At 37.9% G+C, this 57,671-nt stretch carries 61 protein-coding genes, 2 pseudogenes and 3 riboswitches (2 of these 66 cut by a window edge); of the genes and pseudogenes, 48 read left to right on the top strand and 15 right to left on the bottom strand.

Annotated elements, in window-relative coordinates; genetic code table 11:
* The 5 genes from MKY27_RS11845 to MKY27_RS11825 all read left to right on the top strand — a co-directional run.
* On the top strand, nucleotides 1-321 hold the end of the coding sequence (locus MKY27_RS11845) for an electron transfer flavoprotein subunit beta/FixA family protein (protein WP_339195289.1). The gene continues 453 nt to the left of window position 1, outside the view; only the last 321 of its 774 coding nucleotides appear in the window; the start codon falls outside the window, past its left edge; the stop codon is at nucleotides 319-321.
* A 56-nt stretch (nucleotides 322-377) separates the two neighbouring features.
* Entirely contained in the window at nucleotides 378-1,355 is a 978-nt protein-coding gene (locus MKY27_RS11840; RefSeq protein WP_339195286.1) for an electron transfer flavoprotein subunit alpha/FixB family protein, read from the top strand.
* Nucleotides 1,356-1,617: 262 nt separating this feature from the next.
* Nucleotides 1,618-1,932 carry a thioredoxin gene (trxA, locus tag MKY27_RS11835; RefSeq protein WP_339172413.1) on the top strand — a complete coding sequence of 105 codons (315 nt, stop codon included), beginning with the start codon at nucleotides 1,618-1,620 and terminating at the stop codon, nucleotides 1,930-1,932.
* A gap of 135 nt (nucleotides 1,933-2,067) precedes the next feature.
* Entirely contained in the window at nucleotides 2,068-3,858 is a 1,791-nt protein-coding gene (gene uvrC / locus MKY27_RS11830) for an excinuclease ABC subunit UvrC (RefSeq protein ID WP_339172410.1), read from the top strand.
* 32 nt (nucleotides 3,859-3,890) lie between these two features.
* Nucleotides 3,891-4,069, top strand: a riboswitch (Lysine riboswitch).
* Nucleotides 4,070-4,157: 88 nt separating this feature from the next.
* Nucleotides 4,158-5,390, top strand: coding sequence for an aspartate kinase (locus MKY27_RS11825; protein WP_339195284.1), 1,233 nt, complete (start codon nucleotides 4,158-4,160; stop codon nucleotides 5,388-5,390).
* 96 nt (nucleotides 5,391-5,486) lie between these two features.
* On the opposite strand, the gene MKY27_RS11820 is transcribed toward MKY27_RS11825, so the two are convergent.
* Nucleotides 5,487-5,903 carry a YslB family protein gene (locus MKY27_RS11820; protein WP_339172406.1) on the bottom strand — a complete coding sequence of 139 codons (417 nt, stop codon included), beginning with the start codon at nucleotides 5,901-5,903 and terminating at the stop codon, nucleotides 5,487-5,489.
* A 271-nt stretch (nucleotides 5,904-6,174) separates the two neighbouring features.
* Between MKY27_RS11820 and MKY27_RS11815 the strand changes: the two genes are divergently transcribed.
* From MKY27_RS11815 to MKY27_RS11760, 12 genes are all read left to right on the top strand, one after another.
* Entirely contained in the window at nucleotides 6,175-6,789 is a 615-nt protein-coding gene (locus MKY27_RS11815) for a succinate dehydrogenase cytochrome b558 subunit (protein WP_339172403.1), read from the top strand.
* A 94-nt stretch (nucleotides 6,790-6,883) separates the two neighbouring features.
* A complete protein-coding gene (gene sdhA / locus MKY27_RS11810) occupies nucleotides 6,884-8,629 on the top strand; it encodes a succinate dehydrogenase flavoprotein subunit (protein ID WP_339195281.1) in 1,746 nt (581 codons plus the stop codon).
* A 16-nt stretch (nucleotides 8,630-8,645) separates the two neighbouring features.
* Nucleotides 8,646-9,422, top strand: coding sequence for a succinate dehydrogenase iron-sulfur subunit (gene sdhB / locus MKY27_RS11805; protein ID WP_251686562.1), 777 nt, complete (start codon nucleotides 8,646-8,648; stop codon nucleotides 9,420-9,422).
* Nucleotides 9,423-9,565: 143 nt separating this feature from the next.
* Entirely contained in the window at nucleotides 9,566-10,009 is a 444-nt protein-coding gene (locus tag MKY27_RS11800) for a thioesterase family protein (protein WP_339195278.1), read from the top strand.
* A 69-nt stretch (nucleotides 10,010-10,078) separates the two neighbouring features.
* Nucleotides 10,079-10,300: a LuxR C-terminal-related transcriptional regulator gene (locus MKY27_RS11795; RefSeq protein WP_008405041.1), complete on the top strand. Its 222-nt coding sequence runs from the start codon at nucleotides 10,079-10,081 to the stop codon at nucleotides 10,298-10,300.
* A 73-nt stretch (nucleotides 10,301-10,373) separates the two neighbouring features.
* Nucleotides 10,374-10,817 (top strand): MarR family transcriptional regulator, encoded by a 444-nt coding sequence (locus MKY27_RS11790; protein WP_339172394.1) that lies wholly within the window; start codon nucleotides 10,374-10,376, stop codon nucleotides 10,815-10,817.
* Nucleotides 10,818-10,833: 16 nt separating this feature from the next.
* Entirely contained in the window at nucleotides 10,834-11,634 is an 801-nt protein-coding gene (gene racE / locus MKY27_RS11785) for a glutamate racemase (protein WP_339195276.1), read from the top strand.
* Nucleotides 11,635-11,758: 124 nt separating this feature from the next.
* Entirely contained in the window at nucleotides 11,759-12,511 is a 753-nt protein-coding gene (gene rph / locus MKY27_RS11780) for a ribonuclease PH (protein ID WP_339195274.1), read from the top strand.
* On the top strand, nucleotides 12,511-13,104 hold the full coding sequence (locus tag MKY27_RS11775; RefSeq protein ID WP_339172386.1) for an XTP/dITP diphosphatase: 594 nt from the start codon (nucleotides 12,511-12,513) through the stop codon (nucleotides 13,102-13,104). Before rph ends, MKY27_RS11775 begins: the two co-directional genes overlap by 1 nt.
* Nucleotides 13,105-13,210: 106 nt before the next feature.
* The gene (locus MKY27_RS11770; RefSeq protein ID WP_339195272.1) at nucleotides 13,211-13,711 is read left to right on the top strand and encodes a metallophosphoesterase; all 501 of its coding nucleotides are present in this window, start codon (nucleotides 13,211-13,213) and stop codon (nucleotides 13,709-13,711) included.
* A 732-nt stretch (nucleotides 13,712-14,443) separates the two neighbouring features.
* The gene (locus MKY27_RS11765; RefSeq protein ID WP_339195269.1) at nucleotides 14,444-14,902 is read left to right on the top strand and encodes a hypothetical protein; all 459 of its coding nucleotides are present in this window, start codon (nucleotides 14,444-14,446) and stop codon (nucleotides 14,900-14,902) included.
* Nucleotides 14,903-14,968: 66 nt separating this feature from the next.
* The gene (locus tag MKY27_RS11760) at nucleotides 14,969-15,274 is read left to right on the top strand and encodes a hypothetical protein (protein WP_339195267.1); all 306 of its coding nucleotides are present in this window, start codon (nucleotides 14,969-14,971) and stop codon (nucleotides 15,272-15,274) included.
* 75 nt (nucleotides 15,275-15,349) lie between these two features.
* Here MKY27_RS11760 and MKY27_RS11755 read toward each other — a convergent pair whose 3' ends face one another.
* Complete coding sequence (locus tag MKY27_RS11755; RefSeq protein ID WP_339195266.1) at nucleotides 15,350-16,486, bottom strand: site-specific integrase; 1,137 nt, start codon at nucleotides 16,484-16,486, stop codon at nucleotides 15,350-15,352.
* Between the two features lie 71 nt (nucleotides 16,487-16,557).
* Nucleotides 16,558-16,878: a DUF771 domain-containing protein gene (locus tag MKY27_RS11750; RefSeq protein WP_014823173.1), complete on the bottom strand. Its 321-nt coding sequence runs from the start codon at nucleotides 16,876-16,878 to the stop codon at nucleotides 16,558-16,560.
* 603 nt (nucleotides 16,879-17,481) lie between these two features.
* On the opposite strand from MKY27_RS11750, the gene MKY27_RS11745 reads away from it, so the two are divergent.
* The 7 genes from MKY27_RS11745 (at nucleotide 17,482) to MKY27_RS11715 (ending at nucleotide 23,157) form a co-directional block, all read left to right on the top strand.
* Complete coding sequence (locus tag MKY27_RS11745) at nucleotides 17,482-18,540, top strand: site-specific integrase (RefSeq protein WP_339195263.1); 1,059 nt, start codon at nucleotides 17,482-17,484, stop codon at nucleotides 18,538-18,540.
* Nucleotides 18,541-18,563: 23 nt separating this feature from the next.
* On the top strand, nucleotides 18,564-19,124 hold the full coding sequence (locus MKY27_RS11740) for a hypothetical protein (RefSeq protein WP_339195261.1): 561 nt from the start codon (nucleotides 18,564-18,566) through the stop codon (nucleotides 19,122-19,124).
* Between the two features lie 115 nt (nucleotides 19,125-19,239).
* Nucleotides 19,240-20,139 (top strand): tyrosine-type recombinase/integrase, encoded by a 900-nt coding sequence (locus tag MKY27_RS11735; protein ID WP_339195258.1) that lies wholly within the window; start codon nucleotides 19,240-19,242, stop codon nucleotides 20,137-20,139.
* A 64-nt stretch (nucleotides 20,140-20,203) separates the two neighbouring features.
* Nucleotides 20,204-21,451: a hypothetical protein gene (locus MKY27_RS11730; protein WP_339195255.1), complete on the top strand. Its 1,248-nt coding sequence runs from the start codon at nucleotides 20,204-20,206 to the stop codon at nucleotides 21,449-21,451.
* Nucleotides 21,417-21,983 (top strand): hypothetical protein, encoded by a 567-nt coding sequence (locus MKY27_RS11725; RefSeq protein WP_339195253.1) that lies wholly within the window; start codon nucleotides 21,417-21,419, stop codon nucleotides 21,981-21,983. Before MKY27_RS11730 ends, MKY27_RS11725 begins: the two co-directional genes overlap by 35 nt.
* Nucleotides 21,970-22,536, top strand: a complete 567-nt coding sequence (locus tag MKY27_RS11720; RefSeq protein ID WP_339195251.1) for a hypothetical protein — start codon at nucleotides 21,970-21,972, stop codon at nucleotides 22,534-22,536. Before MKY27_RS11725 ends, MKY27_RS11720 begins: the two co-directional genes overlap by 14 nt.
* A gap of 192 nt (nucleotides 22,537-22,728) precedes the next feature.
* Entirely contained in the window at nucleotides 22,729-23,157 is a 429-nt protein-coding gene (locus MKY27_RS11715; RefSeq protein ID WP_339195249.1) for a group I intron-associated PD-(D/E)XK endonuclease, read from the top strand.
* A gap of 101 nt (nucleotides 23,158-23,258) precedes the next feature.
* Here the strand turns inward: MKY27_RS11715 and MKY27_RS11710 are convergent, their stop codons facing one another.
* Nucleotides 23,259-23,759 (bottom strand): nucleoside-diphosphate sugar epimerase, encoded by a 501-nt coding sequence (locus MKY27_RS11710; RefSeq protein ID WP_339195246.1) that lies wholly within the window; start codon nucleotides 23,757-23,759, stop codon nucleotides 23,259-23,261.
* Nucleotides 23,760-24,000: 241 nt separating this feature from the next.
* Between MKY27_RS11710 and MKY27_RS11705 the strand changes: the two genes are divergently transcribed.
* A complete protein-coding gene (locus tag MKY27_RS11705; RefSeq protein ID WP_339195243.1) occupies nucleotides 24,001-25,077 on the top strand; it encodes an aldo/keto reductase in 1,077 nt (358 codons plus the stop codon).
* A gap of 81 nt (nucleotides 25,078-25,158) precedes the next feature.
* Here MKY27_RS11705 and MKY27_RS11700 read toward each other — a convergent pair whose 3' ends face one another.
* The 3 genes from MKY27_RS11700 to MKY27_RS11690 are packed head-to-tail and all read right to left on the bottom strand — an operon-like array spanning nucleotide 25,159 to nucleotide 27,378.
* Complete coding sequence (locus MKY27_RS11700) at nucleotides 25,159-25,830, bottom strand: GNAT family N-acetyltransferase (RefSeq protein ID WP_339195240.1); 672 nt, start codon at nucleotides 25,828-25,830, stop codon at nucleotides 25,159-25,161.
* Complete coding sequence (locus tag MKY27_RS11695) at nucleotides 25,830-26,510, bottom strand: GNAT family N-acetyltransferase (protein ID WP_339195238.1); 681 nt, start codon at nucleotides 26,508-26,510, stop codon at nucleotides 25,830-25,832. Before MKY27_RS11695 ends, MKY27_RS11700 begins: the two co-directional genes overlap by 1 nt.
* Nucleotides 26,500-27,378, bottom strand: a complete 879-nt coding sequence (locus tag MKY27_RS11690; protein ID WP_339195236.1) for a carbon-nitrogen hydrolase family protein — start codon at nucleotides 27,376-27,378, stop codon at nucleotides 26,500-26,502. The genes MKY27_RS11695 and MKY27_RS11690 overlap by 11 nt, the downstream gene beginning before the upstream one ends.
* Before the next feature lie 314 nt (nucleotides 27,379-27,692).
* Here MKY27_RS11690 and MKY27_RS11685 point away from each other — a divergent pair, with 314 nt between their 5' ends.
* From MKY27_RS11685 to MKY27_RS11650, 8 genes are all read left to right on the top strand, one after another.
* On the top strand, nucleotides 27,693-29,144 hold the full coding sequence (locus MKY27_RS11685) for an aldehyde dehydrogenase family protein (protein ID WP_339195235.1): 1,452 nt from the start codon (nucleotides 27,693-27,695) through the stop codon (nucleotides 29,142-29,144).
* A gap of 384 nt (nucleotides 29,145-29,528) precedes the next feature.
* Nucleotides 29,529-30,707 carry an HD-GYP domain-containing protein gene (locus MKY27_RS11680; RefSeq protein WP_339195233.1) on the top strand — a complete coding sequence of 393 codons (1,179 nt, stop codon included), beginning with the start codon at nucleotides 29,529-29,531 and terminating at the stop codon, nucleotides 30,705-30,707.
* A 130-nt stretch (nucleotides 30,708-30,837) separates the two neighbouring features.
* Nucleotides 30,838-32,022, top strand: a complete 1,185-nt coding sequence (locus MKY27_RS11675) for a PqqD family protein (protein ID WP_339195230.1) — start codon at nucleotides 30,838-30,840, stop codon at nucleotides 32,020-32,022.
* Between the two features lie 166 nt (nucleotides 32,023-32,188).
* Nucleotides 32,189-32,839, top strand: coding sequence for an SIMPL domain-containing protein (locus tag MKY27_RS11670; RefSeq protein WP_339195226.1), 651 nt, complete (start codon nucleotides 32,189-32,191; stop codon nucleotides 32,837-32,839).
* A 172-nt stretch (nucleotides 32,840-33,011) separates the two neighbouring features.
* A complete protein-coding gene (locus tag MKY27_RS11665) occupies nucleotides 33,012-34,070 on the top strand; it encodes a hypothetical protein (protein WP_339195223.1) in 1,059 nt (352 codons plus the stop codon).
* Nucleotides 34,071-34,374: 304 nt separating this feature from the next.
* The gene (locus MKY27_RS11660) at nucleotides 34,375-35,178 is read left to right on the top strand and encodes an ABC transporter ATPase (RefSeq protein ID WP_339195221.1); all 804 of its coding nucleotides are present in this window, start codon (nucleotides 34,375-34,377) and stop codon (nucleotides 35,176-35,178) included.
* Nucleotides 35,179-35,182: 4 nt separating this feature from the next.
* Nucleotides 35,183-35,431, top strand: coding sequence for a T7SS effector LXG polymorphic toxin (locus tag MKY27_RS11655; RefSeq protein ID WP_339199716.1), 249 nt, complete (start codon nucleotides 35,183-35,185; stop codon nucleotides 35,429-35,431).
* Entirely contained in the window at nucleotides 35,406-36,596 is a 1,191-nt protein-coding gene (locus MKY27_RS11650) for a M14 family zinc carboxypeptidase (protein WP_339195218.1), read from the top strand. The genes MKY27_RS11655 and MKY27_RS11650 overlap by 26 nt, the downstream gene beginning before the upstream one ends.
* A gap of 42 nt (nucleotides 36,597-36,638) precedes the next feature.
* Here the strand turns inward: MKY27_RS11650 and MKY27_RS11645 are convergent, their stop codons facing one another.
* A complete protein-coding gene (locus tag MKY27_RS11645; RefSeq protein WP_079528174.1) occupies nucleotides 36,639-36,923 on the bottom strand; it encodes a hypothetical protein in 285 nt (94 codons plus the stop codon).
* Between the two features lie 193 nt (nucleotides 36,924-37,116).
* On the opposite strand from MKY27_RS11645, the gene MKY27_RS11640 reads away from it, so the two are divergent.
* A complete protein-coding gene (locus MKY27_RS11640; protein WP_079528172.1) occupies nucleotides 37,117-37,269 on the top strand; it encodes a YpzG family protein in 153 nt (50 codons plus the stop codon).
* A 64-nt stretch (nucleotides 37,270-37,333) separates the two neighbouring features.
* On the opposite strand, the gene MKY27_RS11635 is transcribed toward MKY27_RS11640, so the two are convergent.
* Entirely contained in the window at nucleotides 37,334-37,495 is a 162-nt protein-coding gene (locus tag MKY27_RS11635; RefSeq protein ID WP_339172298.1) for a hypothetical protein, read from the bottom strand.
* Between the two features lie 135 nt (nucleotides 37,496-37,630).
* Here MKY27_RS11635 and MKY27_RS11630 point away from each other — a divergent pair, with 135 nt between their 5' ends.
* A complete protein-coding gene (locus tag MKY27_RS11630) occupies nucleotides 37,631-37,837 on the top strand; it encodes a hypothetical protein (protein WP_339172296.1) in 207 nt (68 codons plus the stop codon).
* Between the two features lie 73 nt (nucleotides 37,838-37,910).
* On the opposite strand, the gene MKY27_RS11625 is transcribed toward MKY27_RS11630, so the two are convergent.
* Nucleotides 37,911-38,351, bottom strand: a complete 441-nt coding sequence (locus MKY27_RS11625; protein ID WP_339172294.1) for a cell wall hydrolase — start codon at nucleotides 38,349-38,351, stop codon at nucleotides 37,911-37,913.
* Nucleotides 38,352-38,520: 169 nt separating this feature from the next.
* Between MKY27_RS11625 and MKY27_RS11620 the strand changes: the two genes are divergently transcribed.
* From MKY27_RS11620 to MKY27_RS11580, 9 genes are all read left to right on the top strand, one after another.
* Complete coding sequence (locus MKY27_RS11620) at nucleotides 38,521-39,810, top strand: glycoside hydrolase family 18 protein (RefSeq protein ID WP_339199714.1); 1,290 nt, start codon at nucleotides 38,521-38,523, stop codon at nucleotides 39,808-39,810.
* Nucleotides 39,811-39,943: 133 nt separating this feature from the next.
* Nucleotides 39,944-40,924: a nitronate monooxygenase family protein gene (locus MKY27_RS11615; protein WP_339172291.1), complete on the top strand. Its 981-nt coding sequence runs from the start codon at nucleotides 39,944-39,946 to the stop codon at nucleotides 40,922-40,924.
* 179 nt (nucleotides 40,925-41,103) lie between these two features.
* A riboswitch (TPP riboswitch) is annotated at nucleotides 41,104-41,202 on the top strand.
* Between the two features lie 66 nt (nucleotides 41,203-41,268).
* Nucleotides 41,269-41,367, top strand: a riboswitch (TPP riboswitch).
* Between the two features lie 76 nt (nucleotides 41,368-41,443).
* Nucleotides 41,444-42,136, top strand: coding sequence for a thiaminase II (tenA, locus tag MKY27_RS11610; RefSeq protein WP_339172290.1), 693 nt, complete (start codon nucleotides 41,444-41,446; stop codon nucleotides 42,134-42,136).
* Nucleotides 42,114-42,857, top strand: coding sequence for a hydroxyethylthiazole kinase (gene thiM, locus MKY27_RS11605; RefSeq protein ID WP_339195215.1), 744 nt, complete (start codon nucleotides 42,114-42,116; stop codon nucleotides 42,855-42,857). Before tenA ends, thiM begins: the two co-directional genes overlap by 23 nt.
* Complete coding sequence (gene thiD / locus MKY27_RS11600) at nucleotides 42,854-43,666, top strand: bifunctional hydroxymethylpyrimidine kinase/phosphomethylpyrimidine kinase (RefSeq protein ID WP_339195212.1); 813 nt, start codon at nucleotides 42,854-42,856, stop codon at nucleotides 43,664-43,666. The genes thiM and thiD overlap by 4 nt, the downstream gene beginning before the upstream one ends.
* Complete coding sequence (gene thiE / locus MKY27_RS11595; protein WP_339195209.1) at nucleotides 43,650-44,267, top strand: thiamine phosphate synthase; 618 nt, start codon at nucleotides 43,650-43,652, stop codon at nucleotides 44,265-44,267. Before thiD ends, thiE begins: the two co-directional genes overlap by 17 nt.
* Before the next feature lie 125 nt (nucleotides 44,268-44,392).
* On the top strand, nucleotides 44,393-46,756 hold the full coding sequence (locus MKY27_RS11590; RefSeq protein ID WP_339195207.1) for a bifunctional 2',3'-cyclic-nucleotide 2'-phosphodiesterase/3'-nucleotidase: 2,364 nt from the start codon (nucleotides 44,393-44,395) through the stop codon (nucleotides 46,754-46,756).
* 197 nt (nucleotides 46,757-46,953) lie between these two features.
* Nucleotides 46,954-47,868: a glycine betaine ABC transporter substrate-binding protein gene (locus tag MKY27_RS11585; protein ID WP_339195204.1), complete on the top strand. Its 915-nt coding sequence runs from the start codon at nucleotides 46,954-46,956 to the stop codon at nucleotides 47,866-47,868.
* A gap of 140 nt (nucleotides 47,869-48,008) precedes the next feature.
* Nucleotides 48,009-48,917, top strand: coding sequence for a glycine betaine ABC transporter substrate-binding protein (locus MKY27_RS11580; protein ID WP_339195201.1), 909 nt, complete (start codon nucleotides 48,009-48,011; stop codon nucleotides 48,915-48,917).
* Between the two features lie 85 nt (nucleotides 48,918-49,002).
* On the opposite strand, the pseudogene MKY27_RS11575 reads toward MKY27_RS11580, so the two are convergent.
* Nucleotides 49,003-49,644, bottom strand: a pseudogene (locus tag MKY27_RS11575) (EAL domain-containing protein); the annotation flags it as partial.
* 1 nt (nucleotide 49,645) lies between these two features.
* On the opposite strand from MKY27_RS11575, the pseudogene MKY27_RS11570 reads away from it, so the two are divergent.
* Nucleotides 49,646-50,314, top strand: a pseudogene (locus MKY27_RS11570) (zinc-binding dehydrogenase); the annotation flags it as partial.
* Nucleotides 50,315-50,364: 50 nt separating this feature from the next.
* On the opposite strand, the gene MKY27_RS11565 reads toward MKY27_RS11570, so the two are convergent.
* Nucleotides 50,365-51,051 carry a TraR/DksA C4-type zinc finger protein gene (locus MKY27_RS11565; RefSeq protein WP_339195198.1) on the bottom strand — a complete coding sequence of 229 codons (687 nt, stop codon included), beginning with the start codon at nucleotides 51,049-51,051 and terminating at the stop codon, nucleotides 50,365-50,367.
* A 158-nt stretch (nucleotides 51,052-51,209) separates the two neighbouring features.
* On the opposite strand from MKY27_RS11565, the gene MKY27_RS11560 reads away from it, so the two are divergent.
* Complete coding sequence (locus MKY27_RS11560) at nucleotides 51,210-52,874, top strand: ribonuclease J (RefSeq protein WP_339195195.1); 1,665 nt, start codon at nucleotides 51,210-51,212, stop codon at nucleotides 52,872-52,874.
* A 104-nt stretch (nucleotides 52,875-52,978) separates the two neighbouring features.
* Here MKY27_RS11560 and MKY27_RS11555 read toward each other — a convergent pair whose 3' ends face one another.
* Both MKY27_RS11555 and MKY27_RS11550 read right to left on the bottom strand, forming a co-directional pair.
* Nucleotides 52,979-53,530, bottom strand: a complete 552-nt coding sequence (locus tag MKY27_RS11555) for an integrase (RefSeq protein WP_339195193.1) — start codon at nucleotides 53,528-53,530, stop codon at nucleotides 52,979-52,981.
* Between the two features lie 268 nt (nucleotides 53,531-53,798).
* Complete coding sequence (locus tag MKY27_RS11550) at nucleotides 53,799-54,092, bottom strand: KGG domain-containing protein (protein WP_339195190.1); 294 nt, start codon at nucleotides 54,090-54,092, stop codon at nucleotides 53,799-53,801.
* A gap of 357 nt (nucleotides 54,093-54,449) precedes the next feature.
* Here MKY27_RS11550 and MKY27_RS11545 point away from each other — a divergent pair, with 357 nt between their 5' ends.
* Nucleotides 54,450-56,243 carry a carbon starvation protein A gene (locus tag MKY27_RS11545; RefSeq protein WP_339195189.1) on the top strand — a complete coding sequence of 598 codons (1,794 nt, stop codon included), beginning with the start codon at nucleotides 54,450-54,452 and terminating at the stop codon, nucleotides 56,241-56,243.
* Nucleotides 56,244-56,279: 36 nt separating this feature from the next.
* Here MKY27_RS11545 and MKY27_RS11540 read toward each other — a convergent pair whose 3' ends face one another.
* On the bottom strand, nucleotides 56,280-56,843 hold the full coding sequence (locus tag MKY27_RS11540) for a GNAT family N-acetyltransferase (protein ID WP_339195188.1): 564 nt from the start codon (nucleotides 56,841-56,843) through the stop codon (nucleotides 56,280-56,282).
* 205 nt (nucleotides 56,844-57,048) lie between these two features.
* Here MKY27_RS11540 and MKY27_RS11535 point away from each other — a divergent pair, with 205 nt between their 5' ends.
* On the top strand, nucleotides 57,049-57,671 hold the 5' portion of the coding sequence (locus MKY27_RS11535; RefSeq protein WP_339195186.1) for an ABC transporter ATP-binding protein. The gene runs 151 nt beyond the window's last position; only the first 623 of its 774 coding nucleotides appear in the window; the start codon lies at nucleotides 57,049-57,051; its stop codon lies off the right edge, out of view.

The following is a 57,671-nucleotide window of genomic DNA, read 5'->3' as shown; positions in this document are numbered from 1 at the left end:
AACGTTAAGATTGTGCGTGATATCGAAGGGGACGCTGAAGTATTAGAAACATCATTACCATTATTAGTAACAGCTCAACAAGGTTTAAACGAGCCGCGTTACCCATCTTTACCGGGAATTATGAAAGCGAAGAAGAAACCGCTTGCAGAACTGGAATTGGATGATTTGGATATCGATGAAGACGATGTTGAAGTAAAAGTAGAAACAGTTGAAATTTACTTACCGCCACAAAAAGCGGCTGGTCGTGTATTAGAAGGCGATCTTTCTGCACAGGTAAAAGAATTAGTAAACTTACTTCATAACGAAGCAAAAGTAGTCTAATAGAAGTCAACTAGCGTACGAAAATTTTTACGAAGATGGTAATGGAGGGATATTCTATGTCAAAGAAAGTTTTAGTGTTAGGTGAAGTTCGCGAAGGGAGCTTACGTAACGTTTCATTTGAAGCAATTGCAGCAGGTTTACAAATCGCTGACGGCGGTGAAGTAGTAGGTTTATTAGTTGGGGATGCAGTAGCTGAATTAACACAGGAATTAATCGCATACGGAGCGAGCCGTGTTATCACAGTAGAACATCCACATTTGAAAAACTATACATCTGACGGATACAGCCAAGCAATTTTAGCAGTAATAGAACAAGAAAATCCAGAAGCAATCGTTTTCGGTCATACTTCTTTAGGTAAAGACTTATCGCCAAAAATTGCTTCACGCTTACAATCTGGTTTAATTTCAGATGTTACGGAAATTCAGGGAGCAGGCGATGATACAGTATTTGTTCGCCCAATCTACTCTGGTAAAGCATTTGAAAAAGTAAAAATCAAAGAGGGTATTATTTTTGCGACAATTCGTCCAAACAATATTCCGCCATTAGTAAAAGACGATTCTCGTTCTGGTGAAGTATCATCAGTATCAGTTGATATTACAAATTTACGTACAATCATCAAAGAAGTTGTACGCAAATCAACTGAAGGTGTAGATCTTTCAGAAGCGAAAGTAGTAGTTGCAGGTGGTCGTGGTGTTAAATCAGAAGAAGGTTTTGAGCCATTAAAAGAGCTTGCTAATTTACTAGGTGGAGCAGTTGGCGCATCTCGTGGTGCATGTGATGCTGAATATTGCGATTACTCATTACAAATCGGCCAAACTGGTAAAGTTGTAACACCTGATTTATATATCGCTGCAGGGATTTCTGGTGCGATCCAGCATTTAGCTGGTATGTCGAACTCAAAAGTGATTGTTGCGATCAACAAAGATCCAGAAGCGAATATCTTTAAAGTAGCAGACTACGGTATCGTTGGCGACTTATTCGAAGTAGTGCCAATGTTAATCGAAGAGTTTAAAGCACTTAAAGTAAATGCTTAACAAGTGATTAGGGGCTTCCTTCTTTTGAAGGGAGCCTTTTAATTTTTATTATGGTGAGGTAAGTATGGTGTGAAGAGAAATGGATATCGTATAATGCATTAAATTGTTTAAATAAAGGGTATAGTTCTTCTAATATCCTCTAAAATCCATCGGAAACAATGGCTAAATTTGAGGGTCATGATATTCCCAAGCATTTTACTACTGTTTAATTGGGAAAACATGCTATACTACAACCATATGTTATTTAAGGAGGCTATTTAATATGGCAATTGTACACGCGACAGATCAAACATTTCCACAAGAAATTTCAAACGGCACAGTTTTAGTAGACTTTTGGGCTACTTGGTGCGGACCATGTAAAATGATCGCTCCAGTTCTTGAAGAATTAGATTCAGAAATCGGTAACGATGTTAAAATCGTAAAAGTTGATGTTGATAACAACCAAGGTACTGCTGCTGATTACCAAATCATGTCAATCCCATCATTATTATTATTCGTAGATGGTGAATTAAAAGCAAAAACTGCTGGCTTCATGCCAAAAGAAGCTTTAGTTGATTTCATTAACGACAACAAATAATTAAACCATTGACCATTCAAACGCCAAGGCGTTACTGATATGTCAACAAGCCGTATGCCGTATAAGGTGTACGGCTTTTTTCTTATACCCCAATCAGTTAAAATAAAAGAAAGGACATATTAAACAGGTGAGAAAATGAATGCAATCATAAAAGCAAAACTAGAAATACTGCCAAATGAATCAGGTTGCTATATTATGAAAGACCGTCAAGGCACGATTATCTACGTTGGTAAGGCGAAAGTATTGAAAAATCGAGTACGTTCTTACTTTACGGGAAGTCATGACGGGAAAACTGCAAGACTAGTCAGTGAGATTGAAGACTTCGAATATATTGTGACTTCAAGCGATTTGGAAGCCCTTATTCTGGAGCTGAATTTAATTAAGCTGCATGACCCGAAGTATAATGTAAAACTAACGGATGATAAAACGTATCCTTATATAAAAATAACGAATGAACGATACCCTCGTATTATTACGACAAGAAAAGTGAAGAAGGATAAAGCGAAATATTTCGGTCCGTATCCGAATGCCTATGCGGCGAACGAAACGCGTAAATTACTGGACCGTCTGTACCCGCTTCGTAAATGTACGCATCTGCCTAACCAGGTGTGCCTGTACTATCACTTAGGTCAATGTTTGGCACCGTGTGTAAAGGATATTGAAAAACAGGTGTATGATGAAATGATTGATGAGATTTCGAAGTTCTTAAATGGGGGCGTCGAAGAAATACAACAAGACCTTCAGCAAAAAATGCTGGATGCAGCCGAAAATCTGGAGTTTGAGCGGGCAAAGGAATTCCGGGATTTGATTGCCCATATTGATCAGATTATGGAAAAGCAAAAAATCGTCACAGATGATTTAAGCAACCGGGATGTATTTGGCTATGCAGTGGAAAAAGGCTGGATGTGTGTTCAGGTGTTTTTCGTGCGTCAAGGTAAACTCATTGAGCGGGATGTTTCGGTTTTCCCGATCTATAATGAGCCGGAAGAGGAATTTTTAACATTTGTCGGGCGTTTTTACGAACAGCCGCATCATCTATTGCCAAAAGAGATTTTTGTACCGAAATCGATTAACGAAACAATTTTACAAAAGCTTTTGAATGTGAAGGTACTGACACCAAAGCGCGGTTCCAAAAAAGAGCTTGTTGATCTGGCGATGAAAAATGCGGAAATCGCCATTCATGAGAAATTCCAGTTGATTGAACGTCAAGAAGAGCGGACAGTAGGGGCTTGTGAAGCGCTTGCTGAAGCAATGCAAATTCCGTTGCCGCTTAGAATAGAGGCGTTTGATAACAGTCATATGCATGGTGCAGACCCGGTATCGGCGATGGTTGTTTTCATCGACGGGAAGCCTGCGAAAAAGGAATACCGGAAATATAAAACAAGGGAAGCGGCCAAGCATGATGACTATGGCGCGATGCAGGAAGTCATTCGACGCCGCTATACACGTGTACTGCGAGAAAATCTGCCATTGCCTGACCTGATTCTCATCGATGGGGGAAAAGGACAAATGGAAGTCGCACGTGAAGTAATCGAAGACGAACTTGGCTTAGTCATCCCGATTGCAGGACTTGCTAAAGACGAAAAGCATAATACGTCCCAGCTTTTATTTGGTACGCCTCCGGGAGTTGTACCGTTGAAGCGTACAAGTGACGGCTTCTATTTATTGCAGCGTATTCAAGATGAAGTTCACCGATTTGCGATTACATTTTTACGTCAGCAGCATCAAACGAATGCCATTACTTCTGTTCTTGATGGGATTGAAGGAGTGGGTCCGAAGCGAAAGCAGCAGCTTATGAAGCATTTTGGTTCAGTGAAAAAAATTCGCGAAGCAAGCGAGCTGCAGCTGCAGGAATCAGGAGTACCGGCAAAATTGGCGGAAGTCATCTATCGTCATTTTCATGAAGCACCATTGAATAAAGAATAGGGTTGTGCTAATATAAAAGACAATTCAATATTTACTAAGATAGAGGCGCAGTATTCAACAGTACATTGCTCGAGGAAGAACAATTCCATTGACAGCAATCGAAAGGGGGTCCTGCCGAAGTGAAGTGCGTATTGTTCGCGCAGTTTGCTGGTTTTGCATTTAAGAGATGTAAAACTGTCAGAGCTTTATGTTCTGGAGGGCTATCCTGAAAAACTTATAACTATTATTTGTATTGACGGCGGCTTTCCATGAACTCGGAAAGCCGTCTTTTTTGTTTTCAAATTTAAGGAGGGAAAAGAATGGAGACAGTTGTTGTAAAGTTTGGCGGTCCGGCATTGACTACACCGGAAAAAATAGTACACCTAGCTAAAAAAGTGATAAAAGAGCAAGGGCGTGGCATAAACTTAGTCGTTGTCGTTTCTTCAATGCCCGCTATACGACGAGAATTGAGACAATATGCTGCTGAAATTACCGATGAGCCGTCGAAACGGGAAATGGATGCATTCGTCTCATCAGCAACACAAATAACAAGTGCGATGCTTGCAATGGCGATTCAGGAGCATGGAGGCAAAGCTGTCTCTTTAGCTGGATGGCAAACAGGTATCCATACAAATCAAAAGCATGGTAACGCACGGATCGATCATGTCGATAGTAAACGAATTCAGGAACATTTGGCATTAGGCGAAATCGTCGTCGTAGCAGGTTTTCAAGGAGTTACGGGGACAGACAATATTTCAACATTCGGCAAAGGAGGTTCTGAAACTTCAGCGGTTGCACTTGCGGTTGCCCTCGAAGCAGAGCGTGTCGAGATTTTTTCATCGGTTGAAGGGATTTTCACAGCAGACCCAGAAATTGTAAAGGGATCTAGGAAACTACCGGAAGTTTCTTATGATGAGATGTTGGAATTTGCAAATTTAGGGGCTAAAATATTGCAACCACGTGCGGTTGAACTTGCCAAAAAATACAATATACCGCTCATTGTACGTTCTTTCGTACAGGACGTGGAAGGCACTTTTATTAAAGGGGATGTAGACATGGAGAAAAACTTACTTGTACGCGGGATAGCCTACGAATCGGATATTATTCGTTTGACGATCGGCTATGATTCGTATGAAACCGCGTCATTGGCAGAAGTGTTTAGTGTTTTAGCAGAAAATGATATCAATGTGGATATTATTGTTCAAGCAGTCATTGATGGCGTGAAGCCGACCATTTCCTTTTCAATTTCCAAGGATGAGTTTGCGGAAGCATTACGGGTTCTGGAAACTAGTAAATTATCACTTGGATTTAGTTTTGCAGATTTTGAAGTAGGTTTAGCGAAAGTATCGATTATCGGTTCTGCGATGGCATCCAATCCTGGGGTGGCAGCTCGCATGTTTGCACGTTTGGGACGCGAACATATTCCTGTAAAAATGGTCAGCACTTCGGAAATCAAAGTGTCTGTCGTTGTACCACAGGAAGAAATGGTTCGTGCTGCGAATGTGCTGCATGAGGAATTCGATTTGGCAATGAAAGAAGTAACCGCTTCTTAAAGTAATAGCTGGAAATGAGCTGAAGTAGCTTATTTCCAGCTTTTTTATTGTGCAAATTTGCATCTTCACCAATAGATAATTATGATAAGTTGAAGACTAAATTTTCTCTTTTAAATCCCATTTTAACGTAAATTTTACGATGTGTTTGTCATTGTCTTTTTCTTCATAGCATTCCGTCAAATAGCCAAGCTGTTTTTGCTTCTGCTCTGCCAAAAAGCCGGCTTCAAGACGGAAACAACGTTGTACAATATTAAGTGGCAATTCCTCAGATGTCGAAAGTATGTAGTGAAGTTCGTCCTTCGTTTCCTTTTCCAGAATTAACTGGCCCCAGCCAGCTTCCATGAAAAATGAAGGCAGTTCATCCATTGAAAATAATGGGAACTTTCTTGCAATTTCTTTACCTGCCCAATATAAAACATCTTCTTCATGCTTTCCTAAAATAGAAGGAAGAAGATGGTCACGAATGATTTCGTAGCCAAAAGTTGGAATCGTTTTCATTTTGTACCCTTCCATATAAAAAACCTCTTTCATAAATTTTCGTATAATTTTCATTCTTTCGTGAAGAAAAGAGTTATAAGCAGAAAAAACGGTTCTCAAAACAGCGTAAAACCGTCTTTAAAATGATTATAAAATATCCTGCGTTGCCTTGACGCTAGTATCTGTTGAGAGTACAATGGACATGTCATAATATTGTACCATGATGAAATGCGCAGTCAACATCCCAACTTTTACAAATTTGAGGCGTTGCGCATGTGTATTTCAAGTACTAAGGGGGGTAACAGTTTTGTCGAAAGATCGTGAATTTTTATGGCGCCGCTTACACTCGTTACTAGGTGTAGTTCCTGTCGGGTTGTTCTTGGTGTTCCACTTATTTCTGAACTTCACTGCAATTGGCGGTGAGGAAACTTACAATAACGCTACAGGTGTTATGGAATTACTTCCACACTCGTTATTGTTAGCGATGGAATGGATTATTATCTATATTCCATTAATGTTCCACGGATTCTATGGAGTGTATATTGCTTTTACAGCGACATACAACACGGGACGTTTCAGCACATTCCGTAACTGGATGTTTGCATTGCAACGTTTCACAGGGATCTTCCTTGTAATCTTCATTGCGTGGCATATTTTCCAAACACGTATCCAAAAAGCATTAGGTGCTGAAGTTGAATTTAATATGATGGTTGAAATCGTTGATAATCCATTAATGTTAGTATTCTACATTTTAGGTATCGTTTCAGCAGCATTCCACTTAGCGAACGGTTTATGGTCGTTCTTAGTAAGCTGGGGTATTACACAATCTAACAAATCTCAACGAATCGCAACTTATGTTACATTGTTAATCTTCGTAGTATTAGCAATCGTTGGTGTTGCAGCTATCTTAGCATTCGTTTAATCACTTAACTTAGTCACTACTACATAGTTAAGTACCTAGACGGAATGGAATATGAGTAAAAGTTTTAGCAATTAATGAGGAGTGAGAAATAATCATGGCAAAAAGTAAAGTTATCGTCGTTGGTGGCGGTCTTGCTGGCTTAATGGCTACGATTAAAGCAGCTGAAGTTGGTACTGAAGTTGAATTATTCTCGTTAGTTCCGGTTAAACGTTCACACTCTGTATGTGCACAAGGCGGAATTAACGGAGCAGTTAATACAAAAGGTGAAGGGGATTCTCCATGGATCCACTTTGATGATACAGTTTATGGTGGTGACTTCTTAGCGAACCAACCACCAGTTAAAGGTATGTGTGATGCAGCACCTGGTATTATCCACTTAATGGACCGTATGGGTGTAATGTTCAACCGTACTCCAGAAGGTTTACTTGACTTCCGTCGTTTCGGTGGTACGTTAATGCACCGTACAGCATTCTCTGGTGCGACTACTGGTCAACAATTATTATACGCACTAGACGAGCAAGTTCGTTCACACGAAGTAGCTGGTTTAGTTACGAAATATGAGCACTGGGAATTCCTTGGTGCAGTGCTTGATGACGAAGGCGTTTGCCGCGGTATCGTAGCACAAGATTTACGTAGTGAAGAAATTCGCTCATTCCGCTCTGATGCTGTAATTATGGCAACAGGTGGTCCTGGTATTATCTTCGGTAAAACAACAAACTCAGTAATCAACACTGGTTCTGCAGCATCGATTGTTTACCAACAAGGTGCAACATATTCAAATGGTGAAATGATTCAAATTCACCCAACAGCGATTCCTGGAGACGACAAAAACCGTCTAATGTCTGAATCTGCTCGTGGTGAAGGTGGACGTGTATGGACGTATAAAGACGGTAAGCCTTGGTACTTCCTAGAAGAGAAATATCCAGCTTACGGTAACTTAGTACCACGTGATATCGCAACACGTGAGATTTTTGACGTGTGTGTAAATCAAAAATTGGGTATTAACGGGGAAAACATGGTATACTTAGACTTATCCCATAAAGATCCTCATGAATTAGATATTAAACTAGGTGGTATCATCGAAATCTACGAAAAATTCGTAGGTGATGACCCACGTAAATTACCGATGAAAATCTTCCCAGCGGTACACTATTCAATGGGTGGATTATGGGTTGACTATGACCAAATGACTGAAATCCCTGGTTTATTCGCTGCAGGTGAATGTGACTACTCACAACACGGTGCAAACCGTTTAGGTGCGAACTCATTATTATCAGCGATTTACGGTGGTATGGTTGCAGGTCCAAATGCTGTTAAGTACATTAAAGGACTTAAAAAGCATGCAGAAGATTTACCTGAAGAAATCTATACGCGTCGCGTACAGGAAGAAACAGAAAAATGGGAAGCTATCCTAAAAATGGATGGTACAGAAAACGCTTACTTACTACACAAAGAACTTGGTGAGTGGATGACTGACAACATGACTGTTGTACGTGTAAACGCAAAACTAGAAGAAACTTATGCGAAATTAACTGAACTTCAAGAGCGTTGGGAAAACATCAACATTAACGACACACAAAAATGGTCGAATCAAGGTGCTCACTTCACTCGTCAGTTAAAGAACATGCTATATTTAGCTAAAGTTATGACTAAGGGTGCATTATTACGTAACGAATCTCGTGGGGCTCACTACAAGCCTGAATTCCCTGAACGTGATGATGAAAACTTCTTAAAAACAACTATGGCGAAGTTCGATCCGGCAACGGGCGAACCAATTATTACTTATGCCGATGTAGACGTTTCGTTAATTCCACCACGTAAACGCGACTACTCAGCGTAGAAGGGGGAACTAAACAGTGGAAACAGTAAATACTGATAGAACAGTTAAGTTAGAAATCGTTCGTCAAGACAATGAGAATGGTGCTACACGCGTTGAGAAGTTTGAAGTTCCTTACCGTCCAGGTATGAACGTTATTTCTGCTCTAATGCATATTCAAAAAAATCCTGTTACTGCTGATGGTCAAAAAACGACTCCAGTAGCATGGGATATGAACTGTCTGGAAGAAGTTTGTGGTGCATGTTCAATGGTAATCAACGGACGTCCACAACAATCTTGTTCAGCATTAGTAGACAAGTTAACTCAACCAATTCGTTTAGAGCCAATGAAAACTTTCCCGGTTATCCGTGACTTACAAGTAGACCGTGAGCGCATGTTTAACGCACTTAAGAAAGTTAAAGCATGGGTACCTATCGATGGTACTTATGATTTAGGCGAAGGTCCTCGTATGCCAGAGCGCAAACGTCAATGGGCTTATGAATTATCAAAATGTATGACTTGTGGTGTATGTATGGAAGCATGTCCAAACGTTTCTGAATCTGCATCATTCATCGGTCCATTTGCATTATCTCAAGTACGTTTATTCAACACACACCCAACAGGTGCAATGAATAAAGACGAGCGTTTAAATGCAATCATGGGCGATGGTGGTCTTGCAAACTGCGGTAACTCACAAAACTGTGTAGCTGCATGTCCAAAAGGTATTCCTTTGACAACATCTATCGCTGCACTTAACCGTGAAACAACAGTTCAAATGTTCAAAAACTTCTTCGGTTCTGACCACATGGTTGACTAATCGAATGAATATAATTGACCCTCACCTAGGTGGGGGTCTTTTTGTTTTGAGTCCGCTTTTTGATTTCTGACAAATTATGCTATAATGAATGAGTATTCATTATCAGGGGATGATGATGGAATCAAACAAAGGGGGAATTTATTATGCGAGCTACATATATTCAGGATGCAACAGAATGGATGGCAGGATTTTCGTTTTCGACAAAGGTAAAGGTGCGTTTTTCGGAAACGGATATGTACGGGCATGTGAACAATACAAAAGTATTTGCCTATTTCGAGTATGCACGTATCGAATATTTTAAAGCATTAGGATTTGATTTTACAGCAGGATCAGATACGGGAAATATGCTCGTTGTTGCGGATATCCAATGTGATTATTTAAAAGAAGTGTTTTTCGACGAAGAATTGACAATATTTGTTAAAACCGCATCAATCGGCACATCATCGATGGATTTGCATTATATGGTGAAAAATGAAAAAGATGAAGTGTGCTATACAGGGCGCGGAACGCTTGTACAATTGAGCAGTGACACGGGGAAAGGTGTCCCGTTACTGGAAGAACAAAAAAAATTATTGCTTGGGAAATAGTTAAATGCCCTCACCTGCTTTGTATTTTCGACATAATGTACAAAGAAGAGGATAGGAGGGTGTTGCAAAATGAATCGTCCGCAGCATCGTTCGCTGTTAACAAAAAGAGAACGCGAGATTTTTGAGCTATTAATAAAGGACTATTCAACACGGGAAATATCAACTAAGCTAGGCATTAGTGAAAAAACCGTTCGTAATCATATTTCCAATACGATTCAAAAGCTGGGTGTATCAAGTCGTACGCAAGCGATTCTTGAGTTATTAAGACTTCAGGAATTGTCGATATACTGATTCGATGCTTGCTATTTTATGAAAAAAACTTCAAAATAGAACTATGAAACGCATCGAGGAGTGAATGGAGTAGATGAAAGATCACAGCACACATAGCTCTGAATCTGTAGCAATCCTGGAAAAAGAACTAAGATATATTTCACACTTAATCAAGCAAAAAGGTCGAGAAATTTTAAGCAATTATACGATTACACCTCCGCAATTTATTGCATTGCAATGGTTGCATGAATCGGGTGATATGACGATCGGTGACTTGTCGACGAAAATGTATTTAGCATTTTCGACAACGACAGATTTAGTGGACCGGATGGAGAAAAATGAATTGGTACAGCGTGTACGTGACGAAAATGATCGACGTGTTGTACGGATTCATCTTTTACCTGAAGGCGAAAGAATTATCCAGGAAGTAATTTTAAAGCGTCAAAATTATTTGCGGGATATTACACAGGAATTTAACGCAGAAGAGTTTGAGCAATTATCAAGAACATTACAAAAACTACATTTATTAATGAAATAGGATAGAGGCGGTACAAGTGAATGCCCCAATAGGTGTTATCGATTCCGGAGTTGGCGGGTTAACAGTGGCAAAAGCAATTATGGAGCTTTTGCCGAATGAAACAATATATTATATAGGTGATACGGCGCGATGTCCTTACGGGCCACGCACAAAGCAAGAAGTCCGCAATTTTACATGGGAGATGGCAAAAGCGCTCGAAAAGATGAATGTGAAGATGCTTGTCATTGCATGTAATACTGCGACTGCCGTTGCATTGGAAAGTCTGCAAAAGCATATGCCATTTCCGGTTTTAGGAGTTATTAATGCAGGGGCACGAGCGGCCATAAAAAAGACAAAGCGCAATGAAGTTGTCGTATTAGCGACAGAAGGCACGATCAAAAGTGGCGCATATGAAGAAGCAGTGAAATCATTGTCGACAAAAGCGAAAATAATTCCACTTGCCTGTCCGACATTTGTGCCACTCGTTGAAAGTGGCGAATACGAAGGCCAATTTTCGTATGACCTTGTTGCGAAAGGATTAAAACCGCTTGAAGATGAGCGATTTGATACAGTCATTTTAGGCTGTACACATTATCCTATTTTACAAAAGCAAATTGAAGCAGCAGTAGGCTCACAAGTTCACGTCCTGTCATCTGCCGAAGAAACGGCTAAAGATGTTGAAGCGATTTTAAGCTACACAGGACAATTACGAACAGACGAAAAACCGCCGCACCATATTCTGCATGCATCTGGCTCTGTGCCGATTTTCCGTTCCATAGCGGAACGTTGGCTGGAAAAAGGTGAATTGGATATCCGTAAAATTACATTCGAAAAATAGTTGATAGCTCAAATTAGGCATTTTGTCTAATTTGAGCTTTTTCCTTCTATGTCTTGCTTTTCTGCTTTAGACCCACCTTAAATTGTGATAAGATAAGTGCGCGAACAAATTGAGGAGGTCACGAATGACTAGACATGACTTAAGAGCTGTGAATGAATTACGTCCAGTTCAAATTGATAATAATTATTTAATGCATCCGGAAGGCTCGGTATTAATAACAGTTGGAAATACAAAGGTGATTTGTACTGCAACGATTGAAGAAAAAGTACCTGGTTTTTTACGTGGACAAGGTAAAGGTTGGATTACGGCTGAATATTCCATGCTACCACGCGCTACAGAGCAACGCACACGCCGTGAAAGCTCTGCAGGGAAGGTAAGTGGCCGCACAATGGAAATTCAACGCTTAATCGGCCGAGCATTACGTGCTGTCGTTGATTTAGAAGCATTAGGTGAAAAAACGGTATGGATTGACTGTGACGTAATCCAGGCAGATGGCGGAACGCGTACAGCATCGATTACAGGTGCTTTTGTAGCGATGACACAGGCAATTGCAAAACTAGGTGCTGACAAGCCATTCGTAAAATTCCCGGTTACAGATTATTTAGCTGCGACGAGTGTCGGAAAACTAGAAAACATTGGCGCAGTTTTGGACTTAAACTATGTGGAAGATTCAGCTGCACAAGTCGATATGAACGTTATTATGACAGGTGCCGGCGAATTTGTGGAATTGCAAGGGACAGGCGAAGAAGCGACATTCAGCCGTTCAGAACTAAATGAATTACTCGATTTAGGAGAAGCCGGAATTGCACAGCTAATCGAAATGCAAAAAACAGCATTAGGCGACATCGCAATCTTGATCGGAAAGGTGGAAGCATAATGAAACAAGTAGTAATCGCCACGAAGAACAAAGGAAAAGCGAAAGACTTTGAAGCATTATTCGGACCATTTGGCTATGAAGTTGTCACAATGTTTGAGGTTGCTCCAGATGTGGAAATTGAAGAGACAGGTACGACTTTTGAAGAAAATGCCATTTTAAAGGCGGAAACATTGGCGAACATGCTTGGCCAAATCGTGATTGCAGATGACAGCGGATTAGCGATCGATGCTTTAAACGGTGAACCGGGTGTTTATTCGGCGCGTTATGCCGGCGACCATGACGATGAAGCGAATATGGTGAAAGTGCTGGAAAACATGAAGGACGTACCGGAAGAACAGCGTACAGCCCGTTTCTGCTGTGCTTTAGCAATTGCTGGACCGAACATGGAGACAAAAACAGTATTCGGCACATGTGAAGGTATAATTGCACATGAGAAGAAGGGGACAAACGGATTCGGTTATGATCCGATTTTCTATGTACCTGCTTTGGAAAAACATATGGCGGAACTTTCTGCTGAAGAAAAAGGCGCCATTTCACACCGAGGCAATGCCATTCGCAAACTGGCCTTACAGCTAGCAGAATTTCTGAAATAGCAATTTCGGCAATTGTTGGAAATTGTAAAAAATTGTTTAATAACGATTGAATTTTCGTTTCATTGCTGTCAAACTAAGTATAGAAATGTAAAGGATGTGGATACGTATGAAGCTGTTGATAATGAGTGATACACATGGTGACGAGGAAATCATTGAACGTGTAAAGGGCTACCATCCAGATGCGCATAAAGTGATCCATTGTGGTGATAGTGAATTACCGTATGCACATCCTGCTCTGCAAGGAGTAGAGCGTGTGAAAGGGAACTGTGATCATGACCATAACTATTTGGAAGAGATGCTTTTTCAGGTAAATGGAGATCGTGTGTATGTGACACACGGGCATTTATACGATGTGAAAAACTCTCCGATGAAACTGATTTACCGCGCAAAGGAAGTCGGCGCACAAATCGTATGTTTTGGTCATTCACATATCCTTGGTGCAGAATATATTGATGACATATTATTTATCAATCCGGGCAGCTTGTTGAAGCCACGCCGGATCGAAGAAAAGTCATTTGTGACTCTGACGATAACTTCCACACATTTTACATTACAATGTTATGACGATAATAATAATTTGATCGATGAATTGTTTTATGAGCGTTAATTAACAATGTGAAGCCTTGAAGTAATGAGGGCTTCACTTTTTTAATACAGAATTTAGCAAATGGAAAATTATTTTAGTTAAATAATAATTTTGTTTAATTTGTTTGTTGACTTTAAATATAATATACCATATAATAAAAAATGTCTTTATTACCAATTGGTTTAAAGAAATTGTCTCAGTAGCTCAGCAGGATAGAGCAACGGCCTTTAAGTAAATAGGAGCCTTTATACGGAAAATGAACGTATAAAGTGGACGACACCGTATCGGTAAACCCTTAACAGATTATGCTGATGGCAATACCGAGGAAACGAGAACATTTGAATGGCTTTATGCAGGTAAAATGTTTGCTGCAAGAAATTGCGGGAGGTTCCGTAGAGACTAAACGTGTCGCACCTGAAATGGTGAAGTTATAGTCCAGACCAACAAATTATACGTCTGTATAAGTAGTGAAAACTATAGTGGTAAGCTAAGCCGTCGGTCGGGGGTTCGAATCCCTCCTGGGACGTATTTAGGTTCAAATTGTATAAGATTGAACAAAAGATTAAACGCTTCAAACCCTTGATATTCAAGAGTTTGAAGCGTTTTTTCGTATTATCTATATACGAAAGTATAGGATAGTTTTCGATATGTTTTTACACAAATTTTACACATCGAGAGATTTTTGAGCATTATCTAGATGTAGTCTATAATCTGTAAAAGTGCCGCGCGGTTATAGTGAAATGGAGGACTACAATGGTAAAATTAAATTCCGAAGATGTAAAATTATTAAATAGAATCTTTATGCTGGAAATGATCTTGACTAGTTGCGTATTTTCATCAGTATTTTTGTTTATAGAATTTATTGTAGATGTCATTCCTTTTTTATCAAGGTATAGTGCTTATACAATTATAATAATTAAATCCAATCTTTTATCTATGCTTATTTACAAGATGACATTGCAACAGATACTTTATCAAGATTTAAGGGAGAAACAAATAGATAAGCTATATAGCTTACCAATTAAAGCAATGTTATACGTTAGTACTTTGTCTTTTACTATTTTTATAATAGATGCATTATTCATGGGGATTAATATAGGATGGAATATAATGATGGTATCAATAATTTATATATTATGTTTTATTAATTCAGTATTAAAAGCTAGGAATTATATATGGAAGAAATGGAGTAATGAAAATAGTGTTAATTAAATTAATCTTGTTATAAAGGATTACCTGGTAAAATGTAGAACTTTAAAATTAAAGGAGGTGGATATTATGGGGATTAAGATTACGGGCTTAAACAAACTGAAACAATTATCGAAAGGGTTAGAAGAAGTATCTAATACTAAGTCTATACCGATAACGGAGCTATTAACAAATAGTTTTTTAGCGAAGAATACTAGATTTTCAAATTTTAGTGAATTTGAAAGTAGTGAGATCTTTAAGAAGTATAAAGATATTGAAGACATACCTGATCAAGAAATGGACGAATTCATTATGAATTATTCTGATTTTACTTCATGGGAAAATATGCTTCATAGTGCCACAGAGGAATACATTAAGAATAAACTTAACTTTTAATAATAATTGCTTTACTGATGAAGATGTTTAAAGAGAAGGGAGGATTATATACTAAAATTACCCTTCTCTTTTTAATTAGTTGATGTATAACTGTTTAAATATTGATTTGGTTTTATTTGAGTCTTCTTCACGCAATTCGCTTACTAAATGTGAGTATGTACCAATGGTTGTATCTAGATTATTGTGCCCTAAGCGTTCGGAAATATATACTATTGAAACACGTTGGTAAAGTAATATACTCGCATGTGTATGGCGTAATCCGTGAAATGAAATAACCGGTGAAATATTTAAACGTTTTAAAATAGCACGTAAAACGTCGTTAATTCGATCATTTGTTATAATTTTTCCAATTTCATTTTTATAAAAAATAATATTTAGATGATTTTCTATTATGTAACTCTCGTTATTCTTTAAGTCCTCAAAAAGATCCAGTGTGAATTTATCGAGAGTAATAGTACGTGAAACTTTATATAGGCTAAATTTAGATACATTCTTAAGAACATTTGTAGTAAGTTCTTGATGTTTATATTCAAGTTGCTTATTAACCGTAATACAACCGTTAACAAAATCAAAATCAGTCCATTGTAATGCTAATATTTCCGCGTAACGCATGCCGGTTGTTAATGCTAAAATTAACATATAGTTTTCTAAACCTAATTCAATATTATCTACAAGGTATTTTAATAATTTCTGACTATCGCTATAATTGATGAATTTTTCCTCATGTTTTTTAGGTGCTATTCCTGAAACAATAACCTTACGGGTGAAATCTTTTTTTAGTAAATCATCCTCCAGGGCATCAGTTACACAAGCGCGGATATGTTTGTGGGTTTTAGATACTGTACCATGATTAAGTGACTCTCCTAACTTTGAGATAAATTCTTGATATTCAAATCTAGTAATATTATGAATAGCTTTATCACCAAAAAAATTAGCAATTTTACTTTCAGTGGCTTTATAAGCAGCGATAGTAGTCTTTGAATAATCTTTTTTGAATGTAGTGTACCACCGATGAAAATAAGCATGAAAAGGCTGTTTTCTCACTATCGCTATATTTCCTTCTAATATCTCCGTTTCCACAAGTGTTGCAGCATTTTTAGCCTCTGTTTTAGTCTTAAAGCCACTTTTACGAAGTGTTTTATGTTTACCGTCTTTATCCTTATAACTAACAGTATATTGCCAGGATTGCCCCCTTTTCTGGAAGCTAGCCATAAGCATCAGTCCTTTCAAAATGAATTACAAAGAGTTTATTTTAATTGTTGAATATGGTCAAAAAATGAAAGTTAGTTATTATGAATATCTGCAAAGTGATCTTCTAAAAACTTAGCCATTTTAGTTGCTTGAAAACACCATTGTTGACCTTTCTTTACTGGATAAAAAACAAACCCCTTATTTTTAACATCAAGCAATGATTTGTATTTAGGGTTGTAGAGTAGATTTTGAGTTATCCAATCACGTTTTTTATTAATACGTTTTTCTAAGTCAGACATACTCCAATAGCAACCTTCAAGTTCGTTATCTTTTAATTCTTTGTATTCAATGAGATCTACTATAATTTTATCCTCCGGTATTGGGATTATTAATTGTGATGTTAAATACTGCATATTACGTTACTCCTTAGCTAATTTATAGTTTGAAGTAAACAAAAAAGCACCACGAAATAAACCCGAACAGTCGAGTTTACATCGTGGTGCTTCCACTTTTAAATGTTAATATTTACTTCTTGAGAAATACAATAGCATAGAGAAAAAAATTTTACAATAACTATTTTTAAAGAAAGTACTATCTAAATTCAATATATTAGATAAAAGAATACCATAGTTTAGGTTTATTATACTTACATGTTTTTTTATAAGCTTGCATTAAATTAAATATTATTTTATAGTTAATGCATTATTTTTTATTCTTATTTTACTTATTTTATTAAGTTATTCCTCAGGAAAAACTCTTTTTAGAGAAACTATTCATTTTATGAATTAGAGTTTCTCAAATTACATTTTCATGTATGGGATAGGTCTGTTCATTTTGAAAGACTGGTCCTGATAAGAGTTGAATCTAATAAAAATTCAGGCTCGAAAAATTATTATTATAATTTTTCGAGCCTTTTTATATATAAATTTGACAAATAGTTCTTTTAGTAAAACAGTTATTTATTTGATAGGGTATCGAGCCGACGTTCCCCGCGATTGAACAGGGCATTTAAAGGAGTGGAATATATAAGAAAAGGCAGGAGTAAAAACACACTAGAGTTTGAAGTTAAACTGATTATTAAAAATTTTAGTCACATCGGTAGTTCAAAAAAGGAGGCTAGAGAAAACTCTACAAAGGCAATTCATAGCTATAAGCAGCAGAAGAAAGTATTAACTGCCGCGCTTGATTTTATAAGGTTTGCTAAAGAAAAACATCAAATAAAAAATTTAGAGAATCTAAATAATTCGATTTATAAATCTTATATAGGCGAGCAAAGTAAGAAAGGTTTAAAAAACGGGTCAATCGTCGATTTAGAAACTTGCTTGCAGCTATTTCAGTTTGCTCTGACTCGGAACTATAAAAATAGAGGTAAAACAAAACCAATATTCTTTTATGGAAGGTTAGTCAAGAAAGAGAAAAGCGCGGTAGTTGATAGATCTATTTCATATGAAGACTACATACTGATAAGAGATACGGTAAGTAAACGGGTCTCTTTAGCGGTTTTTCTAATGTTTGAATTCGGTTTAAGGCTGAAAGAAGTTTCGAATATTAAAGTAAAACATTTTGATTTAAAGAATAATCAAATTTATATACCAGCTGGTGAAGGGGCGGGAGTTACAAAGGGAGGAAGATATAGAGTTATTCCTTTAGAAAGTGATAAAGATATTAAATTAACTTTAAATATAGCTGATAAAGCAGAAAACGATAAGGTTATTGAAATTAGCTATGAAACAATCAGAAAAAGCGTGCGTAATGCTTATAATAAAGCGCGGATTTCTTCTTGTGATAAAGGATGTCATCGATTTAGACATTCGTTTGCTAGAAATAGATTTAAAATGTATCTCTCTAGAATAAATGAACCAATTGATCACATTAATGATTTATTAACAAAGCTTGATTTTGAAATGAAAAATAGTAATTCTAGATATTTTTCTTGCAAAGAGTTGGGATTATTTCAAATAGTTCAATTAGCTAATAAGGTGTTAGATGAGCTAGGGCATACGAAGAGCAAGCCTTTAGAAAAATCGATTAGGAGGGATTTATATCTAGTGTATTTAGCAGGGACTAAACTATAAATTTAACGTAAGGTGGGTAAAAAATGGAGGGCAAAAAGAAAGTGAAGAATGTTTTGGATTGGTACTTTACTGGAAAAGCGGAAGATATGGGAGAAAGAATTAATTCATGTGATTTATGTAATACAGCAATTAGATATGTTTATTACATTCAAAATAAAATTACAGGTGAAATACTGGGTGTAGGTTCTGATTGCATAGAAAGGTTTAATGTTACCATGATGAAAAGTGGTGTAAGGTCTTCTAGGGTAGAAACCCTTAAAGAAGTTAATAAATATAAATATCATTTTAAAAAAGAAAATGCCAACCAATATGTATTTAATACAATTGATAAACTAAGTTGGCCGAATATTGGTTCGTATAAAAAGAATTACAGTGATAATGGCTATTTTACTCCAGAGCAGAGCTTTGCGTTATTTAACTATCTTGATAAGCAAGGCACGGTATATGACAAGAGAAAATTTAAGATTAATGTAGATACGAAAAAAAATATGAATAAGTTTACATATCAAAAATTTAAAGTGATTGAAGATGCCTTAACGGATAATCAGAAGAAAGAATGTAAAAAGTTTTTATTTAATGATTAATTCATTATCAGAGTCAAAAAAACTTCCTTTTTAGACTCTGATACTCCATCGATTTTTGCCGGATTTTAAATGTTCAGTTTAAATTGAATTATAACGATTTCAGGAGTGATTGAAGATGAATAATAAGGGTTCAATAATTCGTTTAGATAAATTAAGAACAGATTTCGAAGTAGAAGAGTCGATTGCTCAAGTAATGCAAAGAAAGAAGGATATGTATTATCCGGATTATAAAAAGTTCGTTCACTTTTGTGAAAGTGAGTATCGTACATTAGACTTTGATTCGATGGAGAAATACCTGCATAAGTTAATAACGGTTAATGGCATTAAATATTCAACTTTTAACAGACGTGCTGCAGGGATTACCTTTTATTTATCTTCTGTATTAAATCTGGAACAATCAACTTTACAGAAAAAGAGACTTCAAATAATTCGACAGCTATATAATACAGAGGAATATTTGAGATTAAAACCGATGCGCGGAGTCCGCGCTGAAAAACAAGAAGAAGTAATTGCTCTTATTAATAAATATGATACAAATGACAAAAGTGAAATCCGTAAACGTGCTATTTGTTATTTAAATTTGATTACAGCAAATAGACCATCTGAAATGGTGAGAATAAAGGTTTCAGACATTGATATTACAAATAAAACTGTTTTAGTTATGTTAAAAAAACAAGGGGAAATGAAAGAAAAAAGTTTAACGTTAGAATGTATCAAAGCAGTTGAAAAATACATTAATGTATTTGGACTAAAGGAAGAAGACTATATAGTTGGTTCTGTTGATCGTTGGGGCATATATAAGAATATCAAAATTTCAGAACGTAGTTATAATCGCCTAATGCAGAAATGGTTAGGAATGGCACCGTATGTATTAAGAAAAACTCAAGTAAGTAGCATGCATAATAAGCAGGCTGATTTAGCAACAATTGCGAAACATACAGGGCATAAATGTTTACAAACAATAACAGAACATTATTTAGAGGTAAATAAAGGTGATATAGAGAGATATTTATAAATAAGTATATGTTATATTAAATACATAATATCCAGAAAAAAGAATAAAAGGAGTAAATAGATATATGCAAGCAACATATGTAATTGAACCTAAAGTTCATAGAGCTCTATATCAAAATGCTGTTAAAAAGTTACTTGTGGAAAATTTAGAAGACTATTCTAAATTTTTAACTGAAAGTGGTTATAGTATAATGAGTGACTTAGTTGATAGTCGTTTGTTAGATAAAGCTATTGATGATTCATTGATTTCGATAGATAAGGTAAATGAGTTTTTAATAAATGAAATAAATTATGGGTTGCAAAGAAACTTATATATTTATTATTTAGCTGATACCACTTTGTTAGAAGATGAGTTATACGTAACTAAAAGTATTAATAGTTTATCTAGATACTATTCTAATTGTGATTTAGTCAATGGTTTCCCTTTTGTATATAAAATTTCGATGGGGACAGATCATGGAAAGACGGAACTTATATATGCCGATGTTACCAAGGAAGATTCTGTTATAAAAAATATTAGTTTAGTTTTCTCAAAAGGCATAACCTATGATGGTGCTGAAGTAAATTATTATATTGGTGTGGAAATTAATGTAGAGCTAAAAACGATGATAATAAAGCTTCGAGGTAAAGAAGGGTTTGATGGGCCATTTAAAATAAATATAAATGAACTTCAGAATAATTTTAAAATAAATATTATAAATATATTTAATTTAGAGAGTATTAATACCAACTTGTTGATTCAAAAAGTTATATACAATATGACTAGAGATTTAACAGATAAGGTTTTATCGCCTACAATGACCGTCGTAAATTCTAAGATGGCTTCTGAAGTTCAACAAATTATAACGCAATGGAATAAATTGATTATTGATGAAGAAGTTGAATTAACAACTAAAGATATTAATTCTATTAAAGAATCTATTTTAAATAATTATTATAGGTTGCATATGCAGCATGTTATAGGGAAAATACCCAATAAAACATTAGTAGATAAATATGAAGTAGATGGTTATGTAAGGACTGTAAAATTTGTTGATGATACTATAGGGGAGGGGAAGGCAAAATCTCATACTAAAAAAGAATCGCTATTAGATACTAGTGTATACTATGATATAAAATCAAGATTAGATGATTCAAAAGTAATTAAATATACTACGATTTATTGGATAAATATGAATGATAAATATGAACCTATGGGGACGTCTTTCCACGCAGAAAGCAATGGGCGTTTTAAATGTAACGTATTACCTTATTACTTTGATAAGGAGATGTTTGATTATGTATTGCGAAAAATTGTTGAAAGTAAAGAATAATAAAGACAGTTCAAAGTTCTTAATTGATAGTTTGATTATACATAAATTAGACGATTACTTGAAAAACTATATTACTTTAAGAGAAAGACGAAATATTAATCCTGTTAAATTTGCTATTGAGAAGCAAATTCAGTATAAGACAGCGATGATGTTATTTGTTATAGGTAGTAGAGAAAGTTTATTTAGAATGAGACTTTTTTTTGAATGTAATTGTGGAGAACATATAGAACTGGAAACTACTAAAGATAAAATTATGTGTGAATGTGGTTTAATTGGCGAATATCAAGAATTAAAAGATAGTATAAAATTGTATTTCGAATTATTGGAAAAACCTATTAAATGCGAATGGGATGTTGATATTAATGGTGAAACTGATTTTTTAAATGAATTTGACATTGCAAAATACGATAATTCTTTTTCTAGTATTGAAAAGGTAGGTGATCCAGGTCTTATAAAATCGATAGATTCTTTATGTTTATTAAATATTAGAAATGATACTATGAAGGAGTATTTAGACAGTGAAGGGTTTTAATATTTTTGCAACTGTGACTATATCTATAATTACACTTTTATGTGGTGGAACTTTAACTTATTATTATTTTTTATACGATACAATACTATATAATGAAACCATTTGGGGTAGTTATATCTCTGGACTGGGCAGTTTTTTAGGGGGTTTATTCGGAGGGTTAGTAGCATTTATGGTAGCTAAGGCTCAGGTATGGCAAGAAGATCGGAAAAATAGGGAAAGTTCTAAGAATAGATTTAATAATATATTAAAGTTATTAATAGTAGAAGTGAATCATAATATTGATATATTTAAAATAATGAATCAATCAGGTGTTGAGGGAAAGTTATCTAATTCATTAGCATTAGAAGATCAAGTATGGAATGAAGTTAAATTTAATATTATTAGTGACTTGAAAGAAGATTTTTATAAAGTATTGAATAATCACTTTAGAGAGTGTAAAGATATAAAATTGAAAGTCTTACCTGATTATCAGAATCTAGAAAAAGTTGATTTAACTATAAGGATTAAAACAGCTGAAAAAATTGTAAAAGATTTAGAAGGATATTTAAAATAATAAATTTTACACAAATTTTACACATGGCTAAAGAGAAAGTTGTTATTTCAATGTTTCTCAGCCCTATATAACGTCCTCCTGGGACGTATAAATACCGTCAAACTTGAATTAACAGGTTTGATGGTTTTTTTTTTGCAAAAAATCAATTAGTAATTTAAAATAAGAACAAATGTTCCTGTTGGAGGTGGTTGCATGTACTTTCATCATACAAAGACAAAAGGAGATTTAGCGGTATTAAAAAGCCAATTAGATTTGTTTGAAAAAGGATATTTGGTGTTGCTGCCACAAACAGAGCATGCACCTTTTGATATCGTTGCATATAAAGATCAACAATTTTGGCGAATACAAGTTAAGTACCGTAATATGAATGAAAACGGAACGATGTATGTAAAGTTTCAACAATGTTACTCGACTAAAAATGGTGTTCAAATCCAGGATGTCGATAAATCACAAATTGATCTTTACTGTATTTATTGTCCGGAGACAGACCTCTGCTATTATTTCAATCCAAAGCAATTCAATAGATCTGTCACAATTAGATTAAAGGAAACAAAAAATAAACAAAAAAAAGGTGTTTATTTTGCTGAGAGCTTTTTAGAAATACCTGAGATTTTGAAGTGAATACTCCCATGAAACAGGTCGACCAGTAATTCTGGCTGACCTTTTCATTTGAACGGATTATAATTAATATTACCGGCGATAGAATCCAACTTCGCATAAAGTCATTTCAATGCGATATTTTCAATATACAGGTCAACATCTTTCATCAATTGTTTAAATAAGATTCTATTTTTCTTTTTTATATTTATTCTTTTTCGTGCAGACTTTAAAGAGAATTCTTCATGAACAATACAGCTTCTGAGGTTCGCCAATAACTTAGTATTATTCTTGAAGGTTAAGTGATCTCCCAGTTTTCTTTCTAAATCAAGAATAATATTCATGTCGGACTTATTTTTATATTTATGCTTAAAATAAACTTTAAAAATGTCTTTTAGCAGTTGTTCAGTTAATGAATACAATTCGACTGTGAGTGTTGCATATTTCCGGTCCCTGCGGCGTCCATAAAATTCCTCTAACTCATAATCGCTCAATAAGTCCACCCATTTAAAAGCACCTGATTGATTCGATGTATTTTTTACAATTTGCTGAAATTCTTTTTCGATCAAACAAAGATCAGCAAATGCATGGTCTTTTAATTTTTTAATTTCTTTCTTCTTACTCATCTCAAACACGTCCTTCCAACGATTTAATTTAACAGTAAAGGAGGGTGCACATTCACTTACAAACCCCCTAAGCATTAAGTTATCTATTTTCTTACCCGAATTTTTATATTAATCAACTATTTATTTGAGTCATTCAATAGAGCAAAGGTTTTCAGTAGTTGTGTAATCTATTCAGTAACAGCCGTAGAATGTTTTATTTAATAGGGAACATGGGAAAACACAAGGCATAGGAGGGATAATGATGGATTATAATTTATTTGGCAACTCAGGTATGAATGTTTCTAAATATGCATTAGGTACAGTAATGTTCAGTACAAACGGTCTTGATGACGAGGGGGCGATGGATCAGGCGACCGCAAATTATATGGTGGATTATGCACTGGATCAAGGCATCAACCATTTTGATACAGCAAATATGTATGCGAAAGGTGATGCAGAAGTTATTTTAGGCAAAGCGATACGTGATAAACGCCAGGATATGATTATCAGCAGTAAAAAAGGATTTCAGCTGATAGATAAACCAACCGATACGGGAGCTTTAATCAATGTTGATTCATCGATAGATGCGCTATTAAAAAGACTTGGTACGGACTATATTGATCTATATTATGTACATTGTTGGGATGGTCAAGTAGACGTTAGTGAAACGGTCCAAGAGATGAATGACTTAATTAAAAAAGGGAAAATTCGTCATTGGGGTGTAGCCGATTACAACGGCTGGGCGCTTGCGAAGACACATACGTGGGCAGTGGAAAATAATATGATACCGCCAATTGCTCAGCAAATTTACTACACACCGGAATCTCGTGAAGCAGAGTACGAAATTTTGCCGGCCGGTAAAGAATTGGGCATTGCTAATAGTATTAGGTCTCCACTTGGTGAGGGGCTGCTTACTGGTAAATTTACAAGAAACAAAATGTTCGAACCAGGTACAAGACAAGAAAATGGCTGGCCGGAAACATATATTAAAAATCCGGATTTATTTTATAATCTAATCGATTTATTGCAAGATGTTGCGTCTAAACATAAAGCGACAGTACCGCAAATTGTTCTTGCATGGCTGCGTGATCGACCAAACGTAGATTCAATTATCTTGTCTGCAAGAACAAAAGAACAGTTGCATGAGAATATTGCATCCTATAATTTAAAATTAACAAATGACGATATTTCACAAATTAATGACTTAACAGCACTGGAACCTATTTATCCATCATGGCACCGTGCTATGAATACATTGGATCGAGCGTCAAATGCAGAAAAGGTCTATTTAGAAGAATACATTAAGTTGATGGATAGAAAAAATCATACAGGGTTATAGTTAAGGGGACCTGAAAAAAATAAAGCTGTCATCTGTGTTTTGCAGACGGCAGCTTTTTTGTTTCTTTGAAATTTATTATTACTAGATTGCCAATAACTCTACACTTTCCTTTGCATTAAGCTCCTCGATCATCGCTACCCATGCATCTGGTTTTTCCGGCAATACGGCATAGTACGTCTTTAAGAAAGTCGCAATGAGGGATGCATTTAACTCTGTTTGTTCATAATCGGCAGGCATAAAGCATAGATCAAGTCCGCTGACAGCTGTCCCGTCCAGCTGCCAGGATGGGTGAACGTACGGGAAGTTGAGACGTTTGTAGCCTAAATGTGATAACACTTCTCTTCGAACAAACGGGTCCATTGGTTTTACTCCGCCAAAGCTGTGGTCGTCTACACGATAAGGGTCATAGATTTCAGCGAACATTCCCGCCATTTGCTTGTTGTTTTTCTTGGCTAATGCATGTAAATCTGCCGCACGTTTAGTTGCTAAAAAGCGCCCGACACCAATGCCTCCCCGGCCGATAATTGTAAAGTCGGTCATACCAACATTCAAATCCTCATAATAACGGTACTCTGTTGTCCCAACGATTTCACCTTCATGGACAGCGACAAATACGCGGATGCTTGGATCTTCCAGCGGTTCTTTCCATAAATCAAATGCTAAAACTTCCTCAGGTGGAAACACCGTTTTTAATAATTCATACATATGTGTAAACAGTGGGTCAGTAATTGATGTAATGCGATGATAATCCATTAATAAGCCTCCTTGATCTGGACGAAAGGGTTGCGCCATTCCATTAACACACCATAATGATGCGACTCTTCATCCTCTAAATAATGGGGTACAACTTGTATTGGCATTCGACCGCATCGTAGCAGGAACGAAATAACCTGGTCATGTATTTCACCACGCAAAACGGCTTCAATATATGCTTCTGGCGAAAGCTGTCCGGCATGGCGATGATAGTTCGGCATACGGCTGCCACCAAGCAGACGAACGCGCTTTTGCTCAATGACAATCTCGTACATCGAAAGCATGAGCCATTTACCAAGCCCTAAACTGCGATAAGCCGGGCTCACACAAAGATCAACAATGTAGAGCGTATCGCCATTTGGATTATGAGTACGGATATAGCCGTTATCTGTAATGTCCTCCCATGTATGTATGGGATCGTTTGGGTCAAAATCAACAAGCAACGATGTCATGGAACCGACGAGTTGCCCATCCACTTCAATGCAAAGTGTACCTTCAGGGAAATGTGTCACATGACTTATCAGCTGTTCTTTACTCCACCAAAGCTCTGAAGGGAACGGGGAAGGAAAGCAATCCTGTTGAATCCGGATAAGGGCATCAAAATCTGCAGGCGTGTAATTTCGGACTGTCGCAAGGATCGGTTTGCTGTCTTGAAACACATAAAACTGTTTACGGTACATTGATAAAACTGCTCTCCCAATCATTGTATAAATCAGTACGACGGTCACGCCACGTTGTTACAGAGCCCTTTTCGCGAACTTGATAAAGCAGTGCCAAATCCAAATCTCCCGTAACGACCATATCGTTATTGAGCTCTCCTTCAACAACAATTCCACGCGGCGGGAACGGGACATCATTTGGAGCAATAATCGCGGACTGTCCCAAATTCATGCGCATAAAATCTACAGTTGGGAGCGAACCGACAGTCGAAGCGGTCACGACATATACCTGGTTTTCAATGGCACGGGCATGGCTTGTGTAGCGTACACGATAAAAGCCGTGGCGATCATCGGTACAAGAAGGGCAAAAGATAACGTCTGCACCACGTGCCTTTGCCATTCGGACAATTTCTGGGAACTCGATATCGTAACATGTTAAAATGGCAATTCTACCTTTTTCCGTATCAAAAAGATGCAACTCATTGCCTGCCGCCATGTTCCACTCGTTTACCTCGGTTGGGGTAATATGAAGTTTCGCCTGTGTAGCAACAGTGCCATCCGGATAAAATAAATGAGCGACATTGTAAAGTTTGTCATTATTGCGAATGAAATGGGTTCCGCCGATAATGTGCGTTTTTGTTTTAACTGCCAGACTTGTAAATAAGTCGAGATACTGCATTGTAAAGTCAGGAAGCGCATTGATGGAAAGCGTTTCCCCCTCATCATTTCCTATTGATAACAGCTGCGTCGTAAAGAACTCAGGAAATAAAATAAAATCCGTCTCGAATTCCAGTGCAGCCCGCACATAATGCTCTAATTGCTGAGCAAACTCCTCAAAAGATCGAATCGTATGAAGATGGTATTGAACGGTTGAGACACGTAGTTTCATATGGACATCCTTACTATTTTTACATAATATTACCAATATATTGTAGGTAATAATAGTATGTTTTTCAGTTTATTTCAATGTAAATTTGGAATTGCTTTCAAACCCGCGTATATTGTGAAGATTTTCCCTTATACTAACGTGGCAAAATGCTTAAATAGAAGAAAATCATTATAGGAAAAATAAAAGAAAATGATATCTATGGTAATAAAATGACGAATCTAGGGTACTAAGTGTTATATGTACATGCAACAAAGTAAGACGCGTGGCATTTTTAGTGAAATTTAATGCATGCAACGTTGGAAAGGATGATACTTATGGATAAAAAGTGGAATAAGCAGTTTATTGGTGGCGAATGGAGAGAAGGAAACAGCGAAAAAGTATACGTAGACCAGAATCCTTACAACGAGGAAACGATTGCGGAAATTCGGTTGGCAAATGTGAAGGATATAGATGAGGCATATCAAGCAGCCAAAGAAGCGCAAAAAGAATGGGAACAGGTTAATGCTTATCAAAGACAAGCAATTATAGAAAAAGCTGTCCAAATTGTTGAGCGAAGAAGAGAAGAAATCGTTCAGATTTTAGTTGAAGAAAACGGGGCTTCCCATACGAAAGCCAATATTGAAATTAGTGGCGGAATTGGCATTATGAAAGAAGCGGCTACATTCCCGCTCCGGATGCATGGGAAAATCATGCCATCCATCATTCCGGGAAAAGAGAACCGCGTATATCATAATCCTGCGGGTGTAGTAGGGATTATTAGTCCATTCAACTTCCCGTTCCATTTAACGATGCGTTCATTGGCACCGGCTTTGGCAACAGGTAATGGCGTTGTGCTTAAACCGGACTTGCAGACAATGGTTTCAGGCGGCCTTATTTTAGGTGAAATTTTTGAAGAGGCCGGCATCCCTAAAGGGTTGTTAAATATTACAGTTTGCAGCTCATCCGAAATTAAAGATGCATTTATTGAGCACCCTATTCCTCAAATTATTTCTTTTACCGGTTCCACAGAGGTAGGGCGCCATATCGGAGAAGTATGCGGAAGAAACCTGAAACGTGTAGCACTTGAACTTGGCGGAAACAATGTCATGCTTGTCTTGAAGGATGCGGATGTAGAAAGAGCAGCAGCTTCAGCGGCCTTCGGGAAATTTTTAAACAGTGGGCAGATTTGTATGTCGCTAAACCGGATTGTTGTTGAACGTCCAGCGTATGAGTCGTTTATAAAAGCATTTGTGGATAGAGCATCCAAAATTAAATACGGTGATCCGAAAAATGACGATGTAGTTGTCGGTCCGCTTATTAATAACAAACAAATTACTCGAATTCAACGATTAATCGACCAAAGTATCGAGAAAGGGGCAAAATACGCTTTACAAGGTGAAGTGGATGGAAATGTACTGGCTCCTACTATTTTAACGAATGTTACAAACGATATGCCGATTGCACAGGAGGAAATTTTCGGACCTGCTGTAGGGGTAATTGTTGTAGACAGTGAGGAAGAAGCAATTCGTGTTGCCAATGACAGCGACTATGGCCTGAGCGGTGCAGTTCATGCTGGTACAACAGAACATGGTGTGGAAGTGGCTAAACAGATTATTACAGGTATGATTCACGTGAATGATCAGGGAGTCAATGATGAACCGATCGTTGCCTTTGGTGGAGAGAAAGCTTCAGGTTTAGGCCGATATGGTGGCGAATGGGCAATCCATGAATTCACAACAACCAAATGGATTTCTGTTCAGACAGATCCACGAGAATATCCGTTTTAATATTCATAAAGTGAGACCTAATCATAATTTTTGATTAGGTCTTTTTATTTTTAGAAATATAAAGCGTTTCTTTTAATAAGACTTTTGATTCAGATATGATTTAGGTTTTTATATAATCAAAATTACTTGAAATGAGAAAAAATAGGAATTGAGTTGTGCTATATAAAAGGGTATTGTTAAGATAGCCTTATTGTTAAAACAATAAATCAACTTTTATTTATATAGCATATAGGTACAAAGTAAATATATTTTGGTTAAAAGAGTTAAATAACAAAAAAATGAGAAAATTAAACCCTGGACATATAGAACTAATTTCCATTATCGTGTTATAATGATATATGAGCATAAGGTCTTTTGGTTGGTAATGAAATTGCGAGGTAAAAAATGAAAAAAACATCATTGTTATTAGAAGAAAAGCGGTCCACAATTTTATTTTTATGGTTATTTTATGTTGTGTTTTTTGTTTATGAAATCTTTTATAATAATCTTTTTCCCACATTTCCGTGGAGCGATGTTAACACAAAGAGTACAGTGTGGTATGATTTTTTGTTTGTTAAATTTGGAGTTATGATTGCAGTAGTGCCTTTATCAATTTATTTAATTAAAATAGAGAAAACAGAGTCAGTAAAATACATATTATTTTTCTGTTATTTTTTAACTAATTTATTTTCTGATATATTCTATTATAAAGATAGTACGCTTCCATACACTAGTGGGAACATGGTAGAACTTGTAGTTATACTTTTTTCTCCAATTTTCGTAAGTAAGAAATTCACTTACTATATAACATTGGGTTTACTATTGAAATATGTTTTAGTTGGTGTATTTATAAGGGATATATTGGTATTATTCCCAATTAGTATTCTAATTGTATTATCATTTATTTCATTTATACTACTTCATCGTTTTTTAAATTATATTAAAGCATTAAAGTATTCCTATGATGAACAGTTGGAAGGCATTGTAAAAGGAGTAATTGCAACGTTGGAACTGAAAGATCCCTATACTCGTGGCCATAGCGAACGAGTTGCTGCTTATGCAATGAACATGGCTGAGGCTACGGGGAGATTTAAACCCGCTGAATTAAATAATTTTTACTATGCTTGCCTATTACATGATATTGGAAAAGTTAGTATACCAGATTCAATTTTAACAAAACCCGGTATGTTAACGAATGAGGAATTTGATATAATTAAGACTCACCCTGTTGTTGGAGCAGAAGCTATTCGGGATGTTGAAGGCATTGCTGATAATATTGATGTAATTTATCATCATCATGAAAGATGGGATGGTAAAGGGTATCCGGATGGTCTAGCAGAAGACGATATTCCATTTTTAGCAAGAGTCACTGCGGTAGCGGATGCATTTGATGCCATGACTTCATCCAGATCCTATCGTCCTGCACTTGAATTTGAAGTGGCATATCAACGAATTCTTGATGGTCAAGGAAGTCAATTTGACCCACAACTGATAAAATTATTTAAGCAAATTTATCCTCAATGGGTGAATATTTCAAAAACATATCTTAAAGGTATGGATATGAGAGGGGGGGGAAAAGCATGAAAATTCGGAAATTGAATAAAATTAAAGTTACTTGTTGGTGGTGCTGGTTAGTACCAAAATGATAAAGAAGTACATACTTAGGATGCTATAACTATAGCATCCTATTTTAATTTAAAGAGGAGGCTATAGTTTGAAGGTATCCTTACAATCTGAAATAACGTTATATCCATTATCCATACGAAAAGATAAAAAACATTATATTGTAGAAGAGCCGATTTCAGGGGATTTCTTTGAATTGCCTGAGATTGGTGTTGATGCCATCAAACGATTGGAACAAGGGGAAGAACTTGTTACCATTGAACAGGCATTAAAAAATTCATATCCGGATGAAGAAGTGGACATTGTTGATTTTGTGGAGCAGCTGTTGGATTTGGGGCTAGTCCAAGAAGTGGATGGTGTACACGTTAAAAAAGAACTGTCTAAATCTTCATCACGTTCAGGTGGTTTCTTATGGATTCCCCAATCAGTAGGGCGTCTATTTTTTAATGGAATGATGAGCAAGGTATATATACTCCTGCTCATTGCAAATATCATTATTCTTATACTAAATCCTGAACTTTTTCCGCATTACAAAGATATATTCCTATTCGATTCTATGGTACTGAATATTCTTATATACTTATCAATTTCTTTAGTATTAATTTTAATTCATGAGTTCGGCCATATTCTTGCCATTCGATCACACGATTTACCGGCGAAATTAAGTATTGGAAATCGGCTCATATTTATCGTTTTTGAAACAGACCTCACTCAAGCTTGGAAGCTCGATCCACAAAAAAGAAATACCCTGTACCTTGCCGGAATATCTTTTGAGCAGGTAATTCTATTTGTTTCATTCTGCGTAATGCTTCTTTTTCCGAACGAGGGTATGACAGGAATTCTTGGGATCATCGTATTGGATATTTTCATTAAATTTATTTATCAATGCTGCTTTTATATGAAAACAGATGTTTATTATGTTGTGGAAAATCTAACGGGCTGTTATAACTTAATGGAAAATGGCAAAATCTATTTGAATTCCTTCGTTAAAAAGGATCGAAAAGATGAAAAGAATTATAAAGAGATATTCCAAAATGAATGGAATTTCATTCGCTTGTATAGTGTATTTTACATAGTTGGAGTTGTTTTAACGTTAGTTTTGGCAGTGATGTATTTTGTACCGCAGCTTTATTATACGTACAATACGATTTATATGAATCTTCTCGGAGCAGGCGATCGTGCTGCTTTTTGGGATGCCGTGACATTTTTTGCAATGACCATGTTCATGCTTATTTTGCTTGTTTTTATAGCAAGAAAACAGAAGCAAGAAAACTAAGAGAAATCGCTAAACTGGTATTAGTTTAGCGATTTTTTTTTATTTATCTGTAGAAAGGCTGTCTATAGTGACTGCTTTCAACTCCCATTGCGACCTGAAAATAACAACCCCTGTCAATAAAGTGCATAGTATATTAAGAAACCAGCTATTAGAAAGGTGGAAGCTCTTGTATCACCAACAAATGATGTTTCAACCAGGCGCTAATGCACGGGAAATGACTGTTACAGGGAATGGGGAAATCGTTGCGCAGCCTGATTATGCGCAAGTACAAATTGAAGTGCGGACGCAAGGGAAAGATGTCAGCGCGATCCAGCGGGAAAATGCGGTCATTATGAATCGTGTCATAGACTCACTAATGGCTTTAAAGATTCCAAAAGAATCGATTCAGACGACTGCTTACAATATCTTTCCAAATTACGATTTCATAGATGGAAAACAGGTGCTAAGGGGCTACGAAGTACAAAACGCCATAACAGTAAAAATAGACGATATTGGTCAAGTAGGTACGGCAATTGACACGGCCATTCAAAATGGGGCAAACCATGTATCAGCTATCGAGTTTAAAATAACGGATACAGATGTTTATTACCGGCAGGCACTTCAGTTTGCTTTAATCGATGCCGTGGGGAAAGCAACAGCTATGGCAAAAACGATGGGTGTTACATTACACATGGTGCCGGTGGAAATAATCGAAGAGCAAACGATTGCTCCGATCCCGTACAAGGCGATGCAGTTAAGCAGCCAACGGGTCGTGACACCGATAGAACCTGGAACGATGACAGTAAGCGCATCAGTGCGTGTAAAGTTTAGTTATTAGAAAACTTATATTTTCCATTCAATAATACTTTAACCGTCTAGAAAATAGCGGTTAAGGTATTTTTTATTGCGGCAATTCCATTCAAATTCTCTTCTTTTTATATTCAAGCATGTTTTCTACCTGCCTGTACATAAAGTATCTATGATAAATAGAAATATAAAGAAGGTGCGAATTGAAAAAGAGTATTCAAATTGCAGGGGCGTTTGTCAGTTTAGTTGTCGGTGCAGGTTTTGCTTCAGGACAAGAGATTATGCAGTACTTTACAAGCTTTGGGTTAATGAGTGTGTTTGGATGTATTGTAGCAACGATTATTTTTACGATGTTGGGAATGACGCTTGCACAGATTGGTTCGGATTTGCAGACGACTTCCCATAAGGAAGGTATTCATTTTATTGGTGGACGCTTTTTTGGTCCGGTACTGGATCAGATGATTTCCTTTGTGCTGTTCGGCATTGCGGTTGTTATGCTGGCTGGAGCAGGCTCTACATTCAATCAGATGTACAGTATGGATACATCGGTCGGCAGCTTATTAATGGCGCTGCTCGTCGTAGTGACACTGATGCTTAATGCGGAAAGTATCATTAAAATGCTGGCGGCGCTCATGCCTTATTTACTTGGTATCATTTTTATCCTTTTAATCTATTCATTGTTTACGATGAATTATCCAATAAGTGAACTTAATGCAATCGCAAAAAGTCAGCCTTCTGCAACACCGCACTGGTTTTCTGGTGCTGTCATATATGTTTCGTATAATATTGCGGGTGGTGCGGCAATGCTTATTGTGATGGGGGGCACGGCTCCTAATAGAAAGGTTGCAAGAATAGGAGGTGCTTTAGGAGGCATTTTCCTAGGTTTGCTTATATTGCTCATCAATATTGCCTTATTTGTCAAAATGGATATTGTGGCAGGTGTGGAAATGCCGACACTGGAACTGGCAAAACAAATACATCCTGCTGTAGGAATCATCATGTCCTTCGTGCTGCTGGCGATGATTTACAGTACCGCTGTAGGAACACTGTATATATTGGCTGTACGAATCGTAAAACCGGACCGTTTTGCATTTAAGGTTACGGTCAATCTGCTATGCATCGTTGGCTTTGCGATTAGTTTAGTCGGCTTTACAACGTTGATTAGTAAGTTGTATGTCGTAATGGGATATTTAGGTATAGGATTAATACTGTGTATTTTAATTTCAGCATTATTTAAATCGAGTAATCAGAAGGTAAGTTGAAACTTCCCTAATAACCGCAAGATTGCCAGATAGACCTAAGTTAATTTCTGAGGCTCTAATATCAAGATGTCGAAGTGAGTTCTGAATTTGCCATTAAAGAATTCATGGTTAAGAACTTACTTTGATTTCCTTGGAAAATGAAAGGACATAGGTTATTAATTTTTTTCAAAATGAAGATACATAAATGAGATTGTTTACTTATTTAAAATTTAATACTTAGTATAAACTCCCTCTTTTGTCGAATCCGTATTGACCTGAATAATTAAGGTTATATAGTATTGAGATGAAATGGAGGTTTTCACGCATGCTAAAAAAACTATCAGAACAAGATTTCGCAGTATTACGAGGACCGCTGGAGTCTGGTAGACAAAGTCCGAATTCGTTGGCATCTGTGCTTGTATTAGGCATTTTCCTGCAGGCACTATTTTTCTATCTAACTTATAATATTGCAGGTAAATATACAATCTATCCAAATTTCACAAGCATTAAAACAATTCATATGTGGTTTACAGGGATCATTATTTTATTGTCCCTTCTATTCGCTATTCCTGTCGTTTTTAAAAAGACGGAGAAGCTGCAGTACTTCCTGTCGATTATTATGACACAAAATTTTTCTGTATTTTTATTCCTTGCGCCGTTATTTCTTTTAGGGGAACAGGACGCTGCAACAGTTGAATCGCTACTAAATTTAACTTGGATTACTCTTTCAATTGCAGGTGTATTGTTTATTGCTACGTGGATCCGCTTTTATATACTTCTTAAAAAAGGGCATTACCGGGCAGGGTCAGGAAGCGAAGAAATGCGTGGAAAATTTGAAACGAAATCCTATATTCCGATTGCGATCATCGGCAGTACGGCACTTGTTTTTCTTATCCAATTTGTCATGAAAACGGGTTCGTCCGATTTATTTGAAACAATCATGCTAGTCTTTTTACCATTCGGTATTTTTTATACACTCATTTTCGTATTGCCGGAGCAGCTTGTTATACTCTATTGCAAAATCCGATTTAAAAGCTTCAACTTTGATACAAACGGTTATCTGAACACGGAAAGAGCAGTCAAAACCTGCCATACAAGTGACGGAAGAGTTGACAGACGAAGCCAATAATATCATGGGCCAAGTGTCAGATATCGTGAGCTTGCCAAAACTGGATGATAGTGAAGTCCATCTTGGTGTATATGACGCGAAACGACATCGGAACGAAACCGTTGAAAAACTGATTGAATTTGACGTATCCCAAACAGATGCATTAGTGAGTATCTTCTACCCGGTTAATAATCTCCCGCCGTATTCATATACTTTCCTATTGAAGATTTTATTGAGGGAGGAGCTTTGTGGAAATTTTCGTAAGACCGGGTGATTCCTTTTGGTATTACAGCCAGGTTTTTAATGTTCCTTTTCAGCTGATACTTGACTCAAACCGGAATTTGAATGCACAGGCACTCATGCCAAACCAACCCGTTCAGATTCCCGGTTATGTGACAAATCCATATACAGTTCAACGTGGAGATACGATTTGGTCGATTGCACAAAGAATCAATATGCCGATGGATGCGCTTTTTCTGCTAAATCCGGTACTCAGTCCATATGTACTTCAAGTCGGTCTCAGGCTGCTGTTGCCTGTTCGTGTGACATGGAGAGTTGTGAACGGAGAACAGGATTACGATTACAGGACGATGGTTCAGGATATTCGGTCATTGCAGGCAATCTATCCGTTTATCTTTCATGACCCGATTGGCAATTCTGTATTAAATAAAGAAATTCCGGGGCTCACGATTGGGAACGGGCAGAAACGTGTGCATTTTAATGCTTCTTTTCATGCCAATGAGTGGATTACGACACCGGTAGTGATGACATTTCTTAATGACTATCTCCTGTCGCTTACGAATAATGGTGCAATACGAGGGCTTTATACATTGCCATTGTATAATCAGATGAATTTAAATATTGTACCTATGGTAAATCCGGACGGAGTGGATTTAGTGCTGAACGGACCTCCGGAGGATGAAAGTATCCGCAATAAGCTTATCGAGTGGAATGGCGGCAGTACAGATTTCTCTGGGTGGAAAGCGAATATTAATGGGGTTGATCTGAACGACCAGTTCCCTGCCGAATGGGAGCGAGAAAGAGAGAGAAACCCGAAAACACCAGGGCCCCGGGACTATGGTGGGGAAAGTCCGCTATCCGAACCGGAATCCATCGCAATGGCCGAACTGACTGTTGAACGGGATTTCTCGCGCGTGTTGGCCTTCCATACACAAGGGAAAGTTATTTATTGGGGATTCATGGGATTGGAACCGCCTGAAACAGAAGTGCTTGTCAATGAATTTGCGCGGGTAAGCGGATATGAGCCGGTGCAGACAATTGAAAGCTATGCGGGGTATAAAGACTGGTTTATTCAAGATTGGCGCCGTCCTGGTTTTACAGTTGAACTGGGACTAGGAACGAACCCATTGCCAATTAGCCAATTTGGAGAAATATATGAAGAAGCTTTAGGGATTTTTTTAAGTGCACTTTATACGTAAAGAAAGTCCCCCGTTACGTCCATAGATGTAACGGGGGAACTTTTATGAATCCTTCAAGCTTTCATCAATTTCCAGGATGCTTTGCTTTAGCTCGTCTAGTTTGGATATATTTTGCTCGACAATATCCAAATGCTCCTGTCTTTGCAATGCATTGGCAAGCGCATTTTCGGTACGCTCCATTGAATTGAATGCATGTTCAACGGCAAACTCTTCCGGGTGGGACATTGCCTGCTTTACTGCACGTTCTGTTCGTTCAACGGAGTTGGATAATAAAGTAATCGGGTGATTTTGTTTCCAGCTAGGTGTACCTGAACTTTTCTTAGCCATTGTTCCTCATCCTTTCCAAAGAGAATTGACTGATTCACACTTTTAGTATTGGTGGATGCAATGATTCCATACGCGGAAGAAATTCGAAATTGTTAGGACTGGCACCATCAATTTTTATCTATGTAGGGAATAACGATAGCAAAAAAAGCCATACTTATATTGATTCACTTTTAAACATAGGGAGGCGGAACGAATGGATAAGAAGGGTTTCACAGATCCAAAATCTAAGAAGATCCACCATAACTGGACGAGCGATAAGCATCAAAAATCTCAAATCAAAGGGGAAACAGAGGTAACTTTGAACAACCAGATTTTGAGAATTAATGCGAAAGCGAGACAGTTCTAACCTTTGTCTTGAAGTAAATCAGGCCTTCATTACAGTACATACTGTGATGAAGGCCATTTTTATCTCAATACGATTTTCGTTTCCCTTTTTGAGCTTGCTGATGAAGCTCCGTTAGCTCATTTGCAATTTCTTCCTTTACTTTATTAGGTGCAATTTTCATGTTTTTCGGTGTTTGCGGTAATGATTGTTTATTCGTTCCTTTACTCTTACTATCATCTCTGCCCATTAATATGCTCCTTTCAATTTTGATTCCTTCTTAATATGGCTTTCCAGCAATTTTTCATTACAAAAATCGTGCCAGCCTTAAAAAGCATAAAACATCCTAACCTGAGCACATTAAGGCAGTAGGAGGTGATGAAATATGAGCAAAAACAGCAAAGAGACAATGAATACGCGCACACACAATCCTTTTTCAACTTATAAAGAATTACACCGGAATACAACAAGTCACAATCGGAATCCGGAAGATAATACAGCGGAATTTTCGGAAGAATTCGATTCAAAATTAAAAAATAAAAACAATAAAACAAACCATGATAAAAACCAGCAATCAAATAAAAATAAATAGTTGTTAAAGCAAGAAAAGCCTTGTCACATAATTTGTGCAAGGCTCTTCTTATATATTTGGGCAATGATGACAATTAGCCCTGATAAACACTGTCACATGTACCACCTATCGGTTCATAGAAGCAATGCTGTTTAAATTGCCCTGTAAATGGTTGACCATACCATGTTGGCGGACAAGGACCATATGGGTTGAAATACCAAAGTGCATATTTTGCTGGATGTTCTCTCCAATAGTCTAGCACTTGTTTTGCCAATTTCCGTTCTGTCTCTCTGGCCCTTTGATAAAACATATTCCCTTTTTGTACCGCCTCAAAAGAATAGTTATTGCCCTGTACTTGGAAAATAACCTGTTCAATCGTTCTCACATCATTAAAGTCCAGGCATGTGGCAATAGCACGGTTCACAATTACATTTCCCACGTACAGCATCCCTTGTTTTCCTTCGCCTTCCGCCTCGGCCCGCATCATTCGAGCGATTAAATCAACATCGGCATCCCGGTATTTAACTCTTGGCATTTTTTCACCTCACAACTATAGTATGAAACAGTTAACCCAGGTGCTCATATGAATAATTGAAATCATTTAAAATTATTTCTTGTGATAACTTATGTATTTCTAACCTATCTTTCCGCATTAACACGGGATATAGTTCATAAATTAGTACATAGAAAAAGGAGGACGGACAATTCAAATTCATGTTGTACAACCGGGAGAATCATTGTGGGCAATCGCACAGTTTTATGGAACAACAGTGCAAAGTATAGTGGAAGCAAACCAAATTACGGAGCCCGCGCGGTTAGTGATCGGGCAAGCATTGGTCGTTCCACTGAAAGGGCAATACTATATTGTACAGCCAGGGGATAGTTTATGGTCTATTGGTCAACGGTTTCAAGTGAATTATACAACGCTCGCGCAAGCAAATGGGTTGAGTCCGGATGCGTTGCTAATGATTGGCACCTCATTGTATATACCGGAACCATCCAAAAGGTCTGCAGAAATTTTGGCATATGTAGAACCAAGAGGCAATGAAATAAATGAAATGCTGCTGGATCAAGTTCGTGAGGCAAACCCTTACTTAACGTACTTAGCTGTATTCAGTTATGAGGTGAGTCGGGATGGTTCAATAAAAGCACCGACCATTAATCCTTTACCCGAGATCGCTGAACAAGAGAAAACAAGTATAGCAATGGCGATTACCAATCTCGAAGATTATCAGTTTAGCGCTGAGCTTGCCCGGGATATTTTTCAAAGTGTCGCGGTCCAAAATTTATTGCTGGACAATATCATAGCAGAAGCAAAACGCATCGGGAATATTTCGGATATCCATTTTGATTTTGAACGTATATCACGTGACCAGCGGGAAGCTTATAATAACTTTCTTCGAAGAGCTGTCGAGCGGTTGCATGCGGAAGGATATACGGTTTCTACCGCATTGGCTCCCAAAACGAGAGCGGATCAGCCCGGGGAATGGTTTATGGGGCATGACTATAAGGCACATGGCGAAATAGTGGATTTTGTTATGCTCATGACATATGAATGGGGGTATTCTGCAGGACCTCCAATGGCCGTTTCTCCACTGCCACAAGTCGAACAAGTAGTACAATACGCTTTAACAGAAATTCCTGCGAGTAAAATTTTATTGGGGCAAAATTTGTATGGCTACGATTGGACATTACCTTTTGTCCAAGGAGGAGATTACGCAGAAGCAATAAGTCCTCAACGAGCTATTGAAGTAGCAAAACGTTACAATGCGGCTATCCAATTTGACAATACTGCACAGGCCCCATACTTTAATTACTATGATGAGCAAGGCCGTTCACATATTGTCTGGTTTGAGGATGCACGTTCCATTCAGGCGAAGTTTGATTTAGTAAAGCGCTTGAATTTGCGCGGTGTTGGCTATTGGAAGTTAGGATTGCCATTCCCGCAAAACTGGCAGCTTATCGGGGCTAATTTTAATGTGGTGAAGAAATAGAAAAAGCAGCATAGATGGTCAGATGAAATCAAAAACTATTCATCTGACTTTTTTGATTGTCATCTATTTAAGAAGGAGATTTGGTCAATATTGATGAAGTATTAGTAGTAGTTGAAGAAAAGGGGGATTATTGATGGGGAATGTTCCGGAAATCTTACAAAACTTACGAATCCCAGTAATTGGGGCACCGTTGTTTATTATTAGCAATCCAAAATTGGTCATTGCGCAATGCAAGGCAGGAATTGTCGGGTCGATGCCAGCGCTGAACGCAAGGCCGGCAAGCCAGCTAGATGAATGGTTAGCTGAAATTACAGAGGAGTTGGCAAGCTATAATGCCAAAAATCCGGATCGGCCGGCAGCGCCATTTGCCATTAACCAGATTGTTCATAAAACAAATGACCGCCTGGAACAGGATATGGAGCTTTGTGTGAAATATAAAGTTCCGCTTATTATTACTTCACTTGGGGCACGCGAAGAAGTTTTTGAGGCAGCACATAGTTATGGAGGCATTGTTTTCCATGATGTCATCAACAATTATTTTGCAAAAAAAGCGATTCAAAAAGGTGCGGACGGTATCATTGCAGTAGCAGCAGGTGCAGGAGGCCATGCCGGTCAGCAGAGCCCATTTGCGCTTATACAGGAAATCCGCGAATGGTTTGACGGTCCGTTAGCATTATCAGGATCCATCGCACGAGGCCATTCCGTATTGGCAGCACAGGCGATGGGTGCTGATTTCGGCTATATTGGCTCACCATTTATCGCGACTGAAGAAGCTTTTGCGCGTCAAGAATATAAACAGATGATTGTGGATAGTACAGCAGAGGATATTATATACAGTAATTTATTTACAGGAATCCACGGAAATTATTTGAAAGGCTCTATTATGAATGCGGGGATGGATCCAAATAATCTCAAAGAAAGTGATCCTTCTGCGATGAACTTTAACGATAATAACGCAAAAGCCTGGAAAGATATTTGGGGAAGCGGGCAAGGAATTGGTGCAATTAAAGAGATTACCTCTACCCAGCAATATGTTGATAAACTGGCTGAGGAATATGCGCAGGCTTATCAAGAAATGACTGGTAAACGATCGACAGTAGCCCATTTACAATAGTCAACGTCGATTGCGGTAAAACAAAGATGCTATTTTCTCTAAGGGGAAATAGCGTTTTTTTCTGAGCACTAAAAATAGCTTTACTTTCTGGAATGATTCCCTAAATATAGTAGTAATTTCATAATTTTTCGAATTCCCTTGCCCGGGTTGAATTAATTTGTTACACTCTGGGTAATTAAATGCATTTGCGGGGGGACACAGCAGTGTTGAGAAGGTTAAAACCTGACCCTTAGAACCTGGCCGTTAATACGGACGTAGGGAGCAAAGTACACGCTATACATATGTACTTACTTTGACTCCGCGTATCCTTTACGTGGAGTCTTTCTTTTGCAAATATACACGCATTTGATTTGCGGGGGGACACAGTAGTGTTGAGAAGGTTAAAACCTGACCCTTGGAACCTGGCCGTTAATACGGACGTAGGGAGCAATGAAAAGTGGTACTTACACTTTTTGGGGACGTCTCTCTATATAGAGGCGTCTTTTTTTGTGCTTCCGCCAACAAAAAGGAGGAGTAACAATGGGATTTTGTGAAAAGGTAAGGAAAGAAACGGATTTTTATTGGGAGGCTAGCTTCTATCATCCATTTGTACAAGGGATTGCAGATGGAAGTTTACCGCTGGAGAAGTTTAAGTTTTATATGCTGCAGGATGCATATTATTTAAAACATTATACGAAAGTTCTTGCTCTTGCAGCTGCAAAAGCGACTACGGATGACGATGTTCAATATTTTCTGCAAACAGCAAAATTTATTCATGACGCAGAGTTGGAGTTGCATCGTACAACGTTTAAAGAATTAGGCGTGACAGCGGATGATTTGGAGCAATTCGAAGCGGCTCCAGCAGCCTATAACTATGTAAGCCATATGTATAATGCGGTGCATAACGGAGATGTAGCTGAAGCATTTGCGGCAATTTTACCTTGCCCGTGGCTGTATCAGGAAATTGGGCAAAGGTTAAAAGATGCACGCCCGAATGTCCCCCTTTATGAACAATGGATTGCACTCTATGCGTCCGAGGAGATGCTACAAAATATTGAAATACAAAAGTCAATGCTGGATCGATATGCGAAAGAACAACCAGCAAAGGTAAAAGTCTTGCAGGAACATTTTAAGAAAAGCTGTTATTACGAATGGATGTTTTGGGAGATGCCTTGGACGAAGCAAAACTGGGAACAAGGGGTGTATGTCAATGAGCCTGCAAGCAATTCATAAAAATCAGCCGTTAGTACATTGCATTACAAATTATGTCGTCGCAAATTTTACAGCGAATGGTTTGCTTGCGGTAGGTGCCTCACCGGTAATGGCGGATGCGATCGAAGAAGCGGGAGAAATGGCTGCTCAGTCAAGTGCATTACTTTTAAATTTGGGTACTTTGAATGAACGGACAGTAGCATCGATGAAGGAAGCAGGATTTAGCGCAAATAAGCATCATACTCCGGTTGTTCTGGATCCAGTAGGAGTAGGGGCAACAAAGTTTCGAATTGAGACAGCACGACAATTGCTCTATCTTCTAAAGATTGATGTTATCCGCTGCAATATTGGAGAATTGGCGGCTTTTGCGGGAGCGGATTGGACTTCCAAAGGTGTTGATAGCGGTAATGGACATATCGATGTTGCAGCGACGGCCAAACAGCTGGCGAATCACTATCAATCTATTGTAATCGTTACAGGAGAACAAGATGTGATTACGGATGGGGAAAGAGTTGAATTTGTAACGGGTGGTCATGAAAAAGTGACAAAAATGACTGGGAGCGGCTGCTTATTGAGTGCCTTTTGTGCTGCGGTGCTTGCAAACAGTAAAGAACCGTTTAATGACTTACAAACTCTGCTCAATGAATATAAACAGGCGAGTGCCAATTCTGTTGCAGCTATAGGAACTTTCCATACTAACTTCTTGAATGAACTAGAACTTTTAGCGGAGGGACGACGATGATTACATGTACAATTGCAGGCTCAGATAGCGGTGGCGGTGCAGGCATTCAAGCAGACTTGAAAACGTTTCAGGAATTACGTGTATTTGGTACATCGGTCATTACCGCACTAACCGCACAAAACACGGGAGGCGTGCACGGGATTTTTCCGACAACTCCTGATTTCGTGCAAGCTCAGTTAAAAGCGGTACTTCAAGATTTTGATATAAAAGCAATTAAAACAGGTATGCTGTTTAGTGCAGAAATTATCGAAGCGATAGTCGCGCAGCTTAAAGAAACAACAATTCCGATAATCGTTGACCCAGTCATGATTGCAAAGGGAGGCGCCAGTTTACTCGAGCAGCAGGCAACAACAGCCCTTAAAGAAAAGTTATTGCCGCTTGCAACTGTTTGTACACCAAACATTCCGGAAGCAGAAATTCTGACTGGCTATACAATTCAAACTGAAGAAGATATTAATTCAGCGGCACAGCATCTCTTAAGTCTAGGACTGGAATGTGTAGTCATTAAAGGTGGTCACTTAAGCGGTAAGCATGCGACAGATACGGTTTTCATTCGCGGGGAACAACCATTTAAAATGAAAACAGAGCGAGTGGATACGAAGCATACGCATGGAACAGGCTGTACATTTTCGGCAGCAATCACGGCGGAGATGGCAAAAGGAAGATCGATAGAGGCAGCCATTATAGAAGCGAAAAAATATGTGCAACTGGCTATTCGTCATCCGCTCAATATTGGTCACGGCTTTGGCCCGACAAATCATTTTGCCTATCATGAACAGCGGGGGTTGTGCAATGTCCATGTTTTTTGATTTAAATAAGTATTTTGTTATGGGAACAATCAATTGTAAACGCGACCCGCTCCTTGTTTTAGAAGAGGCGCTACAGGCAGGAGTTACGATGTTCCAGCTGAGGGAAAAAGGTGAAAATGCTTTAAAAGGTGATGAGTACATTCAATTTGCCCGGCAATGCCAAAAGCTGTGCCAAATATATAAAGTACCGTTCATTATCAATGATGATGTCGAACTTGCATTAAACTTAGATGCAGATGGAATTCATGTAGGACAGGAAGATATCAAAATCGAAAAGTTTAGATCACTTGCAAAAAATAAGATTGTCGGAGTTTCGGTGCATACAATGGAGCAACTGGAATTGACCATGGAAAACGGCGCTGATTATGCGGGGATTGGTCCAATTTATCAAACTACCTCAAAAGATGATGCGAGAGCACCGGTAGGGCTGATGTTATTAGAAGAAGTGAAGTCTCGGTACCCTCAATTTCCGATTGTAGCAATTGGCGGAATTTCCCCTGAAAACAGTTTCCGTGTAAGACAAAAAGGAGCAAATGGCGTGGCTGTTATTTCAGCAATCAGTCAAAGTAATAATATAAAAGAAACGGTAAATATACTGTAAGTTAAAATATGTCAAAAAAGTACTATTTAAATAGAGGCAGCCTATATCAAAATACTCTTTTCCACTATTCTGTCAATTTAGTATGATAGTTCTGTTATACACTACAGAATATGGGAGTGAATGAAATGTTGAAAAAACTATCTGCTTCGGCCTTAACGCTAACACTTTTAGCAAGCGGCATGTCAGCAGTTTCAGCGGCACCAACAACTACGAATGAAGATATGACACGTGGAGAGTTTGTGAAGGCCGTAATTGATGCATTGGGAGTAGAGGTCGGTACTGGACAAACTGTAAAATTCCAGGATGTACCTGATTCTCTTAAACCGTATATTGAAAAAGCGGTGGAATTAAAGTTAATCAAAGGAAAAACTCCAACTAAATTTGCACCGAACGAAAAACTGACACGCACACATGCTTTTCTTATTGCGGCAAGAGGATTACAAGATGAGGAAACATATTCTGAAAAGGTATTGGATCAGTTTAAAGATGCAAACAAAATCGGACAAGGCAATCGCCAGGAAATGGCCAAAGCAGTAGGGACAGGATTACTGACAGGTTTTGAAGACGGCACGATCCGCCCGAACGATTTTGTAACAAAAGCACAGATGCAAAAAATTCTGCAGCGCTTTTTGGAAGAATACAGCCCGGTAGAAGCAAATACGACGGTTTCTCTACGTATTTTAGGTACGACAGATATTCACACAAATATTATGAACTATGATTATTACAAAGATACGCCATCGAACAGTTTAGGTTTGGCAAAAACTGCGCTACTAATCGAAAAAGCACGTGAAGAAAATCCAAATACAGTGCTGTTTGACAATGGAGATGCAATACAAGGAACGCCACTTGGCTCTTATATTCAGTCCGTAGCAAAATTAAAAGACGGCGAAGTTCACCCGTCTATTGCAGCTATGATCGCACTAGATTATGATGTAGCGACATTCGGTAACCACGAGTTTAACTACGGTTTGGAATTTCTAGATGAAGTAACAGATGATGCGCCATTCCCATATGTTAATGCCAATGTACGTAATGCAGCGACAAAGGAATTAATGTATAAACCTTACGTTATGATTGAAAAAGAAGTAGTTGATTCAAACGGTGAAAAAACAACAATAAATATTGGGGTAACGGGTATTGTACCACCTCAAATTTTGAAATGGGACAAAGCAAATTTAGAAGGAAAAGTAACAGTCGATGATTCGGTAGAGGCTGTTAAAGCAGTCGTTCCGCAAATGAAAGAAGCAGGAGCGGATGTTGTTGTAGTACTTTCACACTCAGGTATTGGTGATGCTACACACGAAAAAGGCGAAGAGGATGTATCGTATTTACTATCTACAATTGAAGATGTGGATGCAATCATTACAGGACATGCCCATGGCGTATTCCCTGGTAAAGTGGATAGCTCTATAACAAATGTGGATATTGAAAAAGGAACAATGAACGGCAAGCCGATGGTTATGGCAGGTAAGTTCGGCAGTCATTTAGGGGTCATTGATCTAGAGTTAGAGAAGAAAGACGATGCTTGGGATGTGACAACAGGTACTGGCGCGGTGCGTGAAATCGCCAAAGATAATGACGCAGTAAGCACTGAGGTTGTAGAAAGTGTGAAAGAAGCACATGAAGGAACAATCAAGTATGTGCGTCAGGCAGTAGGGACAACAACAGCTAACATTCACAGTTACTTCTCGCAAGTACAGGATGATCCTTCTATTCAAATTGTAACGGATGCCCAATCAATCTATGTGAAAGAAAAGCTGAAAGGTACAGCGTATGAAAACCTTCCTGTCCTATCAGCGGGTGCCCCATTCAAAGCAGGAACAAGAAGTGATCCGGAATACTATACATTTGTACCAAAAGGTGAGCTTGCAATTAAAAATGTAGCAGATTTATATTTATACGATAATACACTTGCTATGTTGAAAGTAACAGGTGCGGATGTGAAAGAATGGCTGGAAATGTCTGCAGGTCAATTCAATCAAATTGATGTGGCAAAATCAGATGAACAGCAATTAATCAATGAAGAGTACCGTTCATACAACTATGATGTGATTGACGGTGTGACGTATGAAATTGATGTAACACAACCGGCAAAATACGATGAGAACGGAAATGTAGTAAACGAACAAGCATCACGTATTGTCAATCTGCAATATAACGGTAAGCCGATTGATGAGGCACAGGAATTTATCGTAGCGACGAATAACTATCGTGCAAACGGTACATTCCCAGGTGTTCGTAATGCAACAGCCGTTGAAATTTATCCTGATGAAAACCGTCAGGCAATTATCGACTATATTTTAGCCGAAAAAACAATCGATCCGTCAGCAGATGGTAACTGGAAATTCGCTCCGATTCCGGATAGCGTAAATGTTGTATTTGAATCTTCTAAAAAAGCAGTGGATGTTTTAGATGAAAACAGCGCTATTAAGTATATTGGTGAAGGCACAGATGGCTTTGGCAAGTATGGTTTAAAAACAAAATAATAGTGAAAATGCCTGTAGGCGAAGAATTTACTTCTTCTGTCTACAGGTTTTTTATTTTTGGGAGTTCAGTCACGTGTAAGGACAATAAGAACCTAAGTAAATATTTTCAGATACATCCATTTGACATAGTAACAACCTGTTGTTAGTATGGGGTTGTTGCTTTTTTAGATAAAAATTTCAATTTAGGGGATGAGAAGATGAGCAAAATAAAAACAGTAGGTATTACTTTAGGGGTGTCTTCTGCACTTCTACTCGCTGCTTGCGGAGATGATACGGAAAATAAAGAGAATTCAGCAGGCGCATCGTCATCCAGTATTGGTGAACAAGTGAATTATACCGTTGTTGCTACTGAACCGGGAGCAGGTCTTACTGGACTTTCCCATGATGTATTGGAGCAATATGAAAATCTGGAAGGCTGGACATTACAGGAAAGTTCAACTGCAGGAATGCTGAGTACATTGGATAAGGCAATCCGGAATGAAGAACCGGTTATTGTGACAGGCTGGACACCACATTGGAAATTCTCGGCTTATGATTTAAAAATACTTGAAGATCCTAAAGGAATACTAGGCGGCGCCGAAAATATTCAAACACTTGCCAGAAAAGGGTTGGAACAGGACCTCCCTGATGTATATACAGTACTTGACCGCTTTTATTGGGAACCGGAAGATATGGAAAAAGTAATGTATGATGCACAGGAGCATGGAGACTTTGATGTAGCAGCAGCCGATTGGGTTGAAAATAATCAAGACAAAGTAAGTGAATGGACAAAAGATATTGGGCAAGGAAATGGCGAGAAAGTAAAGGTTATTTCCACACCATGGGATTCGGAATTCGCATCAAGCAGTGTAATAAAACTAGTGCTGGAACAATTAGGGTACGAACCTGAAGTAACTCCGGTTGACCCGGCCATTATGTTCCAGTCACTCGCAACAGGTGAAGGAGACGTAACAGTCGCACCATGGTTACCGACAACTCACAAAGCCTTTTATGACAAACATAAAGACGATATTGTTGATTTAGGTGAAAATCTGGAAGGTACACAAAATGGTTTTGTTGTACCGGCATATGTAGACATTGATTCTATTGAAGATTTAAAACCGAAAGAATAAATAGAGATATGCCCCGTAAATAGCCTATACGGGGCTTTATTTAATTGTACCTCCAGTTTGACAAAGTAACAACTTGTAGTTAAAATTGAGTTGTCGCTTTTTGGGAGTAGATAAATTCAAGTTATAGGGGATGGAACATTTTGATTCGATTTAAAACTTTAGGTTTAACTATAGGGATGTCTGCGGCACTGTTATTAGCAGCATGCGGGGACGATACAGGCAGCAGTGATAATTCAAATGGAAAAGAAGCCAGTATTGGTGAAGAAGTAGGCTATACAATAGTGGGTATTGAACCTGGTGCCGGAATAACAGGTCTTACATATGACGCATTAGAACAATATGAAAATCTAGAGGGTTGGACACTACAGGAAAGTTCGACAGCCGGTATGATTGGTAGTTTAGATCAAGCAATTCGTAATGAGGAACCGATTATTGTTACAGGTTGGAAGCCGCATTGGAAATTTTCAGCTTACGATTTAAAGATTCTGGAGGATCCAAAAGGAGCTTTAGGGGGGGAAGAATATACGAATACACTTGTAAGAAAAGGGTTAGAGGAAGATTTACCTGATTTGTATACTGTTCTTGACCGATTTCATTGGGAACCCGAAGATGTAGAACAAGTAATGCTTGAAGCTTCAAATAGTGATTTTGATTCGGCTGCAGCTGAGTGGATTCAAAATAATGAAGATAAAGTGAACAAATGGACTGAAGGTATTGCGAAAGGGAACGGGGAAGAATTAAAATTGATTACTACTACATGGGATTCTGAATTAGCATCAAGCAGTGTCATGAAACAAGTGATTAATGAATTAGGATATGAAGTTAATGTGATTCCTGTAGATCCAGCCATTATGTTCCAGGCTATTGCTACCGGTGAGGGAGATGCCTCCCTTTCTGCAGCACTTCCAACTACACATGATGCATTCTACAAAAAGCATAAGGAAGATATAGTGGATTTAGGTGAGAACTTAAAAGGTACACAAAATGGCTTTGTCGTACCAGCTTATATGGATATCGATTCAATTGAAGATTTGGATCCAAAGAAGTAAACACGCATAACATCTTTAGAGTAAATTTAAGAATGAATAAAAGCTATGTGCAGTAGTGTGAATCTACTTTGCACATAGCTTTTTCTTATCCAATAGAACGCTGTGGTTCAACGCTTGGTTTTCCAAATAAATAGCCTTGGAAAAGCTCGTAGCCAATTTGTTTTAGCCACTCAAAGTCTTCCTCAGTTTCAATACCTTCAGCAAGTGGTGTTGCACCAATTTCAAGTGCTTTCTTTAAAAACTGTTTAGCGGTATGTTGTTTTTCCTGATCATTTTTAACACCTTGTACATACTTCATATCAAGCTTCATATAATGCGGCTTCATGTCAGCGAGCATTTCCAGTGTATTATACCCTTCTCCTACATCATCCAAAGCATATTGAAAGCCCTTTTCGTTATAGTAATTCAAAATCGATTTTAAATGCTCAATATCATCGACTTGCTCCGATTCGACGACTTCAAAGACAAATTGATCCGGGTCAATTTGCAGAAGTTTAGCAAGCTTCACCGTTGACTGCAGACAATATTCGGGAGAATAAATCGATGTAGGAATGAAATTGATAAATGTTTTTTTCTTAAGCACTGCAGCGTATTTTACGGCAGCCATACGACATAGACGATCCAATGCATATAAGCGACCGCGTGTTTTTGCTGCCGTGAAAATTTCATTTGGGAATATAAGCGATCCATCTTCACGGGTAAAGCGTGACAGCACTTCGTAAGCGTAGGCAATTGCACATGAGCGAAATGTTGTAAAAGTAGACAAAGACGTCGACTTAGCATTGCTTGGTCCTCTTGGCTGTGGGATTCAGACAGGTGCCGGGACAGTATTAAATCGGCTTCGACCACAATTTGGTTCCACAATTGTCATTTACGGATGCGGTGCTGTTGGCTTGTCTGCGTTGATGGCAGCAAAAATTGTAGGCTGCAAACAAATTATTGCCGTGGATGTCCATGAATCCCGATTGGAGTTTGCAAAAGAACTCGGGGCGACACATGTATTAAATGGACGAAATGTTGATGTCGTTGCCGAGGTGAAAAAGATTACAAACGGCGGTTCAAACTATGCGGTTGAAACGACAGGTGTACCGCCCGTTGTGAAACAATCCCTAAATGCATTACGCCCTTTAGGTACCTGTGCCATTGTAGGTGTAACACCTGAGATGGCAATTGATGTCCATAACGATATTATGGCGGAAGGGAAAACAATGATGGGGGTTATCGAAGGAGATTCGGTACCTCGCGTATTTATTCCGGAGTTAGTCAACTATTATAAAGATGGTAAGTTCCCGTTTGATCGACTCGTAAAATTTTATGAATTTGAACAAATTAATGAAGCTTTTGAAGACTCTAAAAAAGGGACTACGATTAAGCCCATTTTAAAAATCTCAAAATAAAGAGAAAAGCCGAGAACACAGAAATTCTCGGCTTTTTGGATAGACTGCGGTCATTCTAAATAATCGTATTTACGTGCTTCATCTGCATATTCTTTGGAAATTTGCCCCTGAAGATAATCTTCTTTTGATACATGCAATATTTCCAGTGCGGAATACGTATCTTCATCATCTTTGTCTTTATATAAATCATTGTAGTGATCGAAATCCCCTTCAAAATCTGCCGGTGTATCGGAATTTCCATACTGTGCGACAATTTGGAAGGAGTCTTCGTTATCTTGAAGTTCATCATCCTTTTCCCGATTTGAAAAGGAGTTGTCAACAGCCGGATGGAGCAGTTGTTCTTCAACCGGACGATCTGTTGCCGGAGTTTTTGCATCACTATGCTCGATACAAAAAGTGGTATACGGAATTGCTTGCAGCCGATCATATGGGATTTCTGTTTGGCATTTTGCACAAACTCCATATGTACCGTCATTCATCCGTTCAAATGCCGCTTCGATTTGACCCAATAAGTCATCACTATGCACTTTTAACGCCATATCTTTTTCACGGTCATATAATTCGGTTGCCAAATCCGCGGGATGATTGTCGATAGTAGAAAGTTCATCAGTAGAATCCCTTAAACTGGCACGTGCAATAAGTTCATTTTCATTTGTATTGACATCACCAATTAATTCTCTTTTTTGTTCGATGAGCACTCGTTTTAATTTAGTAAGCTGTTTTTCACTAAGCATCATGATCAATTCCTTTCAATTGTAGTATGGGCAAAATACGATGAATTATTTCAAAACATCGTGAACTGCTTTCGTATAGTTTCTTTTTAAAATAGAAATACTAGCGGATAAGGCGAAATTTTATGCACATAAAAATATCCATCCTATAGGAGGACTCAAAGTTGCTAAATACTGAAAACACACTATCTATCTTCGCACTCGGCGGCATTAATGAAATCGGAAAAAATATGTATGTCATTGAATATGGGCAAGAATTAGTTATCGTTGACTGTGGCGGGAAATTTGCGGATCAAAGTTTATTAGGTGTCGATTTGATCATCCCGGATTTAAGTTATTTGGAGGAAAATAAACATAAAATCAAAGCTTTAGTTGTAACGCATGGACATGAGGATCATATTGGCGGCATCCCGTATTTGCTGAGAAAAATTAATATTCCCATTTATGCATCCAGATTTACACTCGGGTTAATAGAATTAAAATTAAAGGAGCATAAACTGCTCCGCGATACGGAGTTAAATGAAATAAATGCAGAATCTCAAATTCGTTTCGACCAATTATCTCTCACATTCTTTAAAACAAGTCACAGTATCCCTGACTGTTTAGGGATTGTTTTTCATACGCCTGAAGGGAAAGTAATTCATACAGGGGACTTCAAATTTGATTTTACGCCTGTAAATGATCAAGCATCAGATATTCACAAAATGGCAGCCCTCGGTTCAGAAGGGGTGCTTGCATTAATTTCCGAAAGTACAAACGCTGAACGTCGGGGCTTTACGCCTTCCGAGCAAGTAATTGGCGGTCATTTGGATGAGGCGTTTCAAAAGGCTACTGGAAAAATCTTTATTTCTACATTTGCATCCAATGTAAACCGGATTCAGCAAATCGTTGACGCAGCAAAAAAGACAAATCGAAAAATTGTTCTTTTAGGTCGCAGCATGGTCAATGTTACCTCGGTAGCGATGCGACTTGGCAACTTGGATATTCCGGATTGGATGCTTATCGAACCAAGAGAGCTGAAAGAATTACCGCCGGAACGTGCAGTAATATTATGTACGGGAAGCCAAGGGGAACCATTAGCTGCGCTTTCCAGACTCTCAACGGGGCGTAATAGAGATGTTAAAGTCGTCCAAGGCGATACAGTTATTTTTGCAGCTTCTCCGATACCGGGAAATGAAAAAGATGTTTCGAAAATCGTTGATAATCTGTTTCAGCTTGGCGCAAAAGTAATTTACGGAAATTCAAGCATTACCGGTATGCACGTTTCTGGACATGGCTATCAAGAAGATTTAAAGATGATGCTGACACTTATGAAGCCTAAATATTTCATTCCAATTCACGGTGAATACCGTATGCTTCATATTCATCGTGAATTGGCGGAAGCGGTTGGCGTTGAAAAAGGAAATACATTTATCCTTAAAAATGGTGAGATTGTCGATATTAAAGGTGGGGAAGCAAGGCAAACACGGTCCATTCCAGCCGGAGATACGTATGTGGATGGTACGGGAAGTGATGAAGTCGGTGAAATCGTACTTCGGGACAGAAAACAGCTATCCGAAGATGGGATGCTCGTTATTGTCGTGACAATCAGTAAATTCGATGGGTCCATTATTTCAGGTCCGGACAGTATTTCACGCGGATTTGTCTATGCAAGAGAATCAGAAGGATTAATAAATGATATTAATGAAATTGCTCAAGCAGCCGTTGAAAACTTTAATGAATCCAATCCCTTTGCCATGAAAAAAGCGATTAAGCACGCGGTAGACCAATATATCTTTACTTTAAAAATGAAAAAGCCGATGATCTTACCGATTATTATTGAAATATAAAACTCAATCATTACAGAAAAACGATCTTGAAAGGACATTTTCGCTTTCAAGATCGTTATTTTATTACATGCATTTGTTCACATTTTTGTTTGGGCTCACCAAAATTAAGCAGGCAAAAGCTCTGTTTGTTCCAGTAGCTGTTTGTATGCTGACAAATCTTCTTCATAATTTTTAATATATGTGGAAAGACTTTGTTTTTTTATTAATTCAAATGAATTTTGATCGATTATTTGTAATTTTTGATTCAGGTTTTCTGCATTAGCCCATGCTGTTTCTTCAAAAGCAATGTTCATTTGATGTTCTTCAATAATCATACCTAGTAAATCGGGATTTTTAAAAATTTCCTTTGTAGAATATTGATCTCGCATATCAAAATAATCGAGGGTTCTATCTAAAGAAGCATCGAGTGCAGGGCGGTCGAGAGCATGACCAAGTTCATGAAGTGTTATTGTCTTTACATATTGATCAAATGGAATGCTTGAGAGTTCTCCAGCAGCTTCCACTAACCGTTTAGCATCGAAACTAACAACATTTGTTATAAAATTATAGCTCATATTTACTCCGGAATGGTCCTCTTTCAACATGATAGTGAGGCCGGTATCTTTTATAGTGGAATGGATTAATTCATATAAAAATTCGTTTGTATATTGTTGCATGTATGCGCTCATTTCCTTTTCTCTATATAAAATAATAAGAAAACACAATAAAACGCTCACTGAAAATACAGCAAGCATAAAATAATATATAATTCTCGTATAATATTTTCAAGTAATTTGATTGGGTATGTATGCTGTTGGAGAAAAAATATGGATAAACGTTTAAATACATACAAAAAAGGATGTTGGCCGTTCTTCTAAACGGCCAGCATCCTTTATTAACTTTAATGTTCAAATTAACCTGTCTTCAAGGTTCATCAATTAATTACTAGTTGTTTTTGTTATTTTTGTTGTTAGAGTTGTTGCTGTTATTATTTCTGCGGCTTGCTTCTCCGCCTTTGCGGCCAGCCTCTTCACGGCTCATTTTGCCGCCATTATTATTGTTGTTGTTATTACCGTTTTGGTTGTTTCCGCTGCTCGCTTCTCCACCTTTACGGCCGATTTCTTCATAAAATTCTCTACCATGGTTATTAGATGTAGCTTCTCCGCCTTTACGACCCGCTTCTTGAACCGTCATTGATCCGTCATTCTGATTCTGATTACGTTTGTTGTTATTAGCCATTTCTTACATCCTCCTAGTGAAAATTTATTAGCTTATTGTTAAGCTTACTAGTTAAATTCCCATCTCACTTTATATTAAACATTAATTATATTTCGTTTATATTACAAAAAAATGATATAAAATTATTAAGGAAAAATTGGTGTGTTCTTTCTATATTAGAGAGCCTTCATATCACATAGGTATGTAAAGGGGAATTATTTATACTATTTAGATAATTTATCTAATATCGCTAGATTAATATGATAAAATAGCTATTATGCATAATTTTCAGTTAATTCTAAACATTGTGATACAACAGTTTTGAATTTTGTTATTGTTATATCACGACTACAGAGAGAAACTTAGGGGGAGAAGGAAATGAATGCGATAACTTTAGTAATTGGTGCAATATGTGTTTTAGTAATTGCCTATCGTTTCTACGGGATTTTCTTTACGAAAAAAGTATTGAAGATTAACGAAGATACACCTACACCTGCAAATGAAAAAAATGATGGACAAGATTATGTGCCGACAAATCGTTGGGTAGCTTTCGGACATCATTTTGCAGCAATTGCAGCAGCGGGGCCATTAGTCGGTCCGATATTAGCCGCACAATTCGGTTATTTACCGGGCTATTTATGGCTACTAATTGGTGCTGTTATTGGGGGAGCTGTACATGATGCCGTTGTATTATTTGCTTCGATGACAAAAGGCGGAAAGTCATTATCGGAAGTTATGCGTGAAGAACTTGGGCCTGTCGCTGGTTTTTGTACAGGTTTAGCAATGCTTTTCATTATTACGATAACAATGGCCGGTTTATCGATGGTTATTTTAGGAGCTTTAGCAGAAAATCCTTGGGGAACATTTGCTGTTGCCGCTACGATACCGATTGCAATGCTCATGGGTCTGATCAATAAATTTACAGGAAACTTAAAAATTTCAACAATACTTGGGGTCATCCTTCTTGTTGGCGCGGTGTTCTATGGACCGTCTATTCAAGGTACTTGGTTGGGCGATGTATTAACATTGGATCGTGAAACATTATCGATTCTATTGCCGATTTACGCATTCTTTGCAGCCGCTTTACCTGTATGGTTCTTACTGGCACCTCGTGATTACTTAAGCAGCTTCATGAAAATAGGGGTATTTGTTGCGTTAATCATAGGTGTGTTCATTATTAATCCGACAATTCAGTTCCCGGCATTTATTCCAGAGTTCCTTGGAGGCGGTCCGATCGTTGCAGGTCCGGTATGGCCATTCGTATCGATTACAATCGCCTGTGGAGCCATTTCCGGTTTCCACGCATTTGTTGGATCTGGTACAACACCGAAAATGTTAAATCGTTGGGATGATATTCGCGTTGTTGGTTTTGGGGCAATGCTCGTAGAATGTGTCGTTGGGGTAATGGCACTGATTGCTGCAACTGTTTTGCATCCGGCAGATTACTTTGCGATTAACTCTTCACCAGAAGCATTCGCAAAATTAGGCATGACGGTAGTTGATTTACCGGCGCTTTCAGAAGCGATTGGGATGGATTTAGAGGGACGTACTGGTGGTGCCGTAACACTGGCAGTCGGTATGGCATCCATATTTTCAGGAGTAGAATGGTTTAGCCATCTAACGGCTTACTTCTATCAATTTGTTATTATGTTTGAAGCTGTATTTATTTTAACTGCAATTGATGCAGGTACACGTACAGCACGTTATTTAATTCAAGATTTCCTAGGGAATGTGTACAAGCCGCTGAAAAAGACGGATTGGCTTCCAGGTGCGATTGGGGCCAGTGCATTGGCCTGTATCATGTGGGGGTACTTATTGAATTCAGGTGACATTGCTTCTGTCTGGGCATTATTCGGAGTGTCGAACCAGCTGATGGCCTCGATTGGTTTAGTGTGTGGTGTCACATTCGTCTTGAAAGTAGCAGATAAACGGATTTATGCCTTAACTTGCTTTATTCCGTTAGTGTATTTATATATTACGGTAAATGTAGCAGGATTCTGGATGGTGAAAAATGTTTACTGGAATGAGATGGCTGGCGGCTACAATATTTTAAACGGTATTTTATCGATTATTATGCTGACATTAGGTTTGATTATTGTCATTACATCATTCATCAAATGGCGTGAACTTTGGGCACATCCTCGTTTCACAAAACAGGCAACTGCTAACTAATACTATTAATAAAGAGCGGAAAAATTAGAGTCATCTCTAAATTTTCCGCTCTTTTTGTGTTGGGTATAAATAATTAAGAAAGTCATCCCTGAAAACAGCATTTAAAATACACGGTTGCTTTTGTCTTTTTTCCAGCAGTAAATGTTCTTCCGGAAATTGTTTTTCAATATTTAAAGAGATGAACGGAAGCTTTTCCTGTGCTTTTTGAGAACGTAAATTGACTGTGCGCGCACCGGCGAATACTACTTCTAGGTGTAAGTATTCGAATGCGATTTTCAAAAGTTCGATTTTAGAAGCCAGATTATAGCCTTGTCCCCAATAATCCACGCCAATCCAGCTTCCGATATGGCACTGCTTATTGGATTGATCGATAAACATCAATGTAGTGATTCCGATCAATTTGTCCTCTTCATTCAAAATTAAACGGGAAATCGTTCTTCCTTCAGATTCCTCCATTAATGTATTAATAATAAAGTTTTCCGTATCTTCCACAGATTGAGTTGGAAGTCCGAGTGCATTCTTCACCTCGGGTGCCTGAGATAAACGATGGATTTCTTTAGCATAGCTAAGTGCTTGCGGAATTAATGTTACTTTTTTCATTCAGGTGACCTCACTTTCCAGTAAAACATACCAATCTACGTAGAGTAGATTGCTCCATTTTACATTATATTCTAAAAAAATCCGATTATTTTTTAGAAAATAAAAATTAATTAAAAAATAAGGTTGTTTTATTTAAGTAAGTATAATAATATAACTCATATAATATAAAACCAAGTTGAATAATTGGTATTGGGGTGAGAGGTAGTTGTCGACAGCTAAGATTGAAATTAATGAAGTTTCAAAGTCGTATGGAGAAAATGGTCCCACAGTTTTAAAGGATGTCTCATTTACTATAAATCATGGTGAAGTCATTGCCATTTTAGGAAAAAGCGGTTGCGGCAAAAGTACATTGCTAAATTGCATCGGCGGCTTTGAAACTATTAAGAAGGGGCAAATCCTGCTTGATGGAACGGCCGTGACGAAACCTAGCAAGCGTTGTATCATGCTTATGCAAAATTACGGACTGCTGCCATGGCGCTCTGTTCGAAAAAATGTGGAACTTGGAATTGAAAATTCGAATTTAAGTACTGCTGAGATTACGGAGAAAGCGTCCTATTATTTGCAGATGGTTGGATTGCAAGATCGTGCCGATTCATTACCGGGTGAGCTTTCAGGCGGTATGCAGCAAAGGGTGGCAATAGCACGTGCACTGGCCATACAACCGGAAGTTATTTTAATGGATGAGCCGTTTGGAGCGCTTGATACATTTACACGCTATTACTTACAGGATGAATTGAAGCAGATCCAGCAACGCGAAAAAATGACGATTGTATTAGTTACCCATGATATCGATGAAGCGATTTATTTGGCCGATCGCATCCTCATCAT

Source organism: Solibacillus sp. FSL R5-0449 (assembly GCF_037975215.1).
Taxonomy (GTDB): domain Bacteria; phylum Bacillota; class Bacilli; order Bacillales_A; family Planococcaceae; genus Solibacillus.
The sequence above is the reverse complement of the archived record's forward strand: the minus strand, read 5'-3'. Positions and strand labels throughout refer to the sequence as shown.

Bases quoted from the DNA above. Each gene is read 5' to 3' on its own strand.
- MKY27_RS11840 (WP_339195286.1), top strand. From the start codon at position 378: ATGTCAAAGAAAGTTTTAGTGTTAGGTGAAGTTCGCGAAGGGAGCTTA.
- trxA (WP_339172413.1), top strand. From the start codon at position 1,618: ATGGCAATTGTACACGCGACAGATCAAACATTTCCACAAGAAATTTCA.
- uvrC (WP_339172410.1), top strand. From the start codon at position 2,068: ATGAATGCAATCATAAAAGCAAAACTAGAAATACTGCCAAATGAATCA.
- MKY27_RS11825 (WP_339195284.1), top strand. From the start codon at position 4,158: ATGGAGACAGTTGTTGTAAAGTTTGGCGGTCCGGCATTGACTACACCG.
- MKY27_RS11820 (WP_339172406.1), bottom strand. From the start codon at position 5,903: ATGGAAGGGTACAAAATGAAAACGATTCCAACTTTTGGCTACGAAATC.
- sdhA (WP_339195281.1), top strand. From the start codon at position 6,884: ATGGCAAAAAGTAAAGTTATCGTCGTTGGTGGCGGTCTTGCTGGCTTA.
- MKY27_RS11800 (WP_339195278.1), top strand. From the start codon at position 9,566: ATGCGAGCTACATATATTCAGGATGCAACAGAATGGATGGCAGGATTT.
- MKY27_RS11795 (WP_008405041.1), top strand. From the start codon at position 10,079: ATGAATCGTCCGCAGCATCGTTCGCTGTTAACAAAAAGAGAACGCGAG.
- MKY27_RS11790 (WP_339172394.1), top strand. From the start codon at position 10,374: ATGAAAGATCACAGCACACATAGCTCTGAATCTGTAGCAATCCTGGAA.
- rph (WP_339195274.1), top strand. From the start codon at position 11,759: ATGACTAGACATGACTTAAGAGCTGTGAATGAATTACGTCCAGTTCAA.
- MKY27_RS11775 (WP_339172386.1), top strand. From the start codon at position 12,511: ATGAAACAAGTAGTAATCGCCACGAAGAACAAAGGAAAAGCGAAAGAC.
- MKY27_RS11770 (WP_339195272.1), top strand. From the start codon at position 13,211: ATGAAGCTGTTGATAATGAGTGATACACATGGTGACGAGGAAATCATT.
- MKY27_RS11765 (WP_339195269.1), top strand. From the start codon at position 14,444: ATGGTAAAATTAAATTCCGAAGATGTAAAATTATTAAATAGAATCTTT.
- MKY27_RS11760 (WP_339195267.1), top strand. From the start codon at position 14,969: ATGGGGATTAAGATTACGGGCTTAAACAAACTGAAACAATTATCGAAA.
- MKY27_RS11755 (WP_339195266.1), bottom strand. From the start codon at position 16,486: ATGGCTAGCTTCCAGAAAAGGGGGCAATCCTGGCAATATACTGTTAGT.
- MKY27_RS11750 (WP_014823173.1), bottom strand. From the start codon at position 16,878: ATGCAGTATTTAACATCACAATTAATAATCCCAATACCGGAGGATAAA.
- MKY27_RS11740 (WP_339195261.1), top strand. From the start codon at position 18,564: ATGGAGGGCAAAAAGAAAGTGAAGAATGTTTTGGATTGGTACTTTACT.
- MKY27_RS11735 (WP_339195258.1), top strand. From the start codon at position 19,240: ATGAATAATAAGGGTTCAATAATTCGTTTAGATAAATTAAGAACAGAT.
- MKY27_RS11730 (WP_339195255.1), top strand. From the start codon at position 20,204: ATGCAAGCAACATATGTAATTGAACCTAAAGTTCATAGAGCTCTATAT.
- MKY27_RS11725 (WP_339195253.1), top strand. From the start codon at position 21,417: ATGTATTGCGAAAAATTGTTGAAAGTAAAGAATAATAAAGACAGTTCA.
- MKY27_RS11715 (WP_339195249.1), top strand. From the start codon at position 22,729: ATGTACTTTCATCATACAAAGACAAAAGGAGATTTAGCGGTATTAAAA.
- MKY27_RS11710 (WP_339195246.1), bottom strand. From the start codon at position 23,759: ATGAGTAAGAAGAAAGAAATTAAAAAATTAAAAGACCATGCATTTGCT.
- MKY27_RS11705 (WP_339195243.1), top strand. From the start codon at position 24,001: ATGGATTATAATTTATTTGGCAACTCAGGTATGAATGTTTCTAAATAT.
- MKY27_RS11700 (WP_339195240.1), bottom strand. From the start codon at position 25,830: ATGGATTATCATCGCATTACATCAATTACTGACCCACTGTTTACACAT.
- MKY27_RS11695 (WP_339195238.1), bottom strand. From the start codon at position 26,510: ATGTACCGTAAACAGTTTTATGTGTTTCAAGACAGCAAACCGATCCTT.
- MKY27_RS11690 (WP_339195236.1), bottom strand. From the start codon at position 27,378: ATGAAACTACGTGTCTCAACCGTTCAATACCATCTTCATACGATTCGA.
- MKY27_RS11685 (WP_339195235.1), top strand. From the start codon at position 27,693: ATGGATAAAAAGTGGAATAAGCAGTTTATTGGTGGCGAATGGAGAGAA.
- MKY27_RS11680 (WP_339195233.1), top strand. From the start codon at position 29,529: ATGAAAAAAACATCATTGTTATTAGAAGAAAAGCGGTCCACAATTTTA.
- MKY27_RS11660 (WP_339195221.1), top strand. From the start codon at position 34,375: ATGCTAAAAAAACTATCAGAACAAGATTTCGCAGTATTACGAGGACCG.
- MKY27_RS11655 (WP_339199716.1), top strand. From the start codon at position 35,183: ATGGGCCAAGTGTCAGATATCGTGAGCTTGCCAAAACTGGATGATAGT.
- MKY27_RS11645 (WP_079528174.1), bottom strand. From the start codon at position 36,923: ATGGCTAAGAAAAGTTCAGGTACACCTAGCTGGAAACAAAATCACCCG.
- MKY27_RS11640 (WP_079528172.1), top strand. From the start codon at position 37,117: ATGGATAAGAAGGGTTTCACAGATCCAAAATCTAAGAAGATCCACCAT.
- MKY27_RS11635 (WP_339172298.1), bottom strand. From the start codon at position 37,495: ATGGGCAGAGATGATAGTAAGAGTAAAGGAACGAATAAACAATCATTA.
- MKY27_RS11630 (WP_339172296.1), top strand. From the start codon at position 37,631: ATGAGCAAAAACAGCAAAGAGACAATGAATACGCGCACACACAATCCT.
- MKY27_RS11625 (WP_339172294.1), bottom strand. From the start codon at position 38,351: ATGCCAAGAGTTAAATACCGGGATGCCGATGTTGATTTAATCGCTCGA.
- MKY27_RS11615 (WP_339172291.1), top strand. From the start codon at position 39,944: ATGGGGAATGTTCCGGAAATCTTACAAAACTTACGAATCCCAGTAATT.
- tenA (WP_339172290.1), top strand. From the start codon at position 41,444: ATGGGATTTTGTGAAAAGGTAAGGAAAGAAACGGATTTTTATTGGGAG.
- thiM (WP_339195215.1), top strand. From the start codon at position 42,114: ATGAGCCTGCAAGCAATTCATAAAAATCAGCCGTTAGTACATTGCATT.
- thiD (WP_339195212.1), top strand. From the start codon at position 42,854: ATGATTACATGTACAATTGCAGGCTCAGATAGCGGTGGCGGTGCAGGC.
- thiE (WP_339195209.1), top strand. From the start codon at position 43,650: ATGTCCATGTTTTTTGATTTAAATAAGTATTTTGTTATGGGAACAATC.
- MKY27_RS11590 (WP_339195207.1), top strand. From the start codon at position 44,393: ATGTTGAAAAAACTATCTGCTTCGGCCTTAACGCTAACACTTTTAGCA.
- MKY27_RS11585 (WP_339195204.1), top strand. From the start codon at position 46,954: ATGAGCAAAATAAAAACAGTAGGTATTACTTTAGGGGTGTCTTCTGCA.
- MKY27_RS11565 (WP_339195198.1), bottom strand. From the start codon at position 51,051: ATGATGCTTAGTGAAAAACAGCTTACTAAATTAAAACGAGTGCTCATC.
- MKY27_RS11555 (WP_339195193.1), bottom strand. From the start codon at position 53,530: ATGCAACAATATACAAACGAATTTTTATATGAATTAATCCATTCCACT.
- MKY27_RS11550 (WP_339195190.1), bottom strand. From the start codon at position 54,092: ATGGCTAATAACAACAAACGTAATCAGAATCAGAATGACGGATCAATG.
- MKY27_RS11545 (WP_339195189.1), top strand. From the start codon at position 54,450: ATGAATGCGATAACTTTAGTAATTGGTGCAATATGTGTTTTAGTAATT.
- MKY27_RS11540 (WP_339195188.1), bottom strand. From the start codon at position 56,843: ATGAAAAAAGTAACATTAATTCCGCAAGCACTTAGCTATGCTAAAGAA.